The organism is Roseovarius sp. A46 (genome assembly GCF_004126395.1).
Lineage (GTDB): Bacteria > Pseudomonadota > Alphaproteobacteria > Rhodobacterales > Rhodobacteraceae > Roseovarius > Roseovarius nitratireducens.
The window spans coordinates 1-50,075 of the sequence record NZ_PVWS01000025.1; the positions used below are offsets into that span (position 1 = coordinate 1).

Genomic DNA, 50,075 nt, shown 5'->3' on the forward strand with positions numbered 1-50,075 from the left:
CCTTCTTCTTCATCGCATCACGCAGGCTGGGAAAGGCGGGCTGTTTCGGCATCGGCAGGACTCCTCTGGCGGACGCCCCAAACCTATCAGATTAGGCAGAAAGTCGCAGGTTTTTCAGACGTTCCTTAACTATCACCCAGGTTGCTAAGAATACTTTCAGCATTAATAATTGATTGTGCTATTTCGGTTGTTGTAGTCCGCTTAGTCATTGCCTGCTTGCGAATGATATCATAAGCCTCGCGCTCGGCAATCCCGCGATGTCTCATCAGAATGAACTTTGCGTCATTTACCTTTTGCACATTATCCAGTTTTTCCCGGAGCTTCGCCATGTCCTTGGAGAAACGTTCCTGTTCGGACTGATAACGCCGAGCCATGAGCATACTACTGAGAACACCCGCTGCGCGGACCGGTTTCATGAGGACGGCATGCGCGCCAATCTCGAGAATGACATTCAGAACCGAGGGGTTTTCGTACCCGATAATCGCAATGATCGTCACGGGTTTTTCGCGCTTTTCCAGAAAGCCCTTCAGCTTGGTCGCCGATTGATCGGTCACGTCAATGAGGACCATGTCGAATTTATCTGGCAGGTCTCTTGGCACAGGCCACATGTGATCAAACCCGCACCCGATCCGGTTCACCTGTTGCAGAAGCTCGTCCGCACTCCGGTCTCGTGGGTGGATCAGCAGGACATTCTGATCTCGCAGGTCGCGGATCAGGTCATGCATGACGTCCGCCACCTCGCCCGCCGCCGACGGACACCTTCTGGGTGTGGAAGCTCCAGTCATGTATTGCCGGGAAGACAAGGTAAGGGTCGGGCTTTATTGCGCGCCGAACCTTGAGATCAATCACGAATTCACCGTCCTCATTGACCGTTGCGATACGCGATTGGAGGTATGTGTGGTTGTTGTCCGGGTCAATCTTGATCTGGCCCTGTGGCGCGTCGAAGGAGGCACCGAGCAACGCCTCGCGCAGACAGTCTGTATCCATTTCTCCTGTCTCCTCCAAGGCCGCCGCAAAAAGATGGACCTGACTGTAAGCCGCTTCGCAGCAACTCGTAACATCAATAGTCGAACCAAACTTCTGTTCATAGGCTTTCAGGAAACGGCGGTTCGCCACAGAACTAATCGAACGAAAGTAAGGAGCAGCGGTGATATGACCCACCGATGCGCGTGCGCCGATCGCGTTGATCTCACCTTCGTTCGTCGTGAGGCTGGCGATGGGGCAGACACGACCATCACCGCCAGCTGCGTGGTAGGAGCGGTAGAACTCGATGCACGATTGTCCGACGATGGTGGAAAAGATCGCATCTGGGCGGACATCCATTATGTCCTTGATCACGTCATCGAAGCCATCGGAACAGGTATGCAGGTCAAAATAGCGTTCGCCAACCACCTCGCCGCCTCCTTGCCGCAGAACATTGCGCATGACGCGATTGGATTCATACGGGTAGATATAGTCAGAGCCTACGAAGAATATGCGCTTGCCGAAGGCGCTCATCAGGTAGTTTGCGAGCGGCACGCTGTTCTGGTTGGGACATGCACCGCCGTAGATCACGTTCGGGGAATATTCGAACCCCTCGTACAGGGTCGGATAAAAGAAGAGCGCATTGCGCCTCTCGACCACGGGTAGAACCTCTTTGCGAGAGGAGGACATGTAACAGCCGAAGATGACGTTTACCTTGTCTTCGATGATCAGACGCTCGGCCAACTCACCATAACGCGGCACGATCGAACCCGGATCATAGCTCACCGGCTCGAGAGGCGACCCCTTAATACCACCCATTGCATTTATTTCATCAATCGCAAGCAATGCCCCATTGAGCTGCGACTGCTCTATTATCGAGGTCACACCCGATGTTGAAAATAGCAGTCCGATCTTCCAGCTTCCATTCCTTGTCACGAAGTGGCACCTCTGTTCAGGAGTATTCAAATTGCACCGTCCCATCTTTGCGGTCGGCGAGGATATGTGTTGTCATTTGTTTCGATCCACCGATAGACGGAACAGGCCTGTCCAGAAGAAAGCCAGCCAGTGGGAACTCCAGATGCCGACGCATCGCCCGCCGCAAGCCGCGCGCGCCAAACCGTTTATCATAACCTTCGGAAGAAAGAAAATCCCTCAGCGTTGTGCTGATGCCGAGAGAAAGATCATGTTTGCGAAGGCGGCGGTTGAGTCTTGTCAGCTCAACATCGACAAGCGCAGGGACCTTGTCGCGCGAAATCCAGTTGAAAGTATCGACATGATCGATCCGGTTGACCAGTTCCGGTGGAAATCGCTCAAGGAGACATTTCATGACGATGTCATGTGCCTGCGCACGTCGGCTTTTCCCGAATGAACGCAACCTTCTCAGTATCCCACCGCCGCGTTCGTCCAAAGCCATAAGTTCGCGTGCCCCGAGATTGGAGGACATGAAGACCAGGGCATTCCTGAAAGAATATGTCTTTTCACCCGACGCCACGGTCAGCAGACCGTTGTCAAAAACGTTCATCAGCGCCAGAACGACCTCGTTGCTGGCCTTTTCCAATTCATCGAACAGCACAAGCCCCGGAAGATTGCGGGTGCCTTCGATCTTTTCCTGATCGAGAATGGTGGTGCCTTCCTTGGACCCGACATAGCCTGGAGGCGCGCCCGTAAGGGCCGCCGCGTAATGCTCCTGGGCGAGCGTGTTCATATCGATGCGACAGAACGCATCGGCATCACCGTAGAGTGCGCGCGCAAGCGTTCGCACGGTTTCCGTCTTGCCCACGCCGGTCGGACCGCAGAACAAGACGGTTGCCAGAGGCTTGCGTGGATCGCCGATATCAGCCCGGACCACCTTGAGGATATCGAGCAGCTCTTTGATGCTCTCGTCCTGACCGATGATGGCGGCCCGCAATTCCGCCTCGACCAGGTCGAGGTCGAATGTGAAACGGGAAATCAAACCGGTCTCGGGCTTCCTGACGCTTTCGGCCACGGTCATGCGCGCATTCTCGTCCGCCAAGGCGGCACCGAGCTTCTGCTGGCGTGCGGTATCATGCAGTCGGTCGGTCAGAAACGGCATCGTCGCTCCATCGGCTCAAGGGGAGAGGAACGGCGCAACGTGGCGCCGTTCCCAAAGGTCGGACCGCGCAGGGTCAATCCGCTTCTTTCTCTTTCGCGCCGGTGGGCAGGCTGCCAACCGGGCAGCAGGCCACGCCAATGGTCGAGCGGGTCAGGGACTCGACATGCTCGCGGGTTTTTTCCGCATCGTTCACCCAGTTGCGGTAGAACTCGAACGGGCATTCTGCCACGCCCTTGTCGCCGTCGCCCGAAGCATGGACGCCGGTGTATCCGCGGTGAAGCAGCTTGAAGAGGTGGTTCTGCGACTGATCGTTGGCACGAGCGTCGCGGATCTCGGGAATCGACAGCTGCGCGTATTGAATTCCCATGTCTTCTTCACCGCATTCGCCCAGCGTGCGACCATCGAAGCCAATGATCGCCGAATGTCCGAAGTAGGAATAGACACCATCGAATCCGGCGGCATTCGAAACAGCCACGTAGCTGTTGTTTGCCCAGGCCATCGCCTTGGCCATGATCACCTGCTGCTCTTTCGCGGGATACATGTAGCCTTGGCACCGAACGATCAGCTCGGCCCCTTTCATGGCGCAGTCCCGCCAGATCTCGGGATAGTTTCCATCATCACAGATGATCAAGCTGACCTTGATGCCCTTGGGCCCTTCGCAGACAAAGGTTTCACTGCCCGGATACCAGCCCTCGATCGGGTTCCATGGCAGAACCTTGCGATATTTCTGCACAATCTCACCCTTGTTGTTCATGAGGATGAGAGTGTTGTAGGGCGTCTTCTTGGGGTGCTCTTCGTGGCGTTCGCCGGTGATTGAAAAGACGCCCCATGTGTTGGCCTTGCGGCAGGCGGCAGCAAAGATTTCGGTTTCCTCACCAGGAATCGTGGCCGCCGTCTCCATCATCTCGTCAGGATCATACATGATCCCTTGAGTGCTGTATTCGGGGAAGATCACCAGATCCATCCCGGGAAGCCCCTGCTTCATACCGACGACCATGTCAGCGATGTTCTGTGCGTTTTCCAGAACTTCGGCCTTGGTATGCATCCGGGGCATCTTGTAGTTGACGACCGCAACGCCAACCGTGTTGTCGCTGCTGGAGATGTCACCGTGTCTCATGTCTTGTCCTTTCCTTCAGGTGCTTCGTTGCTGCTTGCCCGACCCTCAGAAGGTCAGGTGCTTCTCCACGACGGAGTCGGTGAGATCCGTGCTGTGCCCGCTCAGGACCACGCGGCCCTTGTCGAGCACCAGAAAGCGGTCGGAGGCGCGGCGCGCAAACGGCACGTTTTGCTCCACGAGGATGATGCCGAGACCGCGTTCCTTGTTCAGTCGAATGATGGCTTCTTCGATCTGTTTGACGATGTTGGGCTGGATGCCTTCGGTCGGCTCGTCGAGGATGAGTATCTTGGGATCCATAGCGAGCGCCCGCGCGATTGCCAGTTGCTGCTGCTGTCCGCCGGAAAGGTCTCCGCCTTTGCGACTAATGAACTCATCAAGTATCGGGAACATTTCAAAGAGATGCTCGGGAATGTCGCGCCTGCCGTCAGGGCGAGCGAACGTGCCCATCAGGATATTCTCCCGCACCGTGAAGCTCGGGATGATCTCACGACCCTGCGGAATGTAGGCAATACCGAGTTGCGCCCGTTGCGACGTGCTGAGGCCGAGCAAGTCGTTCTCTCCGAACACAAGTCCGCCATCGCAGCGATGGGTGAGTCCCATGATTGATTTGAGCAACGTGGTCTTGCCGACACCGTTACGGCCCAAAATTGCGAGAAACTCGCCTGGGTTCAGATCGAAGGAGATACCCTGGATAACCGGGCTCTTGCCATAGAAGGAGTAAAGGTCCTTTGCTCGCATGGTTTCCATGATCAATGCCCCAGATACGCTGTTTTGACGTCTTCGTTGGTCTCGATCTCTTCAATCGAGCCCTCGGCCAACATCGATCCGCGGTTCATGACGACGATGCGATCCGCGACGGTGCGGACGAACGACATGTCATGCTCGACAACGATAAGCGTGTGCGACTCACTGAGAGATCGGAATATCTCGGCTGTGCGCCCGGTTTCCTCGATGGTCATTCCGGCGGTGGGTTCATCCATGAGGATCAGGCGGCTGTCCTGCGCGATGAGCATGGCGATTTCGAGCCATTGTGTTTCACCGTGCGACAGATTGCCGGCCAACTCATTGGCCTTGGCCTCGAGCCCGATGCGCTCGAGGATCGGTGCCGCGGCGTGCCCGTCCGACAGGGCGAAGCGCGTGAGGGCGTGCAATATTCCGGGTCGGCGCGAGCGGGCCACCGACAGGTTTTCGGCCACCGTCAATTCCTTGTAGACGGAAGGCACCTGAAACTTGCGTCCGATACCCAAACGCGCGCGCCGGAATTCGAGCAAGTGCGATATTTCGGTTCCCTCGAAGCGGATCGAGCCGCCGGTTGGTTGGGTCTTCCCGCAGATGAGGTCGAGTGTGGTCGACTTGCCCGCGCCATTCGGACCGAGAAGACAGAGGATTTCGCCTTCGGCCACGCTGAAGCTGAGACCATCAACTGCCCTTAGCCCGCCGAAATCGACATGCAAATCGTTTACCTGCAGTTGAGACATGATCAGTTCTCCTGTCCGGACTTGACCGGTTCGGGCTGCAAATGCGGCCTCGTCGAAATGGTTCGTTCTTTCTGGAGTCGACCGCCGATTAACCGCCATGCATCCCCAACCAACCCGTTCAGGCCGCGCGGCATGAACATCACCACGAAAACGAAGATAACGCCGAGCATCAGGTTCCATCCTTCGACAAAGATGTCGGACAGACGCCCTTCGAGGAGATTCACCAAGATTGCACCGATCGCAGCAGCGAGAACGGAGTCCCGTCCGCCGACGGCACACCAGATCACGATGGCCAAGCTGAACGAGACGCTCATGTAAGTCGGGGACGCGAATTCCAGCACCAGCGTGTAAAGCATGCCCGCCCAGCCCGCGAGCGCCGCCGAGATACAGAAGATGACTGTCTGGTAATTGGCCACGTTGTAGCCCAGGAACCGGGTTCGGTCAGCATCCTCGCGTATCGCACGCAGGATCAGCCCGAACTTGCTGTGCGTGAGGTAGAGCCCGATTGTGATCGCTGTGACCAGACAGCCTGCGACCAGATAGTAGAAGCCGACGCCATACGTATCGACGCTCCAGCCCAGCACATTGAGCGGGGCCAGTCCCGTCAGGCCATTCTGGCCGCCAGTGATGCCCTGTTCCTCGATCACAACCAATTGGAAGGCCACGAGAAAAGCCAAGGTGATGATCGCGACAAAGACGCCGGCAATTCGTGCGCGGAACATGAACATTGCGATCAGTCCGCCTACGAATGCCGGCACCAGGAGCCCGGCCAACAGGGTAAAGCCGAGTGAGTGAAAGGGGACCCAGATCAGCGGAAGCTCTGGGACATTGTTCCAACCCATGAAGTCGGGAAGCCCGTCGCCACTCGCCTTGAGTTTGAGATGCATGGCCATGGCATAAGAGCCCATGCCGAACGTCGCCGCCTGGCCAAGATTGAGCAGTCCGGCGCTACCCCACGATAGCGCCAGCGCAAGAGACGCGATTCCAAGCGCGAGATACCGGGCAAACGTGTTGAGCTCGAACCCGTCAAAACCCATCAGTGCAGGCACTCCCAGCACGATCACCAGTGCAAATATAACCAACGCCACAAGGTCGTAGAATAATCTCGTCGTCATGTTGTTCTCCTCAGCGGCGCGTGTTTGAAGGAAAGAGACCGCGCGGACGGAACCTGATCAGAACGATGATTCCAGCCAGCACTGCGATACGACCAAGGGTGTCATTGAACAGCATCGAGAAGAGCGCCGTCGCCTCACCGATCAGCACCGCCGCGCTGGCGGCACCCAGCAAGCTGCCAAGCCCACCAACGATCACGACGAGGAACGCATCGACGACAAGGCCCGTTCCCATGGTGGGAATGGTGCTGAAGAGAGGCGTGATTAATGCACCGGCTATTCCGGCAAGGCCCGCACCATAGGCAAACGTGACCGAATAGATATGCTTTGCTTCTATGCCATAGCATTCGGATATCTGCCGGTTCTGAATAACGGCACGAAGTTTCATGCCAAATTCGGTGCGCGTCATGAGTGCCCATGACGCGGCCAGAACGGCCAGAGAAAACAAGATCACGAATATGCGGTAGTTTGACATCACGAGCCCGCCGATCTCAATGTTGCCACTGAGAAGTTCCGGGCCTTTCACGAAGCGCGATTCCGCGCCAACGGACAATCGCACCACCTGTTGCAGGATGATTCCAATGCCCCAAGTCGCAAGGATCGTGTCCAACGGGCGGTGGTAGAGCCGCTGAACGATAACCCGCTCGATGATCCAGCCGACCGCGCCCACGGCCACGAAGACGAATGGCAAGGCCACGATGATGCTGAACCCTGCATAGGTCTGTAGTGCCCACGCGGCATAGGCGCCGAGCATGACAAACTCACCATGTGCAAGATTGATGACGCCCATCGCGCCATAAATGATAGCCAGCCCCAAGGCGATCATCAGCAGGATCGAGGCCATGCTGAGACCGGCGAACATCTGGTTCAATATGACGTCCATCGATACACCCTTCCAGTTGACCCGGCTCCTGTGTCGGAGCCGGGCAGTCCGGTTCTTGTCGGATTTTTGTGCTTGGCGTCAGGCCCGCACCAGGCCCTCACCGGTGCATGTCTGCCCCTCGTAGGCAGCATATGGCAGGGGGGCGACGCGCTCTTGCGATTGAAGCAGAACTTCGGCCTGGCCATTCGACTGCCACTGGCCGATCTTGGGCCAGAGATGCGTGTGGAGGTTCTCGTCGATCAGCACTTCGCCCTGCGGCGCGGTGAGTGTCAGGCCTACGGCGGCATCACGGATCGTCTCCGGGGTGATGTTCGCCGGGTCCAGCTTCTCCAGTGCCGCTTTGAACTGATACACTTGGAAGTAAGCCGCTTCGCTGACGAAGTGCGTGACCTGGTCCGCGCCATAGCGTGACTTGTAGGATTCGACGAACCGCTCGTTTTCCGGTGTTTGGGTGCCCATGAAGTAGGGAGCGGACGAAAAGTGGCCGGCCGCAGCCTCGCCGCCGATAGCCTTCACCTCGACCTCGGAACGCGTGAGGCTCACGACCGGCATTTTGGCCGGATCAAGCTCTGCCGCATGGTATTGCCGGGCAAAAGCAACGTCGGAGTCTCCGACGACGGTCGCAAAGATCACGTCCGGCTCTTCTGCGCGTATGCGGTTGATCACCGAGCTGAAGTCCGAGTGCCCCAGTGGCACGTATTCCTCGTGCACCACTTCACCACCGTGCTTGGCCAGCAGGGTCTTGCAATAGTTGTTTTCCTCTTTCGGATAGACGTAGTTGTTGCCGATCATGTAGAAGCGCGGCCCGAAGTTCTCGATCGCCCACGGGATCAATTCGTCCTGCTGCTGGTTCGGCACGGCACCACCATACATCACGTTGCGCGAGCATTCGCGACCTTCATAGAGCGTCGGATACCAGTAGAGATTGCCGCGCTGCTCTGTAACCGGGAGCACCGCCTGACGGCTTGCCGACGTGTAGGAGCCGAAGACGCTCACGCATTTGTCACGGATCATCAGACGACGCGCCCGGTCAGCGTAGGTGGCCGGATCAGACGCCGGATCCTCGATGATGGGCCGCAGTTGGCGACCATGCACACCACCTGCCGCATTGATCTCCTCGATCGCCATCAACGCGGCATCGTGAAGGGTGCTTTCGACCACGGCCACGGCACCAGTCAGTGAGAACAGCAAGCCCACTGGAATATCGTTGCCCTGTGCAGCTGCGCGGCCAATCGTCGTAAGCAAGGCCGGAGCCGACAGCGCGCCGGCTGTCCCCACAGCTCCGACACTGCTCAGAAAATCGCGACGTTTCATACTGACTTCTCCTCTGTTGGATCCGAGCGGCCGGTTCATTCGGCAACAAAAAAAGGCCCTCCAACGCGGTTCGTGACCGCAGTTGAAGAGCCTCTTTGCTCATTTGATTTTCAGACTCGCATTTGAGCCTGAAACGATCGTTATGCAGAAACGAGGTTTTTGCAACAATATTTTACTAAGGAGTTTTAGGCGCTTAGAAGGTTACTGAAGAAGTCGGACTTGAAAGACGCCACTTCTGCCGTCGAGGTTTGAAAGCGGGTCACCCACGGATGCGGACCTCAGATCCAGGCCGCGCCGTTCGTCAGCCCCGACGGAATTTCGGTCGACGGGTCTACAACACGCCAGCCACCAATGAAAGCGCACAAGACCTGATGGAGCACGAGGAGTTGCGCGCTATTGCGCCACACTGCAGCTGTTCACATCGCGGAAGTGGGCATCTTCATGGACGAGATAGCCCGGTATCTCGGGCACTCGGATTCGCGGATCACCGCCTCCACCTACGCGCGCGACAGCCCGGAACATCTTCGCAAGGCGGCCAACGTACTGGAATTCAGCCAGCATTCAGGTTCAATGAACCTGAGAACCCTGTCTTGAAGAAGAAAAAGGCCCCGCTAGGGGCCTTGTTTCATTGGTCGGAGTGAGAGGATTCGAACCTCCGGCCCCTGCCTCCCGAAGACAGTGCTCTACCAGGCTGAGCTACACTCCGACCGTGGCGGGCGGAATAGACGAGGGCCGGGGCTTTGGCAAGGCCGAAATGCGCCCCCGCGCCCACGTCAGAGGCTTTCGTCGAGCGCCGCGAGCACGGCGTCGCCCATGCCCGAGGTGCTGACCGGCGTGCCGCCCTCGGGGCCCATCAGGTCGGCGGTACGCAGACCGTCGGCAAGCACCTTTTCCACCGCCCGCTCGACGCGCGCGGCCTCGTCACCCATATCGAAGGAATAGCGCAGCGCCATAGCAAAGCTCAGGATGCAGGCGATCGGGTTGGCCTTGCCCTGCCCGGCGATATCCGGCGCGCTGCCATGCACCGGCTCGTAGAGCGCCTTGGGCCGGCCGTTTTCCATCGGCAGGCCAAGCGACGCCGAGGGCAGCATGCCCAAAGAGCCGGTGAGCATCGCGGCGAGATCCGACAGCAGGTCGCCGAAGAGGTTGTCGGTCACGATCACGTCGAACTGCTTGGGCCAGCGGGTGAGCTGCATCGCGCCCGCGTCGGCATACATGTGGCTGAGTTCCACATCCGGGTATTCGGCGTCGTGCACCTCCTGCACCACCTCGCGCCAGAGCACGCCCGATTCCATCACGTTCGCCTTTTCCATCGAGCAGACCCTGTTGTCGCGCTTGCGGGCAAGCTCGAACGCCGAGCGGGCGACGCGGGCGATCTCGGACTCGGTGTAGCGCTGCGTGTTGATGCCGACGCGCTCATTGCCCTCCTTGTGGATGCCGCGCGGTTCGCCGAAATAGACGCCAGAGGTCAGCTCGCGCACGATCATGATGTCGAGTCCGGCAACGACGTCCTTCTTCAGCGACGAGAAATCCGCCAGCGCGTCAAAGCATTGCGCGGGCCGCAGGTTGGCAAAGAGGTCCATCTCCTTGCGCAGCCGCAGAAGGCCACGCTCGGGCTTCACGCTGAAATCGAGGCTGTCGTATTTCGGCCCGCCCACGGCCCCCAGCAGCACCGCGTCGACCGCCTGCGCTTTTTCCATCGTCGCATCCGCCAGCGGCACCCCGTGCATGTCATAGGCGCAGCCGCCCACCAGGTCTTCGCTCACGTCGAAGGCGATGCCGCGCCTCGTCCCGAACCAGTCGATGATGCGGCGCACTTCGGCCATCACCTCGGGGCCGATGCCGTCGCCGGGCAGGATGAGAAGCGAAGGGGTGCTCATGGCGGTCTGTCCTTTGAAATGTCTCGTTGCGTGGATGGCCTATAGGCAGGGATGGACGGGGTCAAGAAAGCCCACTCAGTCGAGCGTGAGATCGACCCATATGAGCCGGTGCGGCCCCGCTGCCTCTGCCTCTGCCCGGTCCGGCGCATCCTCGGGCGGCCAGTGGATGCCCGCGCCCGCCACCACCAGATCGGCGGAAGGCAGGATATAGCTCACCCGTAGCGGGCCCGTCTCATCCCACGCCACGGTGGCGCGCCCCGGCAGCGGATCGCGCAGGCGCGGATCGGCGAGCAGCGCGCGGATCGCTCCGCGCCGCCCCTCGCCCGCGTTCGGATCGAGGTTGGCGTCGCCGATCACGACGAAGCGACGCGCCGGCGGATTGCCGAACGCGCCGTCGAGATAGCGCTGCCAGAAACGGATTTCGTCGTGGTTGCGTCGCCCGTTGCGATCCTCCTCACCGTCGAAGACCGGCGTGGTGGCGTGAAACGTCATGAGCGAGACAGACCCCGAGGGCAGCCGCAGCGGCACCACCCAGTGCCCCACCGACGACAGCCGCTGCACGGCCTGCGCCTCCTGCGACGGAAACGGCCGCCCGTCGGGCCAGCGTGGTAGCAGCGCGCCCGGCAGATCCCGCCACAGCATCGCCGAAAAGTCGCGCGCACCATCGCGGTCCAGCGGATAGCGCGACAGGATCGCCATGCCGCCCTGTCCCGAAAACGTGCCATACCCTTGCGCATCCCGCGGCCCCCCGCGCCGCCCATCGCCATCCATATCGAGCCCCGTGGGCCAGCCGGTATTGGGCCTTAGCGCGAAGAGATGGGAATAGTAGGGGCCATCCTCGGCGATCCGGTCGCGCAGCGCCGAAAGCGCGCGCAGGCCGTGGTCATAATCGACCCCCTGCACGACCAGAACGTCCGGCGCCACCGCCGCGATCAGCCCGGCGATGGCCTTGATGCGCGGATCGCCGCCGCGCCGCAGGTCGCGCAGCAACAGCCCCGGCCCATCGCGGTCAAGCTCGAGGTGCCAGGTCGCGAGCCGCAATGTCCCGGCCCCGGCCCCGGCAGAGAGGGCGGCCACGAAAAGCGCCACCAGCAGCACAAGGCGCGCGCTCACACGCCCTGAAGCACGCGGCCCTCGTCGACGGGCGATTGCGCGGCGGCGTAGGAGCGGCGGCGCTTGTCCTCGATCATTGCCGCGATCCGCTGCATGGCGATGCCCCGCATCAACAGGCTTGCCGGCAGAAAGGCCCATGCGCTCACCGTCCAAATCAGTGTTTGCGGATCGGCCAGCGAGACCGGGCCGAAAATCGCCGCAGCAATCCTGACGATGGCAGGAATGGCAAAGGGCAGCAAGAGCCCCAGCACGAGGTTGAGCACCGCGTCACGGCGCAGCCGGTAGAGGACATCGCCGCCGCCCGTCGGATCAAAAAGCGGCAGGTTGATCCACACGTTGAACGGCCCGCTGCGCGTGGGCCAGCCAAGAAACCGCACGAAGACGGCAAAGACCAGCACCATGCCGATCGACAGCGCATAGGCCAGCGCCGAGGCCCAGCGCAGCATTCCGGACAGCCCCGCTTCGGCCTCCCCCGGCAAGAGCACCACCACCAACCGGACGGGCGAGAACGAGAAATCGAGGATATCCGCCAGACGCTCCGCCACACCGTTCACCCCAGTCGAAACGGCGGAGGGCACCACCTGGCCGCGCAACATGATCGACAGCGCGACCAGGATCGCGGCAAGCGTGAAGAAGCGCAGCCGGTTATAGGGTGGGGCAAAGCGGAATTCGAGCATGCCGGGATAGCGCGAATTGTATTCCATCGCGGTAAAGACCGCCGCCAGGAGCGCCAGCACGAGCACGATCTGCGCGGTCCCCCGATGCGTGAACGGAATCAACAACGCCGGCGTCGCCACCAGCATGGCCATCAGGAGTGCCCGCGCCAATGCGCCAGGTGTCTGGAAGACCACCGCTCTTTCCCCTTCATCCCGACCGGTCGCGATACGTTGCCGCGCCCTTGTGTCGTTTTGATCCCACCAAATGTGGCGGGCTGCCTCATTGCTGCCCTATTCTTGCCGCGTTTCCTCTAATGCCGCAAGGCACGGGATCAGCCAACAAAAAACATGGGGCAATTTCGTGGCAGGACTGGTGCAGGAATACATCAATGCATCGGAAAATTTTGGCGCGATTCCCGTCGATTACATCATGTTGTGGTCCGCAGCGGCGCGACCACCACACACCGCGATCCACCCCGCCGCGCGGCGGGGTGGAAACCGTTAGCCGCGTCAGACCCAGGGGCGCGCCTGCGTGGCGCGGGCCTCGAAGGCGTCAATCGCGGCGGATTTTTCCAGCGTCAGCCCGATATCGTCGAGCCCTTCGAGCAGGCAATGCTTCTTGAACGCGTCCACCTCGAAGGAAAACACCTCGCCATCGGAGGTCGAGACGGTCTGCGCCTCGAGGTCCACCTCGATGCGGGCATTGGCGCCCTTCTCAGCCTCTGTCATCAACACATCGACCTGTTCCTGCGGAAGGGCGATGGGCAGGATGCCGTTCTTGAAGCAGTTGTTGTAGAAGATATCCGCATAGGAGGGCGCGATGATGCAGCGGATGCCAAAATCCTTGATCGCCCAGGGCGCGTGCTCGCGGCTCGATCCGCAGCCAAAATTGTCGCCCGCGACGAGAATCTGCGCCTCCCGATATTGCGGTTTGTTCAGCACGAAATCAGGGATTTCATTGCCGTCATCGTCATAGCGCATCTCGTCGAAGAGATTGACGCCCAGCCCCGAGCGCTTGATCGTTTTCAGGAACTGCTTGGGGATGATCATGTCGGTATCGACATTGATCAGCGGCAGCGGCGCGGCGATGCCGCTGAGTTTTTCGAACTTTTCCATCACATCATCTCCCGAACATCAGTCAGCCGACCGGTCACCGCCGCCGCCGCCGCCATGGCGGGGCTCATCAGGTGGGTGCGCCCGCCGCGGCCCTGGCGGCCCTCGAAATTGCGGTTGGACGTGGCCGCGCAGCGCTCACCCGGCGAGAGCTGATCGGGGTTCATCGCCAGGCACATGGAACAGCCCGCAAGCCGCCATTCGAACCCTGCCTCCTTGAAGATATCGGCCAGGCCCTCTTCCTCGGCCTGTGCCCGCACGAGACCCGAGCCCGGCACGATCATGGCGCGCAGGCCCTCCTTGATCTTCTTGCCCTTGAGGATTTCGGCAGCGGCGCGCAGGTCCTCGATGCGGCCATTGGTGCACGAGCCGATGAAGACGGTGTCGATCTCGACCTCGCTCAGCTTCTGCCCTGGCTTCAGCCCCATGTAGTCGAGCGCGCGTTTCGCCGCGTCGACCTTGCCGCCGGTGAAGCTCGACGGATCGGGCACCTCGGCGGTGATCGGCAACACGTCCTCGGGGCTTGTGCCCCATGTGACGACCGGCGTGATCTCCTCGCCCTTCAGCGTCACCACCTTGTCCCAATGGGCATCATCGTCGGAATAGAGCGTCTTCCACCACTCCATCGCCATTTCCCACTGCGCGCCCTTGGGCGTATGGGGGCGGCCCTTGATATACTCAAAGGTCACCTCGTCCGGCGCGATCAGGCCCGCGCGCGCCCCGCCCTCGATGGCCATGTTGCACACGGTCATGCGGCCTTCCATCGACAGCGCGCGAATGGCCTCGCCGCAATACTCGATCACGTGGCCGGTACCGCCCGCGGTGCCGGTGGCGCCGATCACCGACAGGGTGATGTCCTTGGCGGTCACGCCGGGCGAGAGCTTGCCGGTGATCTCCACCTTCATGTTCTTGCCCTTGCGCTGGATCAGCGTCTGCGTGGCCAGTACATGCTCCACCTCGCTGGTGCCGATGCCATGCGCCAGCGCGCCGAAGGCGCCGTGCGTGGCGGTGTGGCTGTCGCCGCAGACCACGGTCATGCCCGGCAGGGTCCAGCCCTGCTCAGGTCCGACGATATGCACGATGCCCTGGCGGATATCGTTCACCGGGTAATAGTTGATGCCGAAATCCTGTGCGTTCTTGTCCAGCGCCTCCACCTGGATGCGGCTCTCGGGGTTCTCGATCCCCTTCACCCGGTCAGGCGTGGTGGGCACGTTGTGATCGGGCACGGCAATGGTCTTTTCCGGCGCACGCACGGCGCGCCCCGCCATGCGCAGCCCTTCGAATGCCTGCGGGCTGGTGACCTCGTGGACGAGGTGGCGGTCGATATACAGAAGACAGGTGCCGTCGTCGGCCTCGTGGGCCAGATGGGCATCCCAGATCTTGTCGTAGAGTGTCTTGGGGGACATGGGTCCTCTCCCGTTGCTGATGGCTGCGGTCGGATGGAAAGCAGGGCGCGCGCCGTCAGAGACGCGCCAGCACAGAGTGCTGCGCACCAAAGAAGCGCCAAGGCAGGCGCGCGCGATCATCCATGTCGAACACCCGGGTCATGCCTCGCAGATACAGCGCCGCCGCCCCGCTATCAAGAGGCCGCCCGCACCAGGCTTCTCCTGGCCGCAAATATCCTGCAAATACCCCGGTGGCAGCGGCCCCCGCTTCCGGACACCGCCAGCCCCTTCAGGCCGCCTCGTGCCGCAGGATCGCCGCCTCCGACGGACTGAGGCAACGCCGCGCGTACCCGCCATAAAGATGCGGCTCCTGTCCCAGATTTGGGTCGAGCGCCAGCAGCCGCGCACGATCCGCCTCGGTGAGCGTCGAGAGCGCCGCGCTCGCCGGGTGAAAGCTCTCGGTCTCCACGCCGTTGGCCCAGATGATCTCGTGCCCGGGCAGGAGCAGGTGGATATAGGTCACCTCGCGCGATGCCAGGTCGACGGCAACGCTGTCGTTGTTGATGAGATCGCGCGCCATCACCAGCACCTCGGGAGTGTTGAACAGCGACCGCGCCACCTCGCCACGCACCAGCATACGATGCTCAGGACTCACCAGCAGCGTGGCGTCGGGCACGTCGCTGCCCAGCGCGCCCGCGCGCAGCCGCACCGGGCGCAATCGCGGCATCGCGAAGAGCCGCGCCCCCGTCATGCGGCGGCTGCCGACCCAGCGGATATCCTGCACGCCGCTGTCACGGGTCTGCACCCGGTCGCCCTCACGCAATTCTTCCACAAGTCGCGGGCCCTCGGGCGTCTCGATCCGTGTGCCGGGGGTGAAACAGATCACGCCACCCGATGCCGGGCTTGTCGCCGCGCCTTGCATCCCGTCGAGCGAATGATGGACCACCCACATCTCTGTGCGCTGCGGCGGAAATTCGTCGAGAAACATCAGCAGGGGCTGCGCGCTACCCTCGACCTCGATCACCGTGACCGTGTAACTGCGCAGCCCGTCAGTGACCACGAAGCCCAGGTCGCTCATCGGCTCGTCTACCTCGATGCGCTCCAGGTCACGCCGCCCGCTGATCGCCGCGCCGACCAGCCGCCGCACCATCCGAGCCGCGCGCCTGCGCTGCACGGTCTCGCCCCGCGCCATATCCAGCCGCAACAGATTGGGCGGGCCGTCCACGCGCACCGCCTCGCCCTGCCAGGACCATGTCATCCCGACAGACATGGCCTGCGGCGGCAATGCGCGCTGACCATCCAGTTCCGTTTGCGACCAGGAGATGACGAACGTGCCACGAAAGCCCGTTCCCATGCCTGATACCTGCCTCTCGTCTTTTTTTATTGGCTTGACAGTAGCAAATCTGATCCGCCCTGCAAACCCGGGTTTGCAAATTTTTAGAATCGCAGCCGGAATTGCAGCGATCCGACCACCTGTCCCTCGCGCTGCCCCTCGAATTCCTCGCCGAGCCAGGTCACGCCGTAGAAGAGCGCGCCGCCGCCCTGCCCTTCCCAGTGGACCCCGCCGCGCACCCGCGTGCGCGTTTCCTCGACCTGCACGCCGCTGCGCGACGGCAGCAATTCGCTGTCCTCGACATGGGCGATATCGGCCCCGAGGATGAAGGCATAGCCGGGCGCATCCTCGCGTACCACCCGGTAGCGCTGGCCAGTCACCGGCTCGCGCACAAGCAACTCACCCCGGGTGAGGTTGCCGATGGTAATGTCGGCCCCTGCGCGTACCAATGTCTCGATCCCGGCCCGCGCCTCGGCAAAGGGCCGCAGCCGCACGCCCCCCAGATCGAAGCTGCGCCCCGCCTCGACCACGGCGGTGGGGTGAAACCCGTCGCTCACCTGGTTGCGCCGCACGCCTGCTGACAGGTCGTCGCCGCCCACGATGTCGTGAAGAAAGCCCTGGAAATCGTCGAGCCCTGTTTGCGGTCCGGTCACCACGAGATCCGCGCCCACCGCGTATTCCATACCTGCGCGCGCGATGTGGCTGTGCAGCCCGAGGCTCAGCGCCCCGGCAAAGGGGCGATCCCCCGGCGCCGGGGTCGACACGTCGTCCGGCGCGATGATCTCGCCATTGAAGCGAAGCTCCAGCATCTCGCCCAGCCGTGCGGGCGCCGTTCCGTTCCAGCCCGGCGCGTAAACGCGGCTCGATGCGACCGACCCGCTGCGCCAGCGATCATGCCCGTCGCCGATAATGTCATTGGTGAAGACGAGGCCATAGCCGACGCGATAGCGGCCCTCCGCCTGCGCGGCCCCCGTCACGACAAGGCAAACCCCGAGGGCCCATGCAAAAAGACGCACCATCGCGCGTGCTCCTATCCGATGCCCCCCCGGGCAAGACAAGGTGTAGCACCGACACGGGGCAGTATTCCAGCGAAACCGTGGCATGGAGGGGGCAATTCGAAACGACACCTCACATCCTCGAACCTGGCCCTAGGACCTCCCGACGCCCCGCGCTCCGCCCGAAGAGTTCCCCGCTTTCGCGGAGATGACGGAAGCGATCACAGCGCCCGCATCCAGAACTGCAGATCGTGGTCGATCTCGGTCGTCCGGTCGATATCCTTCCAACGGAACTGCGCCACCGCCCCCGTGACCGGCGCATAGCCACGCTTGCGCCAAAAGGCGTCGAGCGGGCGATAGCCCTCGGGGCGCAGGGGATGATCCACCGGGCGAACCACCCCGCAGAACGCGCAATGCGTCCGCCCCAGGGCGCGGGCATGCGCCTCGCGCGCGTCAAAGAAACGGTGCCCGACCCCTTGCCCGCGATACTCGGGCAGCAGAACGCTCTCGGCGCAGTAGAATATCTGCGTGAGCGGCACGCCACAGCCGGCCAGCGCCGCGCCGAAATCATCGGCGTGGTCCTCCATCGGAGTGCCGGTCGCCGCGCCCACCAGCCGATCGCCATCCCAGGCCCCCACGAGGATCGCGTCGTCGCTGTCGCGATAGACCTGAAGATAGCCTTCCTCGTAGGCGAGATCACCGTCATAGAGATAGGGAAAGGTGCGAAATACCTCGATCCGCAGCCGCGCCACCCCGGGCAGCGCCTCGGCCAGCGCCGCGCCCGTAAGCCGCGCCACCCGGATCATGCCGCGACCTGCCGCATCCAGTCGGCGAGGTTGTAATAGGTCACCACCCGCGTGATGTGCCCGTCCTCGAGCGAAAAGAACGAACCGGCAGGCAGCCGGTAGGTCTGCCCCCGCGCCTCGGGCAGGCCCTCGTCCGTTGCCAGATAGGTGCCGTTGACGATGTATTCGGCCGCCGCCCGCGTGCCGCCTTCGGCCTCGAAGATGACCATGTCGGTCAATTCCTCGCGGTAGCAGTGGCTCATATGGTCGCAAAAGGCGCGAAAGGCGTCTTTGCCGGTGCGTACCTGTCCCTCGTTCACGAAATGGCGCACGTCGTTGCTCAGGCAGGCGAGCATTCCCTCGACGTCGCCGTGGTTGAAAGCCTCGAAATAGGCGCGCACGGTTTCGCTCATGCGGTCTCCTCCTCCTCGTCGGGCGGCCCCCATCGCTCGATCAGGTGGCCGACGATCTGGTCGCGTGTCTTGCGATACGCTTCGAGCCGCGCCTCGCGGGTTTGCGCAAGCCCGGTTGGGTCCATGATCGGCCAATAAACGACATCGAGGTGAAAAAACCGCGTGAGATCGAGCGCGCGGCGTTGGCTTGCCGGGCTCAGCGCGACGATGAGATCGAAGGACGACAGATCGTCGCCCCACTGCTCCATCTCGTCAAAGCTGCGCGAGCGGTGGCGTTCCAGCTCGACTCCAATCTCGCGGCACACGGCGATCGCGAAACCGTCGATATCCATGTCGCTCTTGACACCCGCCGATTGCACGTAGGTCTCGGTGCCATAGAATTTCTTCATGATGCCCTCGGCCATCGGCGAGCGCACGGCGTTGTGATCGCAGCAGAACAGCACCGATTGCGGCAAGGGCGCTGGCATCCGCTCAGCCTCCGTGATGCAACACACAGATGAGCGTAAAGAGGCGGCGCGCGGTGTCGGAGTCGACCTCCGCCTTGCCCTCCAGCCGTTCGGCCAGCACGCGCGCCCCCTCGTTGTGGATGCCGCGCCGCGCCATGTCGATGGTTTCGATCTGGGAGGGGGGCATGTTCTTGACCGCGTCGAAATAGCTCTCGCAGATGGCCCAGTAATCCTTGACCACCTGCCGGAATGGCGACAGTGACAAGTGGAACTCGACCGCCGGTTCACCATCCTTGGTGCGGATGTCGAAGACCAGCCGCTTTTCGCGGATCGCGAGCCCTACGCGATAGGGACCATCGGGCACGACCCGGTCATCGCGCACCGGCAGGGCAAAGCTGTTTTCCTCGATGAGGTCATACATCGCCACCTTGCGTTCCTGCTCGATCTCGGGCGTGGGCGGCGGCAGGTTGGCGTCATCCAACTCGATATGGCAAATCCGGCTCATGGTGTCCCCCGTTCGGGCCTTCTCTTGCCTGTCCCTAGCCCAGCGGCGCGCAGCGGGCAATCGGCTCCGGTGCCCTGCCACACGGAATGCCACTTTGCGTCACCCGACTGCCACGCCCGCCCCTCAATGGTCGCAATTTTGGTGCGCAGGAGCATATTATTGCCCTGATCGAATGGCATATTGTCCGCAGATCAGGAATAATGACACGACCCGCATGGCCAAACTGACCAAGGCCACAGGCAAGGTGCGGGCGATAAACGGGGCGCTCTGATGCTCGAGTTCGAAAACGTCTCCAAGTCCTTCTGGACGGGAACACAGCACAAGGTGATCCTGGAGAAGGTATCGTTTCGCGTCGAGATCGGGCGCAGCCTTGGCATCCTCGCGCCCAACGGCACCGGCAAGACGACGGTCATCAACATGATGGCAGGGCTGGAAAAACCCGACGAGGGCGTGATCCGGCGCGGCTGCCGCATCTCGTTCCCGCTGGGCTTCATGGGCGGGGTGGTCTCGCGCCTGTCGGCCAAGGAAAACGCCCGCTACATCGCCCAACTCTACGGCATCGACCCCGATTACGTCGAAGCCTATTGCCGCTGGCTGTGCGGGTTGGGCGAGTATTTCGACCAGCCGCTCGGCACCTATTCCTCGGGGATGCGCGCGCGGTTCAGCTTCGCGCTCATGCTGGCGCTTGATTTCGACATGTATCTCATCGACGAGGGTATGCCCGGCACCACCGATGTCGAATTCAATCGCAAGGCCGGCCAAATCCTGCAAGAAAGGCTGCGCACCACCACGATCATCATCGTCTCGCACGATCCGCGCGTGCTTGAGAAATTCGCCAGTTCCGCCGCCGTTCTAACGGGCGGCAAGCTTTACATGTTCGACACCTTGGAAGAGGCAAGAGAGCTTTATGACTACGAAACCCAAGGTTAGCAAGTTCCGCATCCGTCGGAGCGCATCCACCGCCCCCGCCGCCGGGAGCTACGGCAACGCCGCCGAGGCACAGCCGGCGCCCGAGGCTCAGGCAGGACATGCGCCGGGCCAACAGGCGGGTCAGAAACCCGAGCCGCCCCGCGACGGCCAGATCGACCAGACCCGCGCTGAGGCGCCCGGCACCAGCATCGACGACATCCGCCGCGAGGGGCTCACGGGGCGGGAATTGCGCATGGCCCGGCGCGTGGCGCAAAAGCACGGGCTCGCCCCCACGTCGGATTTCGACGCCGTCCGCCTCCTGCGCGCCCGCGGGATCGACCCGTTCCAGCGAACCACAATGCTCGAGCTCGTCAAGGGCGACGGCGCCAAGGCGCGGGACGAGGACCGCGTGCAACTGCCTCAGACGGTGCCCGCGCCGGGCCATAATCTGCCCTCGACCGAAACCAACCCCGCAGACCGCCGCGCCGCCGAGATCGTCGGCATCCAGCGTGACATCGTCAAGCGTCGGCGTCGCAAGATGCTGTTGCTGTTCTCGCGGCTCGCGGCCTTTGTTATCCTGCCCACCTTCCTCGCGGGCTATTATTTCGCCGTGATGGCGACGCCAATGTATTCGTCCAACTCGGCCTTCCTGATCCTGTCGGCCGATGGCAGCGGCGGCGGCAAGGGCGGGCTTGGCGGCCTCCTGCCCGGCCAGTTTGCCACCGGACAGGACGCTATCGCCACGCAGGAATACCTCGAATCCAAGGATGCGATGCTGCGCCTCGACCGCGAACAGGACTATCGCGCGCATTTCAGCCAGCCGTGGATCGACCCGATCCAGCGGCTTGACCCGGATGCCAGTACCGAGGACCTCTACAGCCTGTTCCGCAACCATGTGAAGATCGGCTACGATCCCACGGAAGGCGTGATGCGCATGGAGGTGATCGCCGCCGACCCCGAGACCAGCGTGCGCTTCAACCAGCAGCTCATAGCCTATGCCGAGGAGCGCGTGGACGAGCTTAGCCGCGACAAGCGCAACGACGCGGTGAAGACCGCCGCCGAGAGCCTCGAACAGGCCAAGGCCGACCGACGCGCGGCGCAGGAACGTCTCGTCGCGCTGCAGGAAGGCAGCATCCTCGATCCCGAGGGCGAGATCGCCAGCATCCGCAGCCTCATCAACACGGTCGAGCTGCAACTTCAGGAGAAAGAGCTCGCGCTCAGCGTGCAGAACAACAACCCGCGCCCCAACACGGCCAAGGTCGAGGCGCTCGAGAGCGAGATCAACGTATTGCGCGCCGAGCTTGAACGCCAGAAGCGCCGCCTGACCGATGCAGCCTCGGGCGAAAGATCGCTCGCCTCCAAGACCGCGGCGATCCAGATGGCGCAGGCCGATCTCGCCACCGCCGACCTCGTGCTGCAATCCGCGCTCGAAACCATGCGGATGTCCGAGATCGAGGCCAACAAGCAGGTGCGCTACCTCACCGTCAGCGCGCGCCCCGTCGCCCCGCAGGAAGCCGCTTATCCCAAGGTGTTCGAGAACACCGTTCTGGCCTTCCTGATCTTTTCTGGTATCTACCTGATGATCTCGCTTACGGCGTCCATTCTGCGCGAACAGGTGTCTTCCTGATATGCAACATGTCGACCTGAACGGCCAGACGCTCGGCAACGACCGGGCGCTCACGCTCATCGCCGGTCCGTGCCAGCTCGAATCCGCCGATCACGCCCAGATGATCGCGGGCAGTCTGCAAGAGGCGTGCCACGCCGCGGGCGCCGGGCTGATCTTCAAGGGCAGCTTTGACAAGGCCAACCGCACCTCGCTCACGGGGCGGCGCGGGCTCGGTCTCGACGAGGGGCTGAAGGTGCTGCAATCGGTGAAGGACACGCTCGGCGTTCCGGTGCTGACGGATGTACACCTGCCCGATCAATGCGCGACCGTGGCCGAGGTGGTCGACGTCCTTCAAATCCCTGCGTTCCTCTGCCGCCAGACCGACCTTCTGCTCGCGGCGGGCGAGACCGGGGCAGCGATCAACGTCAAGAAGGGTCAGTTCCTGGCGCCTTGGGATATGCCCAACGTGGTGGCCAAGATCGAATCCACCGGCAACCGCCGCATCCTGCTGACCGAGCGCGGCACCTCGTTCGGCTACAACACGCTGATCGCCGACATGCGCAGCCTGCCGCAGATGGCGCGCACCGGCTACCCGGTGGTGATGGACGCCACCCATTCGGTACAGCAGCCCGGCGGGCAGGGCGGCAGCAGCGGCGGGCAGCGCGAATTCGCCCCCGTCATGGCCCGCGCGGCCGTGGCGCTCGGCGTGGCGGGGGTGTTCATCGAAACCCACGAGGCGCCCGACACCGCCCCCTCGGATGGGCCCAACATGATCCCGCTCTCCGAAATGCCCGGCCTGATCGACATGCTGATGGCCTTCGACCGGCTGGCCAAGGCCCATCCGATCACCCTCTGACCGCAGACGAGTTCCTTTCATGACCAGACCCTTGCCCACCGTCACCCCCAACACGTGGGAGTTTCTCCGCGACCCGATGATCGCGCCCACGGGTTTCCGAGAATACGACGCGCGCTGGAAATATCCCGACGAGATCAACCTGCCCGGCATCACCGCCCTCGGCCTCGGCCTCGGTACGCAGATACGCGCGCACGGGATCGACCCGGTGATCGCGGTCGGCAACGATTACCGGGACTACTCGCTCGCCATCAAGAATGCGCTGATCCTCGGGCTGATGCAGGCGGGCATCCACGTAAAGGACATCGGCCCGTGCCTGTCGCCGATGGCCTATTTCGCACAGTTCCACCTCGATGCTCCGGCGGTGGCGATGGTCACCGCCTCGCACAATCCCAACGGCTGGACCGGCGTCAAGATGGGGTTTGAGCGGCCCCTGACGCATGGCCCAGACGAGATGGCGGAACTCCGCGATATCGTGCTGGAGGGACGCGGGCAGCCGCATGCGGGCGGCGGCTACGAATTCGTCGATGGCGTGCGCGAAGCCTATCTCGATGATCTTGCGGGCGATTTCCGCATGACCCGCAAGCTGCGCGTCGTCTGCGCCACCGGCAACGGCACGGCCTCGGCCTTTGCGCCGGAGTTGTTCGAGCGCATCGGGGTCGAGGTGATCCCCTCGCACAACCGGCTCGATTACACCTTCCCCCACTACAACCCCAACCCCGAGGCGATGGAGATGCTCCACGACATGGCCGCGACCGTGCGCGCCATCGGGGCGGATTTCGCGCTCGGCTTCGACGGCGACGGGGACCGTTGCGGCGTGGTGGATGACGAGGGCGAGGAGATCTTCGCCGACAAGGTGGGGGTCATCATGGCGCGGGATATCAGCGCGCTCTACCCCAACGCCACCTTTGTCGCGGACGTGAAATCCACCGGGCTCTTCGCCTCGGACCCGGTCCTGCGCCAGAACGGCGCCAAGGCCGATTACTGGAAAACCGGCCACAGCCACATGAAACGGCGCGTCAAGCAGCTCGGCGCGCTGGCAGGGTTCGAGAAATCAGGGCACTATTTCTTCGCCGAGCCGGTGGGGCGCGGCTACGATTGCGGGCTGCGCGTGGCTGTAGAAATCTGCAAGCTGATGGACCGCAATCCGTCCATGTCCATGTCGGACCAGCGCCGCGCGCTGCCGCAGACGTGGGCTACCCCCACCATGTCGCCATATTGCGCCGATACAGAAAAATATAGCGTTCTCAAGAGGATCGTCGCGCGGCTCGTGGCGATGCAGGAGGCGGGCGAGACCGTGGCCGGGCGCCCCATCGCGGAGGTGGTCACGGTCAACGGCGCACGGGTCATCCTCGACAACGGCTCATGGGGGTTGGTGCGGGCCTCAAGCAACACACCCAACCTCGTGGTGGTCTGCGAGAGCGGCGAGAGCGAGGCAGAGATGCGCGCGATCTTTGCCGATATCGACGCAGTGATCCGCACCGAGCCGGGCGTGGGCGCCTACGACCAGACGATCTGAAACAGCCCTGCGGACTGCCGGGCCCTGCACCAGATCCGCGGTGCCGGACCAGGTGCAGGCCGTCTAAGTCACGTAATGCACCTGGTCGAATTCCCGCCGCCAACCTGTCGTTTCGGCGCGCGAACCTGCAGGTTCGGGGCTGCGCAGCGCGCGGGCGATAAACCGGGCCATAAGCGGGGCATGATCGGGTGTCACCCCGCGACGGACAAGCTCGGGCGTGCCGATGCGCAGGCCGTTCATGTCGCCCGATACCGGGGCTACGGGCAGGCCGATGCCACAGGCGAGAAAGCCCGCCTGCCGCAGGTGCCGCGCCGCCGCCTGCCCGCCACCGAACGCGGCGGCCTCGAGCGCGAACTGGTGCGAGCGGGTGGCCACACCCCGGGTCTTGAACACCGGCAGCCCCTCGGCCTCCATCGCGTCGGCCAGGGCCTGGGCCACGGCGACCATCTGCGCGGCGTAGGCGTGGCCGTGGGTTTTCCAGTCGCACAGCGTGATGGCGAGCGCGGCGGATTTGGCAGCGTCGAAATTGGCGGTGAGGCCGGGAAAGGCGATGGCGTCGAGCCGCTCGGCAAGACCCGCGTCGTTGGTGACAATGAGGCCGCCCGCCGGGCCGCCGAGGCTCTTGTAGGTGCTCATCGTCATCAGGTGTGCACCCTCGGCCAAGGGGTTCTTCCATGCGCCCCCGGCAATGATGCCGCATTGATGTGCGGCGTCAAACAGGAGGTGCGCGCCGACCTCGTCGGCGATGCCGCGCACCTCGGCAACGGGGTGTTCCGTCAGGTTGAGCGATGCGCCAAGCGTGATGAGCCGGGGCCGCGTCTCGTGGGCAAGGGCGCGCAGGGCGTCCACGTCAACGGTATAGCCGTCGGTCGCCACCGGGGCCTCAATGATGCGCAAGCCATAGAGCCCGGCACAGCCCGGCCCGTGGTGGGTGACATGCCCGCCGATGGCGGCGGGGGGCGCGATGATCGTGTCGCCGGGCTGGCAGGTGGCCATGAAGCCCATGAGGTTGGCGATGGCGCCGGAGGGGGTGCGGATCTCGGCGTAGCGCGCGCCGAAAACCTCGGCCGCGAGCCCGGCCGCGATCACCTCGATCTCTTCGATCGCCTCCAGCCCGGTCTCGTACTTGTCGCCGGGATAACCCAGCGAGGGGCGAGAGCCGAGCCCCGAGGCCAGCAGCGCCTCGGCGCGGGGGTTCATGACGTTGGTGGCGGGATTGAGGTTGAAGCACTCGTCATCGTGGATGCGACGGTTCTCCACGGCCAGCGCCTCGATGCGGGCGGCGATGGTGTCCGCGTCCTGAGCGGCGGTGCGGGTGGCGATGGTCTGGACAAGGTCCTCGCAAGGACCGGGCACCCAGTCGCGGCGGGCAAGGGGCATGGGGCGTCTCCTTTGGTGGTCGGGCGATACTCTGCGCGCGATGCGCGGCGGGCGCAAACCGGAAATGGCAGGGATGGGCATGGGTGCCGGTTCTGGCCTTGGGCAGTCGTTGCCGTGAGCCGCGCCATCGACAGGCCGCGGGCTGGCGATCCGACGGAATTTCAGGGCGCTTTATGCCTGCCGAATCCGAAAAACCTGTAATCGGTGCGCGAGCTTAGACAAATCGCCAGTCCGGGGGGCGGCCTGGCGATGGCGCGGCGGGCTTCGCCCTCGATTCCGCGCCGGGGGCAAGAACCGAACCGTCCGGCTCAAGGCCAATCGCAACCTTCACGGCGCGTTCGGCCACAGGCGGCTTCGTCCCGCGGAGCTGTTCCCGGGCCCTGATCCGGCGATCAAGGAGACAGCAGAGGCAGGCGCGGCCCCGGTCCCGATGTCCCGGCGTTTCGTGCCGGGGAGACGCCAAACCGTACTGGCCATTCCCTTGTCGCTGCGTTATCTGGCACGGGTTGAGACAAGGGGGCGCGCGATGTCTGAGAGAGCCGCATTCGAGACGCCGGGGCCGGTGGAATCCGATCTGAGCCACGCGATCTCTCCGACCGAGGAGATCATTGCCGAAATCGCCGCGGGGCGGATGGTGATCCTCGTCGATCACGAGGACCGCGAGAACGAGGGCGACCTGGTGATCGCCGCCGAATTCGCCACGCCGGAGGCGGTGAATTTCATGGCCACCCACGGGCGCGGCCTCATTTGCCTGCCGATGACACCGGAGCGGATCGACCGGCTGGGTCTGCCGATGATGGCGGTGAACAACTCTTCGCGCCACGAGACCGCGTTCACCGTCTCGATCGAGGCGCGCGAGGGCGTGAGCACCGGCATTTCCGCCCAAGACCGGGCGCTGACCATCGCCACCGCGATCAACGAGCAGAACACGCACGCCCATATCGCCACGCCGGGGCATGTTTTCCCGCTGCGCGCGCGGCGCGGCGGGGTGCTGGTGCGCGCAGGCCACACCGAGGCGGCGGTGGATATCGCGCGGCTGGCGGGGCTGAATCCGGCAGGCGTGATCTGCGAGATCATGAAGGAGGATGGCAGCATGGCGCGGCTGCCCGACCTGATCGAGTTCGCCGCCGAGCATAACCTCAAGATCGGCACCATCTCGGACCTGATCGCCTATCGCCACCGCCACGACAACCTGGTGATCGAGACCGGGCGCGAGCGCGTCACCTCGTGCCACGGCGGCGAATGGGACATGCGCATCTTCGCCGACCAGATCACCGGGACCGAGCATGTCGTGCTGACCAAGGGCAACGTGACCGACGGCGAACCCGTGCTGACGCGGGCGCATGCGCTCAACGCGCTGGAGGACGTGCTGGGCATCGGCGCGCAGGCGGGCCACGGCCCGGCGGGCAAGCTGCCGCGCGCGATGGAGATCATCGCCCGCGAGGGGCGCGGCGCGGTGTTCCTGTTCCGGCAGCCCCGGCCCAAGCTGGCCGGCGAGATGGCCGACGAGGATGCTCCGCGCACGATCAAGCATACCGGGCTTGGCGCGCAGATCATGGCGGTGCTGGGGATTCACCGGCTGGTGCTGCTGACCGACAGCCCCGATACGCGCTACCTGGGCCTCGATGCCTATGGCATCACCATCGAGGGCACGCACCCGCTGAGCAAGGAGTGAGGACATGGCCGAGCACGAATACACCATGCCGCGCGCCGAATTCGACGCGCCGGTGAAGCTGCTCATCGTGGTGGCGCCGTTCTACCGCGACATCGCCGACAACCTGATCAAGGGCGCGGTTGCCGAGATCGAGGCCACGGGCGCGACCCACGAGATCGCCGAGGTGCCCGGCGCGCTGGAGCTGCCGACGGCCATCGGGATTGCCGAGCGGATGTCCAACTTTGACGGCTACGTGGCGCTGGGCTGCGTGATCCGGGGCGAAACCACGCATTACGAGACGGTGTGCAATGACAGCTCGCGCGGGCTGATGCTGTTGGGGTTGCAGGGGCTGTGCATCGGCAACGGTATCCTGACGGTGGAGAACCGCGCGCAGGCAGAGGTGCGCGCCGATCCGGGCGAGATGAACAAGGGCGCGGGCGCCGCGGCGGCGGCCTTGCATCTGGTGGCACTGGCCCGTAAATGGGGCGGCCCGCGCAAGGGGGTGGGATTCAAGCCCGCCACCGACGAGTACCGCATCGCGGGCGAGACGAAGGACGACCCCAAGGCATGAGCGACGACAGCGCCCCGGCACGGCCGGGCAGACACAGCATGAAATCCGCGGCCCGGCTCTATGCCGTGCAGGCGCTCTACCAGATGGAGCAATCGGGACAGGGCAGCGACGCGGTGCGGCGCGAGTTTCTCGAGCATCGTTTCGGTGCCGAGATCGACGAGGGCGTGGAGATGGCCGAGGGCGATGCCGGGCTATTCGGGCTGATCCTCGACGAGGCGGTGAACTGGCAGGGCAAGATCGACCAGATGACCGATCGCGCGCTGGTGGCGAAATGGCCAATCGCGCGGATCGACCCGGTTCTGCGCGCGCTGTTTCGCGCCGCTGGGGCCGAGATGGGCCAGAAGGGCACGCCGCCCAAGGTGGTCATCATGGAATATGTCGAGGTGGCCAAGGCGTTCTATCCCGAGGGGCGCGAGCCGAAATTCGTCAATGCCGTGCTCGACCACATGGCGCGCGAGGCGCGGCCCGAGGCGTTCTGAGGCGCTGACCGCTGCTCGCTGTCCGCCCGGTCAGCCGTTTTCGCGCAGGATGCCGCCCGCGAGGTAGAGCGAGCCGCAGATCAGGATGCGCGCGCGCGGCACCCGGGCGACGATCTCCTCCACCGCCGCCAGCGCGCTTTCAGCCATCCGCGCGTCCATCCCGACGCCGCGCGCGGCCTGCGCCGTGGCATCGGCGGGCAGGGTGTTGGCCTCGCCGGGAATGGACACGGCGGTGAGGCCCTGCGCCACCCGCGCCAGCGGCGCGAGGTAGCCCGAGACATCCTTGGTGTTGAGCATCCCGCAGACGAGGTAGGTGGGCCGGGGGGCAAGGCCCGCAAGGTGCCGCGCCAGTGCGTGCCCGGCGGCGGGGTTGTGCCCGCCGTCGAGCCAAAGCTCCGCGTCGCCCGCCGCGTCCACCAGCGGACCCCATGCCAGCCGCTGCATCCGCGCGGGCCATTCGGCCCGCGTGACCGCGCCTTCGAGCGCCGCCTCGCCCAGCCCCAGCGCCCGCAGCGCGGCCAGCGCGATACCCGCGTTCTCCACCTGGTGCGCGCCGGGCAGGTTCGGCAGCGGCAGGTCGCACAGGCCGTGCTCGTCCTGGTAGACGAGCCGCCCGCGCTCCTGCTGCACATTCCAGTGCTGGCCATGGGCCAGCAGCGGCGCGCCCAGCCGTGCGGCGCGCGCCTCGATCACGTCCATCGCCGCGTCGTCCTGCGGGCCGACGACGCACGGCACGAGGCGCTTGATAATCCCAGCCTTCTCGCCCGCGATCGCGGCCAGCGTGTCGCCGAGGAAGCCTTCGTGATCCATCGACACCGGGGTGATGACCGTGAGCGCGGGCCGTGCGATCACGTTGGTCGCATCGAGCCGTCCGCCAAGCCCCACCTCCAGCAGCGTGTAATCCGCCTCGACCCGCGACATGGCGAGGAGGGCTGCGCAGGTGGTGATTTCGAAATAGGTGATCGGCACGCCACCATTGGCGGCCTCGCACTCGTCAAGCACCGCCGTCAGGTGATCCTCGGCGATCAGGTCCCCGGCCAGCCGGATGCGTTCATGAAACCGTGCCAGGTGCGGCGAGGTATAGGCGTGGCAGGTCTTTCCCGCCACCTCGATCCCCGCCCGGATCATGGCGAGCGTCGAGCCCTTGCCGTTGGTGCCCGCGATGTGGATCACCGGCGGCAGCCGATCCTGCGGATTGCCCAGCGCATCAAGAAGCCGCCACATGCGGTCGAGCGTCAGGTCGATGATCTTGGGGTGCAGCGCCATCATCCGCGACAGGATGAGGTCCGATGTGGCCGCGCTCATTTTTCCGCGTCGTCCGTGGCCTGTGCCTCGATCGCGAGCGGCGCGGGTGCGGGCAGGTCGGCCTTCACCGCGGGCGGCAGGCCCATCAGCATGCGGGTGATGGTGATCAGGTCATCGCGCAACTCGGTGCGTGGCGTCACCCGGTCGAGCATCCCGTGCTCGAGCAGGTATTCGGCACGCTGGAAACCCTCGGGCAGCTTCTCCCGGATGGTCTGTTCGATCACGCGCGGCCCGGCGAAACAGATCAGCGCGTTCGGCTCGGCGATGTGCACATCGCCCAGCATGGCGTAGGAGGCGGTGACGCCGCCGGTGGTGGGATGGGTCAGCACCACGATGTAGGGCAGCCCGGCCTCGCGCAACATCTGCACCGCCACGGTGGTGCGCGGCATCTGCATGAGGGACAGGATGCCCTCCTGCATCCGCGCGCCGCCCGCCGCGGAAAACAGGATCAGCGGGCGCTTGAGCTGCACCGCCTGCTCGGCGGCGGCGATGATCGCGTTGCCCACATACATGCCCATCGACCCGGCCATGAAGCTGAAATCCTGCGCCGCCGCGACGATCGGCGTGCGACCGATCTCGCCGGTGGCAACGAGCATCGCCTCCTTCTCGCCGGTGGTTTTCTGTGCTGTGCGCAGCCGGTCGGGGTATTTTTTCTGGTCGCGGAATTGCAGCGGGTCGGGCGTGGGCGCGGGCACCGCCACCTCGGTAAACACGCCCCCGTCGAACAGCGCGGCAAAGCGCGCGCGCGGCGTGATCCCCATGTGGTAGCCGCAACTGGTGCAGACGTTGAGATTGCCGGACAACTCGCGGTGAAACAGCATCGTCCCGCACTCGTCGCATTTCGTCCACAGGTTCTCGGGCATCTCGCGGCGCGAGAAGATCGAGTTGATGCGCGGGCGCACGTAATTGGTGATCCAGTTCATCGCGGGCCGGGTCCTGTCGCTGATCCTGCCCTCACTTAAGCGGGCGGCGCACGAAATGCAATCAGCCGCGCAGGGCCAGCCGGATCGCCAGCCAGCTACAGAGCAGCATCAGGATATCCGTGGGCAGGACCGCCAGCACCGCGCCCTCTTCGCCCAGCGAGAAGGGAAAGACATAGAGCGCCAGCCCGTCGAACTGCCCCTTCGGCGCGGCCACGAGGATGGCGCTGAAATTGTTGACGAAATGCAGCGCCGTAGCCGGCCCCAGCGTGCCGAACCGTGCGGTCAGATCGGCGGCGGCCAGCCCGAACCCCGTGGCCCAGACCATCACCAGCCAGCCATTCGCGCCGTAGGTAACACTGTCGAAATGCAGCAGCCCGAAGCCGAGCGCGGGCAGCGACATCCAGATCACCGGCGAGGTGAAGCGCGCGGCAAGCTGGGTTTGCAGGTAGCCGCGAAACGCCACCTCCTCGGCGAAGACCTGGCAAAACAGCCCGGCAATCCCCAACGGCAGCAGCATCGCCCATGTCGCGGCGGCAAGGTTGCGCTCGAGCGCCATCGCCTCGGGCAGGGGCACGAGGGCAATGATGGCGTGGAGCGCCGCAACCGCGAGTAACGCCCGCCCGAACTGCCGCGTCGCGCGCGGCAGCGGCCCCACGAGGCTCATGAGGCCCCGCCGGTGCACCGCGCGCAGACTGAGTGCGAGCGCCACGATCAGCAGGCCGAAGGTGGCGAGATTGATCAGCACGCCCGTGGGCGTCGTCGCCGTCTCGACCCCGGGCACGATCCGGGCCCAGCGCTCGACACCGAATATCACCGGCAACAGCCCCGACCACATGATGCTCAACAGGAAGAACAGGGCCACGGTCAGGCAGATACCCGCCGCCAGCCGCCCCAGTCCTGCGGAGGGGCGTGCGGGGGCGACCAGGATCTCGTGGGCGGCGTAACGCATGGCGGGCACGCTAGCGGGGTGCGGGTGGGGGTGCAATCGGCTTGCCCCGCGCCGCGCGCTGGCCTAGACCGGATGCCAGCCGAAAATCGCCAGCCAATCCCGAGAGGCCCCAGATGACCCGCTTCGACAAGTCCAAACTGCCCAGCCGCTACGTGACCGAGGGCTCCGCGCGCGCCCCGCACCGGTCCTACTACTACGCGATGGGCATGACCGAGACCGAGATCCATCAGCCCCTCGTCGGCGTCGCAACCTGCTGGAACGAGGCCGCACCGTGCAACATCGCGCTCAGCCGCCAGGCGCAGGCCGTCAAGGGCGGCGTCAAGGAGGCGCATGGCACCCCGCGCGAGTTTACCACCATCACCGTCACCGACGGAATCGCGATGGGCCACGAGGGGATGCGCTCGAGCCTCGCCAGCCGCGAGGCCATCGCCGACACGGTGGAGCTGACCATGCGCGGTCATTGCTACGACGCGCTGGTGGGGCTGGCGGGCTGTGACAAGTCGCTGCCCGGGATGATGATGGCCATGGTGCGGCTCAACGTGCCGTCGGTGTTCATCTATGGCGGCTCGATCCTGCCGGGCCGCGCGCCGCAGGTGGACGAGATTCCCGAGGATTTCCGCTCGCGCGATCTGACGGTGCAGGACATGTTCGAGGCGGTCGGCCGCAACCAGAACGGCACGCTGTCGGATGCCGCGCTCGAGATGCTCGAACGTGTGGCCTGCCCCTCGGCGGGGGCCTGTGGCGGGCAGTTCACCGCCAACACGATGGCCTGCGTTTCCGAGGCGATCGGGCTGGCGCTGATGAATTCCTCCGGTATGCCCGCCCCCTACGAGAGCCGCGACCAGTATGGCGAGGCATCTGGCCGCGCGGTGATGGAGCTGTTGGCAAACAACATCCGCGCGCGCGACGTGGTCACCCGCAAGAGCCTGGAGAACGCGGCGCGCGTGGTGGCCTGCACCGGCGGCAGCACCAATGCCGGGCTGCACCTGCCCGCGATCGCCCACGAGGCGGGGATCGACTTCTTCCTCGAAGATGTCTGCGAAATCTTCCGCGACACGCCCTATTTCGTCGATCTGAAGCCGGGCGGACAATTCGTCGCCAAGGATCTCTTTGACGCGGGCGGCATCCCCGTGGTGATGAAGGAGCTGCGCAAGGCGGGGCTCATCCACGAGGATTGCATCACCGCCTCCGGCCGCTCCATCGGCGAGGAACTCGAGCTTATCACGCGCGAGGCCGATGGCCGCGTCATCCACACCATCGACGCCCCCCTCACGAAAACCGGCGGCGTCGTCGGGCTCAAGGGCAACCTCGCGCCCGAGGGGGCCATCGTCAAGGTCGCGGGTATTGCGCCCGAGCATCAGGTCTTTACCGGACCGGCGCGCGTGTTCGAATGCGAGGAGGACGCCTTTGCCGCCGTCAAGGCGCGCAGCTACGATGAGGGCGAGGTGATCGTCATCCGCAACGAGGGGCCCGCGGGCGGGCCGGGGATGCGGGAAATGCTGTCGACCACCGCCGCCCTTTCGGGGCAGGGCATGGGCAAGAAGGTGGCGCTTATCACCGATGGCCGCTTTTCGGGCGCGACGCGCGGCTTCTGCGTGGGCCATGTCGGCCCCGAGGCCGCGCAGGGCGGGCCCATCGCGCTGATCGAGACGGGCGACACGATCACCATCGACGCGATCAAGGGGCAACTGTCGGTCGATCTGTCGGACGAGGAGCTTGCCCGCCGCCGCGAGGCATGGACCGGCCCGCGCAAGACGATGTATACCGCCGGTGCGCTGTGGAAATACGCGCAGCTCGTGGGGCCGACCTACAAGGGCGCTGTCACCCATCCCGGCGCGCAGGCCGAATCCCATGTCTACGTGGATATCTGAACCCGGCGCGCGGCGCGCTCTCGCCTGCGCCGCGCTTCTGCTCGCGCTGCCCGGATGTCTCGGCCCCGTCGCCGATAACCCGCAACGCCCGGTAAAGGAGATCGTGCTTGGCGCGGGCGCGGTGCGGGTGAGCGCGCCGCGCGGCTATTGCATCGATGACGGCAGCCTGCGCAGCCTCGCCGGTGGCGGCGGCTTTGCACTGCTGGCCCCGTGCGCGCAACTGGCCGGCACGCCGGGCCAGACCGCGGCGCCAGCGCTGATGACCGTCTCGGTCATGCGGCAAGCCCGTGACGCCGCCCCGCCCGACGCCGAGGGCCTCGTCGCCGCCATAGCCCCGGCGCCGGTGGGCGCGCAGGGGCAGGAGGCGGGTCTTGCCTATGTGCAGGTGATGCAGGGCGGCGAGGCGGTGTTGCCCGGCGGCGACCCGCGCCACTGGCGCGGCGCGCGCTCGGTTGGCGGGCACCTCGCGAGCCTCTCGCTCTACGCCCCCGAGGGCAGCGCGCTTGCCGGGCGCGAGGGCCGCCTGCTGCTCGCCGATCTCGCAGCCGGGCTGTCCGGGCGGGCGCCGGAGGCACCGGCAGAAGCGGATACTGACACAGAGGTCGAGGCCGAGACGACAACCGGGGCGGAGACCGGGGCGGAAGCGACTGCGGCGAAGACACAACGCCGCGGCTTCTTCGCGCGATTGTTTCCCGTTTCGGATTAATGCTATGCACATTCCTGTCATGGTAACGTCGCGGCCTCTGCCGTGCGCGACAGGGTATTCAAAGGTGCGCCCCGCATGAAACTGCTCGACACCGTCCTGCATCGCCGCGCGATGCGTGCCTGGCGCAGGGCCGCCCGCGGCGCCCCGGACATGAGCCTCGACGAGCTGCGCCGCATCCGCTCGGGGGGCGCACGGCTCTTGCATTTCCTGCAAGAGGCGCTCGCCGTGGCCGACCACCGCCTTGCCCTGCCGGTCGTGGGCTCGAACGCCTTTCCCCGGCCCCACGGCACCGACTGGTCGTGGCGGCCCGAGATCTGGCGCCTGCCGCTGCCCGTGCCGGGCCTGGCCTCGGTGCCATCGCGCACGACGCTGGGACGCGGAGTGACATTGTTTCACGATTGCGCCCATTCCGAGTTGTCGCTGCGGCAGGTGCGCAACACCCGCGAATCCGATCTCGCGCCCTATGGGTTACGCATGGACACGTTCGCCTTCGACGGCTCGTTCCTGTCGCTGGCGATCGACCTGCCGCCAGAGGCGATCGAGGGCATGACCAAGCGTCACCTCGTGCGGCTCGACACCATCATCGACATGGAAAAGCCGCTGGAAATCTTTGCCCGGCTCAATGTCCGCCACGGCCCCAATACCGAGCAGATCATCCGCAAACTGCCGCTTGACGCGCAGGAGAACACGGTCGAATTCGACCTCGCCTATTCCAGCCTCAACGAGAAACGGCTCGAACGCGCGTGGATCGACCTGATCTTCGAGAACCCGGCGATGAGCCAGGTCACGCTGCGCGACGTCACCTTCAGCCGCCGCCTGCGCGCGGCTCTCTGACAAAGGACACCGCAATGAGCGACTGGACCCTGACCAAGACCCGGCTGTTCGAAGGCGTCTGGGAGGGCGTGCTCGCCGGTCCCGAGCCCGGTGCCGCGCCGCCCGAGATCGAGGTGACGCACCAGCAGGAGCCGCTCGCCGGGGTCGAAGTGATCGCCCGCCCCGACAGCGCCGACTGGGTGCTGCGCGTGCCGGTGCCCGCCGACCGGATCGCCGACGGGGTGCAGACCTTCGTTATCCGCGACCGGGACAGCGGCACGGTGCTCGACAGCTTCGCGCTGGTGGCGGGCGACGCGCTCGCCTACGACCTGCGGGCCGAGATCGCACTCCTGCGCGAGGAACTGGACCTGCTCAAACGCGCGTTCCGGCGGCACTGCCTCGAAACGATGTAAGCCGGTGGCAAAGGCCGTGGCGCCCGGAAAGCTGCGTGCGTGGCCGTAACCCGCCCGGGCAGCCGCCGGGATGTACCGCGCCAGGCGAAAACCCGCGCACATACCCTCAGCAATTGGGGATGTTCACCGCCAGCCCGCCCAGCGAGGTTTCCTTGTACTTTTCGCTCATGTCCGCGCCGGTCTGGCGCATGGTCTCGATGCAGGCGTCGAGCGGCACGAAATGCGTACCGTCCCCCCGCAGCGCCAGCGACGCCGCCGAAACGGCCTTGATCGCGCCCAGCCCGTTGCGCTCGATGCAGGGCACCTGCACGAGCCCCTTCACCGGGTCACAGGTCATGCCGAGGTGATGCTCCAGCGCGATCTCGGCGGCGTTCTCGATCTGCTGCGGCGTACCGCCCAGCACCGCGCAGAGCCCGGCCGCCGCCATCGCCGAGGCGCTGCCCACCTCGGCCTGGCATCCTGCCTCCGCGCCCGAGATCGACGCATTGAACTTTACCAGCCCGCCGATGGCGGCCGCGGTCAGCAGGAAATCCTCGATCCGGCCCTCATGCGCGCCCGGCACATGCTCCAACCAGTACTTGATGACCGCCGGCACAACGCCTGCCGCGCCGTTTGTGGGGGCCGTCACCACCTGCCCGCCGGCGGCGTTCTCCTCGTTGACGGCCATCGCGTAGGCGCTCATCCAGTCGTTGATCTTGTGCGGGGCGCTCAGGTTGGTGCCGCGCTCGGCGATCAGCGCGTCGCGGATACCCATGGCCCGGCGCTTGACGCCCAGCCCGCCGGGCAACACGCCATCGCAATTCAGCCCCCGTTCGATGCAATCGTCCATCACCTGCCAGATGCGCGCCACGCCAGAGCGCAGGTTCTCCGGCCCGCCCCGGGCAACCTCGTTGGCGCGCTTCATCTCGGCGATGCTCTTGCCCGAGCGTTCGGCCATCTCCAGCATCTCGACCGCCGACTTGAACGGATAGGGCACCGGGTCGCCCTCGTCGGTGTTGCGGCCAGCGGCCAGCTCGGCTTCGGTCATCACGAAGCCGCCGCCAATGGAATAATAGGTGTCTTGCAGGATCACGTCGCCCTGCGAATCCGTCGCCATCAGGATCATGCCGTTGGCATGACCGGGCAGGTTCGGCCCGAAATCGAATTGCAGATCGTCCTTGGGGTGGAATTTCAACTCCGGCAGTCCCGGCGGCGTGACCTTGTGGGTCTCGCGAATCTGTTCGAGCACCTCCTCGGCGGCCTCGGCATCATAGGTATCGGGGCGAAAGCCCGCGAGCCCGAGGATCGTCGCCCGGTCGCTCGCGTGGCCGATCCCGGTAAAGGCGAGCGAGCCATGCAGCGACCCCTTTAGGCCCGCATAATGGAATGGCTCGGCGCGCATCCGGTCGAGAAAGCGCGCGGCGGCCACCATCGGCCCCATCGTGTGTGACGAGGACGGGCCGATGCCGACCTTGAACATCTCGAAGACGGACAGAAACATGATGCGCGCTCCCTGATCGCGTGCGTTATCCGGTCTTTCCCGCCGCACCACTTGTCCGAAAGCGACCGTTCGGTGCCGTGTGGATGACATGCACGCGGCTCAAAGCGCCGCGCCCTCCGGCGGATCGGGATGTTCCGGGGCGGTGAAGGGCTGATCCCCCAACCCCTCGGCGGCGATGGCGGCGCGGGTGCTGTCGCGGGCCTCCAGATCGCGGGCCAGCGCCCCGAGCCGTGGCCAGCGCGACAGGTCGAACCAGTCGGTGTCGCCCGCCGGGTAGAGCGCGGCCCAGCGCAAGGCAGGGCCGAGATAGAGCCCGAGCACACCCGGCGCCGCGCCGCTGAACAGCGCCGGGTGGGCGTCCGCCGCGCGGTCGACCATGTCGAGATGGCGCACCGCCTCGCCCTGCATATGCGCGCGCAGCGCCGCCTGCATGACCCGGTCCGCACCTGCGTATTGATCGGGATAGAAAATCATGCGCAGAGCCGGATGCAGCGTGTTAGACAGGAAAAACAGCCATTTAAGAACCACGGCGCGCTCCGGATCGCCCGGGGCGGGGACCAGCGCGCCATGCCGGTCCGCCAGCCACAAAAGGATTGCGCCGGTCTCGAACACCGGACCGTCCGGCGTCTCCAGCACAGGGATCAGCCCCGCGGGGTTGAGCGCCAGATAGGCCGAAGACTTCTGCGCCCGCGCCCGGCGATCCACCAGAACGGTCTGGTAGGGCGCGCCCAACTCCTCGAGCGCGAGCCGCACGATGAGCGAGGCGTTGTCGGGCGCGTAATGCAGCCGGTAGCCGCCGTTCATGGCGTCCGGCCCGGTCGCATGGGCGGGATCATGAGTCTTTCTGCCAAGAAGACCCCCTACCCGCTTTCGCCGACGTTTTCCGCGAAGGCGGCATCGAACGCTGCCTTCTTCTCGGCGTCGGCATCGGTCTGGTAACGCGCCTTCCACTCGGCATAGGGCATCCCGTAATAGATCTCGCGCGCCTCTTCCTTGGACATCTCGATGCCGCGCTCGTGCGCGGCCTCCTGATACCAGCGGCTCAGGCAATTGCGGCAGAACCCCGCGAGGTTCATCAGGTCGATATTCTGCACGTCGGTGCGCTTGTCCATCAGGTGGGCACGCAGCCTGCGAAACGCGGCGGCCTCCAGCTCGGTCCGGGTCTGGTCGTCCATGGTCTCTCTCCCTTTGGTGCAAAGATGGGCCGGGCGGGCACGCCGCGCAAGGCCCCTCAGACACCCACCCGCGCGGCCACCTCGGCGAGGACCAGCGCCAGCCGCGCGCCCCAGGCCGCCTGCGCCTCGCGCGTCTCGATCAGGTCGTTGCGCAGCTCGATCAGCACGTTGGGCCGCTCAAAGGCAATGGCGTGGCGGGCGATGCTGTCTCCGGGCAGGTGGCCGCCATAGGGCTCGTTGTCACCGACGCAGAGATCGGGCTCTTCGCGCAGCCGCGCGACCAGCGGCCGGGCCAGCCGCGTATCGGCGGCGTAGAGCAGCCCGATATGCCACGGGCGCGGCGGACGGCCCCGGAATTGCGGCGTGAAACTGTGGACCGAGACGATCACCGTGTCCGCGCGCCGCGCCGCCAACTCGGCCAGCGCCGTGTGATAGGGCCGGTAAAGCCGGTTCAGCCGGCGCGAGAAATCCTCGTCGCTAACGTGCCGGTTGGCCGGGATCACCGTACCGTCATAGAGCTTCATGATCAGCGTGGGATCGTCCTCGCCGCGATTCGGGTCGATCACCAGCCGCGAGAAATTCGACAGGATCGCCGGGGCGTCGAGCGCGGCGGCCAGCGCCCGGGCCACGCCTGCCGCGCCCACGTCATAGGCGATGTGGCGCGCCATGTCCGAAGGGGAAATGCCAAGGCTGCCACCGCCGACGAAGTCGGGCACTGCGTTGGTGGCGTGATCGCAGGTCACGAGCCAGCGGGCGGGGCGCGATCCGCCCTCGATGTGATATGGTTGATGCATGATCCGGGTTGGTATTTGGTGTCCGCCTGCTCTAGGACAGTTGCCGGGAAAAGGGAATTGGGTCATAACGCCCCCGACGCGCCGTTAGCGATAACAATTCCGAATTTCAGCAGGAGGACAGCAGATGAGACGGCATCGCAATGTCAAGATCGTGGCCACGCTCGGCCCGGCCTCGTCCGATTACGCCACCATCCGCGCGCTGCACGAGGCTGGCGCGGACGTGTTCCGCCTCAACATGAGCCACGGCGAGCACCACGAGATCGCCGAGCGCCATCGCATCATCCGCGAGATCGAGGCGGAAATGAACAGCCCCATTGCCATCCTCGCCGACCTGCAGGGCCCGAAACTGCGAGTCGGCACCTTTGCCCGCGGCGAGGAGGAACTGATCGAGGGCGCGGCGTTCCGGCTCGACCTCGACGAGGCGGAGGGGGACGCCACCCGCGTCTGCCTGCCGCATCCAGAGATTTTCGCGGCATTGGAGCCGGGGGCGAACCTGCTGGTCAACGATGGCAAGATCCGGCTGCGGGTGAAGGAATGCGCCGCCGATTTCGCCGAATGCGAGGTGATCGTGGGGGGAATCATTTCCAACCGCAAGGGCGTCAACGTGCCCGACGTGGTGCTGCCCGTGGCTGCGCTGTCGGACAAGGACCGCGCCGACCTGGAATTCGCCTGCGAGCTTGGCGTGGACTGGCTCGCGCTCAGCTTCGTGCAGCGCCCCGAGGACGTGAACGAGGCGCGCACGCTGGTGCGGGGGCGTGCCGCGATCATGTCGAAGATCGAGAAACCGGCCGCGGTGACGTGCTTTGACGACATCCTCGCCGTCTCGGACGGGATCATGGTGGCGCGCGGCGATCTCGGCGTGGAACTGCCGGTGCAGAACGTGCCACCGATCCAGAAACGGCTGGTGCGCAAGTGCCGCGCGGCGGCCAAGCCGGTGATCGTCGCAACGCAGATGCTCGAATCGATGATCGAGAGCCCGATGCCCACCCGCGCCGAGGTCTCGGACGTGGCCACCGCCATCTACGAGGGGGCGGACGCGATCATGCTCTCGGCCGAATCGGCGGCGGGCGATTACCCGGTGGAGGCGGTAACCACGATGGACAACGTGGCGCGCGAGGTGGAAAGCGACCCGACCTATCACGAGGTGATCGAGGCCAGCCGCCGCGTCAACCGCCAGAGCATCGCCGACGCCATCGTCGTGGCAGCGCGCGAGATCGCCGAGACCACCGATATCAAGGCGATCTGCTGTTACACCGAATCGGGAACAACCGCGCTGCTGACGGCGCGCGAGCGTCCGCATGTGCCGATCATCGCGCTCACCAGCCTGCGCACCACCGCCCGACGCCTGGCACTGACCTGGGGGGTGAACTGCGTGATGACCGAACAGCTCACCCGGTTCAAGCTGGCGGTGCTCAACGCCGCGCGCGCGGCGCGTGCGCAGGGCTATGCCGACGAGAGCGACCAGATCGTCGTTACCGCGGGCGTGCCCTTCAACGTGCCCGGCACCACCAACATCCTGCGCATCGCACCCTGCAAGGAAAGTTTGATCTACGCCACCGATCCGGGATAATCACGCTGTTGCAGGTGTCCTGCGGGGGGTGTTTCGATGGATGCGGATCTGGCGATGGCGATCGGGCTGGTGCTCGGCGTCTTTTCCGTGCCCTCGCTGCTCTCGGCGCTGTCGGAGGCGCGCACACCGCGCGTCGGCGCTCTGGTGCTTGTGATCGCGGGCGGGATGATCATCTGGGCGATCTCGCAAAAGCCCGGCGGCTACACGTTCGCAGAGCTGCCCGCCGTCATCCTCAACGTGATGGCCCGCTACCTGCCGTGATCGCCGCGCTGGCCGCTCTTGCACAATGCCCGATGCTGGCGTATACGGCGCGCTCAATCCGCTGGTCCGGCCCGAAGAGGCATGCCGAGACGAGCGGGACGACCGACCTACAAAGGAGCCGGAAATGCCCAAGATGAAGACCAAGTCGAGCTGCAAGAAGCGGTTCAAGGTGTCCGCCACTGGCAAGATCATCACCGCCCAGGCGGGCAAGCGCCACGGGATGATCAAGCGCAGCAACAAATTCATCCGCAACGCGCGTGGCACGACCACGCTGAGCAAGGCCGATGAGCAGATCATCAAGCCTATGATGCCGTATTCGCGTTAAGGAGGATTTGAGAGATGTCACGCACCAAAGGTGGGACCGTTACCCACGCTCGCCACAAGAAAGTCACCACCGCGGCCAAAGGCTATTACGGCCGCCGCAAGAATACCTTCAAGGTGGCCGCCCAGGCTGTCGACAAGGCCAACCAGTACGCCACGCGCGACCGCAAGAACCGCAAGCGCAATTTCCGCGCGCTGTGGATCCAGCGGATCAACGCCGCCGTGCGCGCCCAGGACGAATCGCTGACCTATTCGCGCTTCATCAACGGGCTGAGCCTCGCCGGAGTCGAGGTGGATCGCAAGGTGCTCGCCGATCTCGCCGTGCACGAACCGTCGGCCTTCGCCGCCATCGTCGATCAGGCGAAGAAGGCGCTCGCGGCCTGACGCCGGTCGCACGCGAGGGACAGAACAAGCGCCGCCCGGGGATCATCCCCGGGCGGCGTTTTCCGTTTTAAAGCATGTTGCTCAAAAGTGGGAACCGGTTTTGAGCTCCTTGAACATGCGAAATCAAGAAGTTAGAGCGTGTCGCGTGAATGCGAATGAACGCGACACGCTCTAGCCGTCTTCGCCACTGCCGAGCGGCATGTAGAGATCGCCGCCTTCACGGTACCTCTCGGCCATCGCCGCCATGCCCTCTTTCTGCGCCTCGGCACGGATGTCGTGGCTGATCCGCATCGAACAGAATTTCGGCCCGCACATCGAGCAGAAATGCGCCACCTTGTGCGCCTCCTTGGGCAGGGTCTGGTCGTGGAAATCACGCGCCGTTTCGGGATCGAGCGAGAGGTTGAACTGATCCTCCCAGCGGAATTCGAACCGCGCGCGCGAAAGCGCATCATCGCGCCGTTGCGCACCGGGCAGCCCCTTGGCCAGATCGGCGGCATGGGCCGCGATCTTGTAGGTGATAACCCCGGTTTTCACGTCGTCGCGGTCGGGTAGGCCAAGGTGCTCCTTGGGCGTGACGTAGCACAGCATCGCGCAGCCGAACCAGCCGATCATCGCCGCGCCGATGCCGCTGGTGATATGGTCATAGCCTGGCGCAATGTCGGTGGTGAGCGGCCCGAGGGTGTAGAACGGCGCCTCGTCACAGCACTCCAACTGCTTGTCCATGTTCTCCTTGATCTTGTGCATCGCCACATGGCCCGGCCCCTCGATCATCACCTGGCAATCGCGGCCCCAGGCGATTTTCGTGAGTTCGCCAAGCGTCTCCAACTCGGCAAACTGCGCGGCATCGTTGGCATCGGCGATGGAGCCGGGGCGCAGCCCGTCGCCCAGCGAAAAGCTCACGTCGTACTGGCGGCAGATGTCGCAGATATCCTCGAAATGCTCGTAGAGGAAGCTCTCGCGGTGATGGTGCAGGCACCATTTGGCCATGATCGAGCCGCCGCGCGACACGATCCCCGTCACCCGCTCCACCGTCATCGGCACCATGTGCAGGCGCACGCCCGCGTGGATGGTGAAGTAATCCACGCCCTGTTCGGCCTGCTCGATCAGCGTGTCGCGAAACACCTCCCATGTCAGGTCCTCTGCAATACCGTTCACCTTTTCCAGCGCCTGGTAGATCGGCACCGTGCCGATAGGGACGGGGGAATTGCGGATGATCCATTCGCGGGTGTTGTGGATGTTGCGCCCGGTGGAGAGGTCCATCACCGTATCGGCCCCCCAGCGGATCGCCCAGACCAGTTTCTCCACCTCCTCTTCCATCGACGAGGTGACGGCGGAGGTGCCCATGTTGGCGTTGATCTTGACCAGAAAATTGCGGCCGATGATCATCGGCTCAAGCTCGGGGTGGTTGATATTGGCGGGGATGATGGCGCGGCCCGCCGCGATCTCGGACCGGACAAATTCCGGGGTCACATAGTCAGGAATGTTCGCGCCCCAGTCGTTGCCGTCGCGCGCCGCTACGCTCGCCTCGCGCAACTGGTTCTCGCGGATGGCGACGAACTCCATCTCCGGCGTGATGATCCCCGCCCGCGCATAGGCCAGTTGCGTCGGCGCGGCACCCCCCGTGCCGCGCAGGGGCTCCGCCCGCATCGGGAACTCCGGCACCAGCCGGTCACCGGTGACAAAGCCGTTATCCTCCGGCCTCACGCGGCGGCCCGGATACCCCGCCACGTCCCCGCGCGCCATGATCCACTCGCGGCGCAGGGGCGGCAGCCCCCGACCCACGTCGATCGCAGCCTCCGGGTCGGTATAGGCGCCCGAACTGTCATAGACCGGCAGCGGCCCCTCGCCCGCCGTCGGATGGGTGGAAATCTCGCGCATCGGCACGCGGATTTTCGGGTGTAGTGAGCCTGCAACGTAAATCTTGCGCGACGCGGGCAAGGGGCCGGTGGTCACGTTGGGGGACATATCTTGGTTAGGGATGGTCATGCTTGGTGCTCCTCGTTGCACGGTGCCAAAGAGACCAGATGAGCCGTGGCCGGGGAGCATCGGGGCGCAGGTCGCGATCCCGGTTCGGAACCGGCAGACCACCAGCGGTGCGCGCGGTTCCTCAGCTTCCTACGCCAGTATCAACTGGGTCAGGTTCAAAGGGTCGCATCACCGGTGTCACCACCTGTCAGCCTCTCAGTCCCCAAGGCGGGACTCCCCTGCAAGACCGGACGCTAGCCGATCCCCATACCCGGGGCAAGCATCGCCCGGCACGCGTCTCTTGTCGGTGCGCCACGTTGCTTGCTAGACGGGTGGGGGCGAATGCCCGGGCGGGCCCGGCATCAAAGCGAACGGACGGGCCGGGAATGACCGACAAGGCGGACACATCCATCCTTCTCACCGGGGCTTCGGGCCGCGTCGGGCGGATGCTGTGCGCCTGCTGGCCGGAGGTGGCCCCCGACCTCGCGCTTATCCCGCAATACCGCCGCCCCGGCCCGCCGGGCGCGCTGGCATGGGATCCGCTCGACGGGCCGGGCGCGCTCTTCACCCATATCGCAGAGACGGGCCGCCGCCCCGCCGCAATCGTGGCGCTCGCAGGCATAACGCCGGGGCCGGGGCGGGATCTCGGCCTCAACCGCCACATTGCCGAGGCCACGCTCGACGCGGGCCTGCGCGCGGGCGTGACCCGCGTGCTCCTGGCCTCGTCCTCGGCGGTCTACGGCGCGGGCGGCACTACTCCGTTCACCGAGGACACCCCCTGCGCCCCGGTCAACGCCTACGGTGCCGCCAAGCTGGAGATGGAGGCCGCCTGCGCGCCGTGGCGCGCGCGCGGCCTCGACATCTGCGCCCTGCGCATCGGCAACGTGGCGGGGGCGGATGCGCTCTTGCTCAACGTGGCGCGCACCGGGCCGGGCGGCGCGGTGGTGATCGACCGCTTCGCCGATGGCGGCGGGCCGGTGCGCTCCTATATCGGCCCCGCGACGCTCGCCACCGTCCTCGCCACGCTGTGCCGCCATCCCGGGCCACTGCCCGAGGCGCTCAACATCGCCGCGCCGGACCCGGTGGCGATGACGGCGCTGGCACAGGCCGCGGGGGCGCACATCGAGACCCGCCCCGCGCCCCAGGGCGCGCATCAGCGCATCACCCTCGATTGCCGCCGCCTCGCCGCGCTGCACCGGTTCACCCCCGGCGACAGCACACCGGCAGAGATGGTGCGCCAATGGCGCGCGGCGGGTGTCGCCTGAGCGCCCTTCGCCCGCGTGTCTCAGGTGCGCCGCAGCACCCGGAACGCGGCCGACGCAGCCCAGCCCGCGGCGATGGCGATCGCCAGAGACATCAGCCCATAGGCCAGCGGCTGCTGCCGCGACAGGGTAAAGAGCCAACGCTCCAGCCCCACTTTGCGCACGTCGATCACCGTCTCGAACTGCGACACCACGCGCCCCTCGCGGGTGAGGAAAATCCGGGTCTTGTAGGCTCCCTCGGTGAGGTTGGCGGGCAGGCTGATCGCGGTGCGAAACAGCGTCTGCTCGTCGAGGGCAACGGCGTTCTCCAATAGCTGGTAGGCATCCGTGCGCTCGCGGATGCGGATGAGTGCGTCGGTAAACCTCTCGGCATCCTCGGCCATGCTCGCCGCGCCAACCGAGCGGATCGCGCGCGGGATCGAGACCCGGTGGCGCAGGTCTTCGGTCTCGGTCAGTACCTGATCGAGCGACCCGCTCGTGGCAACCGCGTAAAAGGTGGGCGCGGCGTCGAGATCGACAGCGTCGGTATTGACCCAGATGCCGAAGCGGCGCTCCTTGCGCCGGACCTGCACCGGCTGCGACGGCCCGGCCACGGTGATCACCACGCCGAGCGGCACCTCCGAGATCGGTGCCTCGCGCTTGACCGCACCGAAGATGAGGATGTCCGAGCCCTCGAACGTGGCGGTGATCGCCACCCGGTCCCGCGACAGGCCCAGCACCACCTCCTCGGCGCGCAGGGGCAACGTCACCAGACACAGGAGGAGCGCGAGGCGCAGCATCAGTGCCCCCCCGCGCCCGAGGCGATGGAATAGAGCTCCGACGGCATCACCAGCAGGTCAAAGGCCAGCTTGCCGCAGACCACGAGCACCATCACTGCCAGCAGGATACGCAGTTGCTCGGCCTTCATCCGCGTGCCGATCATGGTGCCGAACTGCGCACCGATCACGCCTCCCACGAGCAAGAGCACCGCCAGCGCGATATCAACGGTGAAATTGGTGGTGGCGTGCAGGAGCGTGGTAAAGGCGGTGACGAAGATGATCTGAAACAGCGACGTGCCCACCACCACCTTGGTCGGCATCCCCAGCAGGTAGATCATCGCCGGCACCATGATGAAGCCGCCGCCCACACCCATGATCGCGGCGAGCACACCCACCGCCACCCCGACCAGCAGCGGCGGGATCACCGAGATATAGAGCCCCGAGGTGCGAAACCGCATCTTGAAGGGCAGCCCGTGTACCCATCCGTGCTTCTTGCGCTTCGGGGCAGCCCCCCGGCGGGTATTGCGGATCGCGCGCAGGCTCTCGATGAACATCATCCCGCCGATCACGCCGAGAAAGACGACGTAACACAGCTTCACCAGCAGATCGACCTGACCCAGCGATTTCAGGTAGTTGAACAGCACCACGCCCAGCGCCGCGCCGAAGAGCCCCCCCACGAGCAACACCGTGCCCATCCTCAGATCGACGGTCTTTCGTCGCAGATGCGCCAGCACGCCCGAAAACGACGAGGCGACAATCTGGTTGGCCTCGGTCGCCACGGCGACGGCGGGCGGGATACCGATGAAGAACAGAAGTGGCGTCATCAGGAAACCGCCGCCAACCCCGAACATGCCCGACAGCACGCCCACGATCCCGCCAAGCCCCAACAGCAGGAAGGCGTTGACCGAAACCTCGGCGATGGGGAGATAAATCTGCATGATGATTGTTAGCCCCATGCCGCCACGATATGCAAGGGAGCGGCACGGTTTGGACCCCGGACAGGTGGTAAATTCTTGTTGCCGGAAAGCGTCTTTCGCAAAGCGCGAAGACGCGCGGCTTAACCGAGATGCTTTTCCAGGATCAGCGCGTCCACCGCTATGCCGCCCGCGCGCGGATAATAGCCCGCGCGGCACGCACATTTGCGCCAACGGGCGGCGGCGTAGAGGGCGCAGGCCGCCGCGTTGTCGGCGGCCACCTCGAGAAAGCCGCGCACCGCCCCGCGCGCCTTCGCCTCGGCCTCGAATCGGGCAAGGCATGCGCGCCCCAACCCCGCACGCCGATGCCCCGGATCGGTGGCCAGCGTCAGCAATTCCGCCTCGTCCGCGATTGCCCGGCCAAGGGCAAAGGCGCGCGCATCGCCCACGACAAAGGTATACGGGCTGTCCAGCAGGGCCGCGAATTCCGCCGCCGACCATCCCCGCCCCTGCCCCGCGAAGGCGCGGGCGTGGGTGGCGGACAGGGTCTCAGGCGTCATCGAGGATCACAGGCGGTACGTCTCGGGCGGGCGCGGCATCGGCGGGCCGTACATAGAGCGGCGCAGGCGGCGGCGCATCGGCGGGGACATCGCGGGCCAGCAGCGCGATCATCCGCGCCATCTCCGAGGGTGGCGGCGGCCCGACGGGATCGGATACGTCGGACGCAGGGATCAGCGCCGGGACCGCGCCAGCGCCAAGGACGTGCACCATGCCACGCGGCGCGGGAACAGCAGGCGTGCCGTCCTCTCCCAGCGCGCGGATCACGTCGAAAGTGCTGATTCCAAAAGCAGAAATATCCAGAGACAGCGCCATCCCCCTTGCCGCGGCCACCGAGATGCGGATGCCGGTGAAATTGCCGGGGCCGATGCCGACGCCGATCCGGTCGAGATCGCGCCACGCCGCGCCCCCCTCGGCCAGCACCTCCTCAAGAAGCGGCATCAGCCGCTCGGCCTGGCCGCGGCCCATCTCTTCGGCGCGGGCGGCCAGAACCCGCCCACCCGACAGCAAAGCGGCCGCGCAATGCGCGGCCGACGTGTCGAAGCCCAATGTCAGGGGTTCAGAGCCCAACGGGGCGCACCTCTGTCACCTCGGGGATGTAGTGGCGCAGCAGGTTCTCGATGCCCATCTTCAGCGTGATGGTCGAGGACGGGCAGCCCGCGCAGGCGCCTTGCATATGGAGATAGACCACGCCGCGCTCGAACCCGTGAAAGGTGATGTCGCCACCGTCCTGCGCCACGGCGGGGCGCACGCGGGTATCGAGCAACTCCTTGATCTGGCCTACGATTTCCGAGTCTTCGCCGCTGTGGTCCGCGTGGCCGGAGGCGCCGCCACCCTCTTGGGACATGACCGGCTGGCCGGATTGGTAATGCTCCATGATCGCGCCGAGGATGGCCGGCTTTACATGGTCCCACTCGGTATCGTCTGCCTTGGTCACGGTGACGAAGTCATTGCCCAGGAACACCCCTGCAATCCCCGGGACGCGAAAGATTCGCGCCGCCAGAGGCGAGGCCTCGGCCCCTTCCGCGCTCGGGAAATCGGCGGTGCCGCCTTCGAGCACGGCCTGGCCCGGGAGAAACTTGAGCGTCGCGGGGTTGGGTGTGGATTCGGTCTGGATGAACATGGGAGGCCCCTTTTTCAGCTTAGGCAGATATGCGCGCGGGCGGGCCGCGAGTCAAGGTTTGGAACGATTCTAAACATGCGCGGACCGGTGCGAAACGACAGGTTCGGGCACCGAACCGCGAGGTTCGCGGCGCTCAGGTGATCGCCTCGAGCCGGTCCTTGCTGAGGTCGCCCGGCACGATGGTGATCGGGATCGGCAGCCCGCCGGCATTTCGGGTCAGTTGCGTGACCAGCGGCCCCGGCCCCTTCTTGTCCGAGGCGGCGCCGAGCACGAGCACCCCGATATCGGGGTCGTCACGGACCTGCGCCATGATCTCGGCAACCGGCTCGCCCTCGCGGATGGCCAACTCGGGGTCGACCCCCTGCTTGTCGCGCATCCACTTGGCAAACACCTCGAAATGCGCCTCGATGCGTTCGCGGGCCTCTTCGCGCATGATGTCGCCCACGCCGATCCAGTGGTTGAATTCCTCGGGCGGAATCACCGCGAGCACCTCGACGCCGCCGCCGGTATGCGCCGCGCGCATTGCCGCAAAGCGAATGGCGTTGAGACATTCGCGGCTATCGTCGAGCACCACGAGAAACTTGCGCATGGACCGGCCTCCTCAAGCGGGCATCATGACGCGGAACCCGCGCCGGGGCAAGAGAGGTGATGGGGGGGCAGTTGGCGCCCGGCTTGTAGTATTTTTGCCAATAAGAGTGATTACGTAGATGAGAAGCAGGTTCGAAATGGCAGATAAAATCGGCCAAGCGGGCACGGAAATTGAGATTTCAGAGGAGGTGGCCGAAGCTGCTACTTGGTGTTCAGCAAGTCCTTGCCATTTGATCTTGACCGGGGGACATTCAGTGCATGAGCACAGACAAACGATTTTCGATATTCATCAGTTCCACCTTCGAAGACCTGAAAGAGGAGCGACAAGCGGTCCAAGATGCCGTCTTGAGCGCAGGGGACTTCCCAGTCCAAATGGAGTCGTTCCCGGCCGCCGATCAGGATCAGTTTGAATTCATCAAAACCTTGATCGACAAGTGCGACTACTATGTCCTGATTGTCGCAGGACGGTATGGCACCCCTGCCGCTGATGGGATTAGCTACACCGAAAAAGAGTATCACTATGCAAGATCGCGGGACATCCCAGTATTGGTTATGCTCCATGGTGATCCCGGTAGCATCCCAGCGGCGAAGACCGAGTCTACGGACGAGGGGAAGGCGCGTCTGAGCAAGTTTATTCAAGAGATTCAGAATGGGCGGCTGCGCAAAACTTGGACCACTGCCGGGGACCTGAAACACGCGGTTCGCGAAGCACTCGACAATGTAAAGGCCACGCGGCCTGCAGTGGGATGGGTTAGAGGCGACACCACAGCAAGCGCAGCAATCTTGAATGAGATCAATGAGGTACGAAAGGAAAATGCGAAGTTCCGTGACGCAATAGGTCACCTAGAGATCGAACTGGCACTGCCGCCCGTTCCAGAACCGGACACCCCGTTGGAAATTGACCTTATGCCAAGGTCTAAACAGGAGTATGGATCGCCCGTATCGTCCACCTACGCACGTATCAGATGCACGTGGATCAGCGCTTTTCCGTCTTTTTATAGCAATCTAGATTGGCGGACTTACGATTATAGCGACGAATACTATTACAGCATTGATGTTGACGCGTCTTGCATGGCCATTGGGTCGTCGCTGGCTGCAGAACTGGCTACTTTTGATACCAGCGGTCTGTACAAGATCACACCGAATACGTTTGAGCGTCTGAAGAGCTACTTCATTGAAACCGGTCTCATGGTGACAAGCGGGGAAAGCCCATTCACAGAGTCTGGCAATCGGGCCGCGCGCCGCCATCGTATTGCAGATGCAGGAAAGCATGCCTTTGAGGAACGTCTGAAAAACCTGCGACTTTCTGCCTAATCTGATAGGTTTGGGGCGTCCGCCAGAGGAGTCCTGCCGATGCCGAAACAGCCCGCCTTTCCCAGCCTGCGTGATGCGATGAAGAAGAAGGT

Annotated in this window: 53 protein-coding genes, 1 tRNA gene and 1 riboswitch; of the genes, 18 read left to right on the forward strand and 36 right to left on the reverse strand. The window is 64.8% G+C overall.

The genetic code is table 11. The annotated features are described in order from the left end of the window. Positions 1-125 precede the first annotated feature (125 nt). From C6W92_RS12915 to C6W92_RS12955, 9 genes are all read right to left on the reverse strand, one after another. Positions 126-725: an ANTAR domain-containing protein gene (locus C6W92_RS12915; protein ID WP_241691159.1), complete on the reverse strand. Its 600-nt coding sequence runs from the start codon at positions 723-725 to the stop codon at positions 126-128. Continuing rightward, positions 718-1,899 (reverse strand): transporter substrate-binding domain-containing protein, encoded by a 1,182-nt coding sequence (locus C6W92_RS12920; protein WP_129433885.1) that lies wholly within the window; start codon positions 1,897-1,899, stop codon positions 718-720. Before C6W92_RS12920 ends, C6W92_RS12915 begins: the two co-directional genes overlap by 8 nt. 16 nt (positions 1,900-1,915) lie before the next feature. Beyond that, complete coding sequence (locus C6W92_RS12925) at positions 1,916-3,037, reverse strand: AAA family ATPase (protein WP_129433887.1); 1,122 nt, start codon at positions 3,035-3,037, stop codon at positions 1,916-1,918. 73 nt (positions 3,038-3,110) lie between these two features. Continuing rightward, the gene (locus C6W92_RS12930; RefSeq protein ID WP_104017221.1) at positions 3,111-4,154 is read right to left on the reverse strand and encodes an aliphatic amidase; all 1,044 of its coding nucleotides are present in this window, start codon (positions 4,152-4,154) and stop codon (positions 3,111-3,113) included. Positions 4,155-4,199: 45 nt separating this feature from the next. Next, positions 4,200-4,901, reverse strand: coding sequence for an urea ABC transporter ATP-binding subunit UrtE (gene urtE / locus C6W92_RS12935; RefSeq protein WP_129433889.1), 702 nt, complete (start codon positions 4,899-4,901; stop codon positions 4,200-4,202). A gap of 2 nt (positions 4,902-4,903) precedes the next feature. Further along, positions 4,904-5,731: an ATP-binding cassette domain-containing protein gene (locus C6W92_RS12940; protein WP_241691160.1), complete on the reverse strand. Its 828-nt coding sequence runs from the start codon at positions 5,729-5,731 to the stop codon at positions 4,904-4,906. Continuing rightward, positions 5,635-6,747 carry an urea ABC transporter permease subunit UrtC gene (urtC, locus tag C6W92_RS12945; RefSeq protein WP_129433891.1) on the reverse strand — a complete coding sequence of 371 codons (1,113 nt, stop codon included), beginning with the start codon at positions 6,745-6,747 and terminating at the stop codon, positions 5,635-5,637. The genes C6W92_RS12940 and urtC overlap by 97 nt, the downstream gene beginning before the upstream one ends. A gap of 10 nt (positions 6,748-6,757) precedes the next feature. After that, positions 6,758-7,627 (reverse strand): urea ABC transporter permease subunit UrtB, encoded by an 870-nt coding sequence (urtB, locus tag C6W92_RS12950; RefSeq protein ID WP_129433893.1) that lies wholly within the window; start codon positions 7,625-7,627, stop codon positions 6,758-6,760. A 78-nt stretch (positions 7,628-7,705) separates the two neighbouring features. Beyond that, positions 7,706-8,941, reverse strand: a complete 1,236-nt coding sequence (locus C6W92_RS12955; protein WP_129433895.1) for a transporter substrate-binding domain-containing protein — start codon at positions 8,939-8,941, stop codon at positions 7,706-7,708. 396 nt (positions 8,942-9,337) lie between these two features. Between C6W92_RS12955 and C6W92_RS12960 the strand changes: the two genes are divergently transcribed. Beyond that, the gene (locus C6W92_RS12960; RefSeq protein WP_347232800.1) at positions 9,338-9,535 is read left to right on the forward strand and encodes a hypothetical protein; all 198 of its coding nucleotides are present in this window, start codon (positions 9,338-9,340) and stop codon (positions 9,533-9,535) included. Between the two features lie 35 nt (positions 9,536-9,570). Here the strand turns inward: C6W92_RS12960 and C6W92_RS12965 are convergent. The 12 genes from C6W92_RS12965 to C6W92_RS13025 form a co-directional block, all read right to left on the reverse strand. Continuing rightward, positions 9,571-9,647: transfer RNA gene (locus C6W92_RS12965), tRNA-Pro, on the reverse strand. Between the two features lie 67 nt (positions 9,648-9,714). Further along, entirely contained in the window at positions 9,715-10,821 is a 1,107-nt protein-coding gene (gene leuB / locus C6W92_RS12970) for a 3-isopropylmalate dehydrogenase (RefSeq protein ID WP_129433898.1), read from the reverse strand. A 75-nt stretch (positions 10,822-10,896) separates the two neighbouring features. Next, positions 10,897-11,934 carry an endonuclease/exonuclease/phosphatase family protein gene (locus tag C6W92_RS12975; protein ID WP_241691161.1) on the reverse strand — a complete coding sequence of 346 codons (1,038 nt, stop codon included), beginning with the start codon at positions 11,932-11,934 and terminating at the stop codon, positions 10,897-10,899. Then, positions 11,931-12,743, reverse strand: coding sequence for a hypothetical protein (locus C6W92_RS12980; protein ID WP_241691162.1), 813 nt, complete (start codon positions 12,741-12,743; stop codon positions 11,931-11,933). The genes C6W92_RS12975 and C6W92_RS12980 overlap by 4 nt, the downstream gene beginning before the upstream one ends. Positions 12,744-13,100: 357 nt before the next feature. Next, positions 13,101-13,706, reverse strand: coding sequence for a 3-isopropylmalate dehydratase small subunit (leuD, locus tag C6W92_RS12985; RefSeq protein WP_129433900.1), 606 nt, complete (start codon positions 13,704-13,706; stop codon positions 13,101-13,103). Further along, on the reverse strand, positions 13,706-15,109 hold the full coding sequence (gene leuC, locus C6W92_RS12990; RefSeq protein WP_129433902.1) for a 3-isopropylmalate dehydratase large subunit: 1,404 nt from the start codon (positions 15,107-15,109) through the stop codon (positions 13,706-13,708). Before leuC ends, leuD begins: the two co-directional genes overlap by 1 nt. Before the next feature lie 268 nt (positions 15,110-15,377). After that, a complete protein-coding gene (locus C6W92_RS13000) occupies positions 15,378-16,442 on the reverse strand; it encodes a Hint domain-containing protein (protein ID WP_129433904.1) in 1,065 nt (354 codons plus the stop codon). 83 nt (positions 16,443-16,525) lie between these two features. Beyond that, on the reverse strand, positions 16,526-17,440 hold the full coding sequence (locus C6W92_RS13005; RefSeq protein ID WP_129433906.1) for a lipid A-modifier LpxR family protein: 915 nt from the start codon (positions 17,438-17,440) through the stop codon (positions 16,526-16,528). Positions 17,441-17,637: 197 nt separating this feature from the next. Then, on the reverse strand, positions 17,638-18,222 hold the full coding sequence (locus C6W92_RS13010; protein ID WP_129433908.1) for a GNAT family N-acetyltransferase: 585 nt from the start codon (positions 18,220-18,222) through the stop codon (positions 17,638-17,640). Continuing rightward, a complete protein-coding gene (locus C6W92_RS13015; protein ID WP_129433909.1) occupies positions 18,219-18,614 on the reverse strand; it encodes a ketosteroid isomerase-related protein in 396 nt (131 codons plus the stop codon). The genes C6W92_RS13010 and C6W92_RS13015 overlap by 4 nt, the downstream gene beginning before the upstream one ends. Further along, positions 18,611-19,081: a low molecular weight phosphatase family protein gene (locus C6W92_RS13020; RefSeq protein WP_129433911.1), complete on the reverse strand. Its 471-nt coding sequence runs from the start codon at positions 19,079-19,081 to the stop codon at positions 18,611-18,613. The genes C6W92_RS13015 and C6W92_RS13020 overlap by 4 nt, the downstream gene beginning before the upstream one ends. A gap of 4 nt (positions 19,082-19,085) precedes the next feature. After that, entirely contained in the window at positions 19,086-19,565 is a 480-nt protein-coding gene (locus C6W92_RS13025) for a UPF0262 family protein (RefSeq protein WP_129433913.1), read from the reverse strand. Between the two features lie 270 nt (positions 19,566-19,835). Here C6W92_RS13025 and C6W92_RS13030 point away from each other — a divergent pair, with 270 nt between their 5' ends. Genes C6W92_RS13030 through C6W92_RS13045 form a run of 4 tightly spaced genes read left to right on the forward strand, consistent with a single transcriptional unit; the run spans position 19,836 to position 24,452 of the window. Continuing rightward, on the forward strand, positions 19,836-20,495 hold the full coding sequence (locus C6W92_RS13030) for an ATP-binding cassette domain-containing protein (protein WP_129433915.1): 660 nt from the start codon (positions 19,836-19,838) through the stop codon (positions 20,493-20,495). Further along, positions 20,473-22,101, forward strand: coding sequence for a capsule biosynthesis protein (locus C6W92_RS13035; protein ID WP_129433917.1), 1,629 nt, complete (start codon positions 20,473-20,475; stop codon positions 22,099-22,101). The genes C6W92_RS13030 and C6W92_RS13035 overlap by 23 nt, the downstream gene beginning before the upstream one ends. A 1-nt stretch (position 22,102) precedes the next feature. Further along, positions 22,103-22,936, forward strand: a complete 834-nt coding sequence (gene kdsA, locus C6W92_RS13040) for a 3-deoxy-8-phosphooctulonate synthase (protein WP_129433919.1) — start codon at positions 22,103-22,105, stop codon at positions 22,934-22,936. A 19-nt stretch (positions 22,937-22,955) separates the two neighbouring features. Beyond that, positions 22,956-24,452: a phosphomannomutase/phosphoglucomutase gene (locus C6W92_RS13045; protein WP_129433921.1), complete on the forward strand. Its 1,497-nt coding sequence runs from the start codon at positions 22,956-22,958 to the stop codon at positions 24,450-24,452. Between the two features lie 63 nt (positions 24,453-24,515). Here C6W92_RS13045 and C6W92_RS13050 read toward each other — a convergent pair whose 3' ends face one another. Continuing rightward, positions 24,516-25,832, reverse strand: a complete 1,317-nt coding sequence (locus C6W92_RS13050; RefSeq protein ID WP_129433923.1) for an aminotransferase class I/II-fold pyridoxal phosphate-dependent enzyme — start codon at positions 25,830-25,832, stop codon at positions 24,516-24,518. Between the two features lie 526 nt (positions 25,833-26,358). Between C6W92_RS13050 and ribB the strand changes: the two genes are divergently transcribed. The 3 genes from ribB to nusB are packed head-to-tail and all read left to right on the forward strand — an operon-like array spanning position 26,359 to position 28,536. Further along, complete coding sequence (ribB, locus tag C6W92_RS13055; protein WP_129433925.1) at positions 26,359-27,507, forward strand: 3,4-dihydroxy-2-butanone-4-phosphate synthase; 1,149 nt, start codon at positions 26,359-26,361, stop codon at positions 27,505-27,507. Between the two features lie 4 nt (positions 27,508-27,511). After that, positions 27,512-28,057, forward strand: a complete 546-nt coding sequence (locus C6W92_RS13060) for a 6,7-dimethyl-8-ribityllumazine synthase (protein ID WP_129433927.1) — start codon at positions 27,512-27,514, stop codon at positions 28,055-28,057. After that, positions 28,054-28,536 (forward strand): transcription antitermination factor NusB, encoded by a 483-nt coding sequence (gene nusB / locus C6W92_RS13065; protein ID WP_104017169.1) that lies wholly within the window; start codon positions 28,054-28,056, stop codon positions 28,534-28,536. The genes C6W92_RS13060 and nusB overlap by 4 nt, the downstream gene beginning before the upstream one ends. A gap of 30 nt (positions 28,537-28,566) precedes the next feature. Here nusB and C6W92_RS13070 read toward each other — a convergent pair whose 3' ends face one another. From C6W92_RS13070 to C6W92_RS13080, 3 genes are all read right to left on the reverse strand, one after another. Beyond that, positions 28,567-29,841, reverse strand: coding sequence for a folylpolyglutamate synthase/dihydrofolate synthase family protein (locus C6W92_RS13070; protein WP_129433928.1), 1,275 nt, complete (start codon positions 29,839-29,841; stop codon positions 28,567-28,569). Then, a complete protein-coding gene (gene accD, locus C6W92_RS13075) occupies positions 29,838-30,764 on the reverse strand; it encodes an acetyl-CoA carboxylase, carboxyltransferase subunit beta (RefSeq protein WP_129433930.1) in 927 nt (308 codons plus the stop codon). The genes C6W92_RS13070 and accD overlap by 4 nt, the downstream gene beginning before the upstream one ends. Positions 30,765-30,825: 61 nt before the next feature. Continuing rightward, positions 30,826-31,713 (reverse strand): CPBP family intramembrane glutamic endopeptidase, encoded by an 888-nt coding sequence (locus C6W92_RS13080; RefSeq protein WP_129433931.1) that lies wholly within the window; start codon positions 31,711-31,713, stop codon positions 30,826-30,828. A 113-nt stretch (positions 31,714-31,826) separates the two neighbouring features. Between C6W92_RS13080 and ilvD the strand changes: the two genes are divergently transcribed. The 4 genes from ilvD (at position 31,827) to C6W92_RS13100 (ending at position 35,516) form a co-directional block, all read left to right on the forward strand. Then, the gene (gene ilvD, locus C6W92_RS13085; RefSeq protein WP_129433933.1) at positions 31,827-33,584 is read left to right on the forward strand and encodes a dihydroxy-acid dehydratase; all 1,758 of its coding nucleotides are present in this window, start codon (positions 31,827-31,829) and stop codon (positions 33,582-33,584) included. Next, positions 33,565-34,290 carry a hypothetical protein gene (locus C6W92_RS13090; RefSeq protein WP_129433935.1) on the forward strand — a complete coding sequence of 242 codons (726 nt, stop codon included), beginning with the start codon at positions 33,565-33,567 and terminating at the stop codon, positions 34,288-34,290. Before ilvD ends, C6W92_RS13090 begins: the two co-directional genes overlap by 20 nt. Positions 34,291-34,365: 75 nt before the next feature. Beyond that, positions 34,366-35,124: a DUF6478 family protein gene (locus C6W92_RS13095; protein ID WP_129433937.1), complete on the forward strand. Its 759-nt coding sequence runs from the start codon at positions 34,366-34,368 to the stop codon at positions 35,122-35,124. A 14-nt stretch (positions 35,125-35,138) separates the two neighbouring features. Continuing rightward, on the forward strand, positions 35,139-35,516 hold the full coding sequence (locus tag C6W92_RS13100) for a hypothetical protein (RefSeq protein WP_129433939.1): 378 nt from the start codon (positions 35,139-35,141) through the stop codon (positions 35,514-35,516). 106 nt (positions 35,517-35,622) lie between these two features. On the opposite strand, the gene C6W92_RS13105 is transcribed toward C6W92_RS13100, so the two are convergent. From C6W92_RS13105 to C6W92_RS13120, 4 genes are all read right to left on the reverse strand, one after another. After that, the gene (locus C6W92_RS13105) at positions 35,623-36,996 is read right to left on the reverse strand and encodes an L-serine ammonia-lyase (RefSeq protein ID WP_104017161.1); all 1,374 of its coding nucleotides are present in this window, start codon (positions 36,994-36,996) and stop codon (positions 35,623-35,625) included. Positions 36,997-37,095: 99 nt separating this feature from the next. Further along, the gene (locus C6W92_RS13110) at positions 37,096-37,800 is read right to left on the reverse strand and encodes a glutathione S-transferase family protein (protein WP_129433941.1); all 705 of its coding nucleotides are present in this window, start codon (positions 37,798-37,800) and stop codon (positions 37,096-37,098) included. Positions 37,801-37,856: 56 nt separating this feature from the next. After that, entirely contained in the window at positions 37,857-38,171 is a 315-nt protein-coding gene (locus C6W92_RS13115; protein WP_129433943.1) for a DUF1244 domain-containing protein, read from the reverse strand. A 56-nt stretch (positions 38,172-38,227) separates the two neighbouring features. Further along, positions 38,228-38,965 carry an N-formylglutamate amidohydrolase gene (locus C6W92_RS13120; protein ID WP_129433945.1) on the reverse strand — a complete coding sequence of 246 codons (738 nt, stop codon included), beginning with the start codon at positions 38,963-38,965 and terminating at the stop codon, positions 38,228-38,230. Between the two features lie 124 nt (positions 38,966-39,089). Here C6W92_RS13120 and pyk point away from each other — a divergent pair, with 124 nt between their 5' ends. The 4 genes from pyk (at position 39,090) to rplT (ending at position 41,501) form a co-directional block, all read left to right on the forward strand. Beyond that, on the forward strand, positions 39,090-40,535 hold the full coding sequence (gene pyk, locus C6W92_RS13125) for a pyruvate kinase (protein WP_104017157.1): 1,446 nt from the start codon (positions 39,090-39,092) through the stop codon (positions 40,533-40,535). 36 nt (positions 40,536-40,571) lie between these two features. Continuing rightward, a complete protein-coding gene (locus C6W92_RS13130; RefSeq protein WP_129433947.1) occupies positions 40,572-40,796 on the forward strand; it encodes a hypothetical protein in 225 nt (74 codons plus the stop codon). A gap of 124 nt (positions 40,797-40,920) precedes the next feature. Continuing rightward, a complete protein-coding gene (gene rpmI / locus C6W92_RS13135) occupies positions 40,921-41,121 on the forward strand; it encodes a 50S ribosomal protein L35 (protein ID WP_129433948.1) in 201 nt (66 codons plus the stop codon). A gap of 14 nt (positions 41,122-41,135) precedes the next feature. After that, the gene (gene rplT / locus C6W92_RS13140; RefSeq protein ID WP_104017154.1) at positions 41,136-41,501 is read left to right on the forward strand and encodes a 50S ribosomal protein L20; all 366 of its coding nucleotides are present in this window, start codon (positions 41,136-41,138) and stop codon (positions 41,499-41,501) included. A gap of 171 nt (positions 41,502-41,672) precedes the next feature. On the opposite strand, the gene thiC is transcribed toward rplT, so the two are convergent. Continuing rightward, on the reverse strand, positions 41,673-43,487 hold the full coding sequence (gene thiC / locus C6W92_RS13145) for a phosphomethylpyrimidine synthase ThiC (protein WP_129433950.1): 1,815 nt from the start codon (positions 43,485-43,487) through the stop codon (positions 41,673-41,675). Positions 43,488-43,596: 109 nt separating this feature from the next. Continuing rightward, positions 43,597-43,717, reverse strand: a riboswitch (TPP riboswitch). Between the two features lie 135 nt (positions 43,718-43,852). On the opposite strand from thiC, the gene C6W92_RS13150 reads away from it, so the two are divergent. Then, positions 43,853-44,731, forward strand: coding sequence for an NAD-dependent epimerase/dehydratase family protein (locus C6W92_RS13150; protein WP_129433952.1), 879 nt, complete (start codon positions 43,853-43,855; stop codon positions 44,729-44,731). A 20-nt stretch (positions 44,732-44,751) separates the two neighbouring features. On the opposite strand, the gene C6W92_RS13155 is transcribed toward C6W92_RS13150, so the two are convergent. The 6 genes from C6W92_RS13155 to C6W92_RS13180 all read right to left on the reverse strand — a co-directional run bounded on the left by C6W92_RS13155 (position 44,752) and on the right by C6W92_RS13180 (position 48,670). Beyond that, positions 44,752-45,507 (reverse strand): TIGR02186 family protein, encoded by a 756-nt coding sequence (locus C6W92_RS13155; RefSeq protein WP_164989237.1) that lies wholly within the window; start codon positions 45,505-45,507, stop codon positions 44,752-44,754. Next, positions 45,507-46,424: a sulfite exporter TauE/SafE family protein gene (locus C6W92_RS13160; RefSeq protein ID WP_129433956.1), complete on the reverse strand. Its 918-nt coding sequence runs from the start codon at positions 46,422-46,424 to the stop codon at positions 45,507-45,509. The genes C6W92_RS13155 and C6W92_RS13160 overlap by 1 nt, the downstream gene beginning before the upstream one ends. 119 nt (positions 46,425-46,543) lie before the next feature. Beyond that, positions 46,544-46,960, reverse strand: a complete 417-nt coding sequence (locus tag C6W92_RS13165; protein ID WP_129433958.1) for a GNAT family N-acetyltransferase — start codon at positions 46,958-46,960, stop codon at positions 46,544-46,546. Further along, positions 46,950-47,528, reverse strand: coding sequence for a tRNA (adenosine(37)-N6)-threonylcarbamoyltransferase complex dimerization subunit type 1 TsaB (gene tsaB, locus C6W92_RS13170; protein WP_129433960.1), 579 nt, complete (start codon positions 47,526-47,528; stop codon positions 46,950-46,952). Before tsaB ends, C6W92_RS13165 begins: the two co-directional genes overlap by 11 nt. Beyond that, positions 47,518-48,081: a NifU family protein gene (locus C6W92_RS13175; protein WP_104017147.1), complete on the reverse strand. Its 564-nt coding sequence runs from the start codon at positions 48,079-48,081 to the stop codon at positions 47,518-47,520. Before C6W92_RS13175 ends, tsaB begins: the two co-directional genes overlap by 11 nt. A 133-nt stretch (positions 48,082-48,214) precedes the next feature. Continuing rightward, positions 48,215-48,670, reverse strand: coding sequence for a universal stress protein (locus tag C6W92_RS13180; RefSeq protein ID WP_104017146.1), 456 nt, complete (start codon positions 48,668-48,670; stop codon positions 48,215-48,217). 257 nt (positions 48,671-48,927) lie between these two features. Here C6W92_RS13180 and C6W92_RS13185 point away from each other — a divergent pair, with 257 nt between their 5' ends. Further along, positions 48,928-49,983: a DUF4062 domain-containing protein gene (locus C6W92_RS13185; protein WP_129433962.1), complete on the forward strand. Its 1,056-nt coding sequence runs from the start codon at positions 48,928-48,930 to the stop codon at positions 49,981-49,983. The last annotated feature ends 92 nt before the right edge of the window (positions 49,984-50,075 follow it).

Bases quoted from the DNA above. Each gene is read 5' to 3' on its own strand.
- rpmI (WP_129433948.1), top strand. From the start codon at position 40,921: ATGCCCAAGATGAAGACCAAGTCGAGCTGCAAGAAGCGGTTCAAGGTG.
- C6W92_RS12980 (WP_241691162.1), bottom strand. From the start codon at position 12,743: ATGGCCATGCTGGTGGCGACGCCGGCGTTGTTGATTCCGTTCACGCAT.
- C6W92_RS13045 (WP_129433921.1), top strand. From the start codon at position 22,956: ATGACCAGACCCTTGCCCACCGTCACCCCCAACACGTGGGAGTTTCTC.
- C6W92_RS13155 (WP_164989237.1), bottom strand. From the start codon at position 45,507: ATGCTGCGCCTCGCGCTCCTCCTGTGTCTGGTGACGTTGCCCCTGCGC.
- kdsA (WP_129433919.1), top strand. From the start codon at position 22,103: ATGCAACATGTCGACCTGAACGGCCAGACGCTCGGCAACGACCGGGCG.
- C6W92_RS13115 (WP_129433943.1), bottom strand. From the start codon at position 38,171: ATGGACGACCAGACCCGGACCGAGCTGGAGGCCGCCGCGTTTCGCAGG.
- C6W92_RS13070 (WP_129433928.1), bottom strand. From the start codon at position 29,841: ATGAGCGCGGCCACATCGGACCTCATCCTGTCGCGGATGATGGCGCTG.
- C6W92_RS13120 (WP_129433945.1), bottom strand. From the start codon at position 38,965: ATGCATCAACCATATCACATCGAGGGCGGATCGCGCCCCGCCCGCTGG.
- C6W92_RS13035 (WP_129433917.1), top strand. From the start codon at position 20,473: ATGACTACGAAACCCAAGGTTAGCAAGTTCCGCATCCGTCGGAGCGCA.
- C6W92_RS13010 (WP_129433908.1), bottom strand. From the start codon at position 18,222: ATGATCCGGGTGGCGCGGCTTACGGGCGCGGCGCTGGCCGAGGCGCTG.
- urtC (WP_129433891.1), bottom strand. From the start codon at position 6,747: ATGACGACGAGATTATTCTACGACCTTGTGGCGTTGGTTATATTTGCA.
- C6W92_RS13180 (WP_104017146.1), bottom strand. From the start codon at position 48,670: ATGCGCAAGTTTCTCGTGGTGCTCGACGATAGCCGCGAATGTCTCAAC.
- C6W92_RS13030 (WP_129433915.1), top strand. From the start codon at position 19,836: ATGCTCGAGTTCGAAAACGTCTCCAAGTCCTTCTGGACGGGAACACAG.
- C6W92_RS12940 (WP_241691160.1), bottom strand. From the start codon at position 5,731: ATGGCGGTTAATCGGCGGTCGACTCCAGAAAGAACGAACCATTTCGAC.
- C6W92_RS12915 (WP_241691159.1), bottom strand. From the start codon at position 725: ATGCATGACCTGATCCGCGACCTGCGAGATCAGAATGTCCTGCTGATC.
- C6W92_RS12925 (WP_129433887.1), bottom strand. From the start codon at position 3,037: ATGCCGTTTCTGACCGACCGACTGCATGATACCGCACGCCAGCAGAAG.
- C6W92_RS13090 (WP_129433935.1), top strand. From the start codon at position 33,565: ATGTCTACGTGGATATCTGAACCCGGCGCGCGGCGCGCTCTCGCCTGC.
- C6W92_RS12955 (WP_129433895.1), bottom strand. From the start codon at position 8,941: ATGAAACGTCGCGATTTTCTGAGCAGTGTCGGAGCTGTGGGGACAGCC.
- C6W92_RS13185 (WP_129433962.1), top strand. From the start codon at position 48,928: ATGAGCACAGACAAACGATTTTCGATATTCATCAGTTCCACCTTCGAA.
- C6W92_RS13080 (WP_129433931.1), bottom strand. From the start codon at position 31,713: ATGCGTTACGCCGCCCACGAGATCCTGGTCGCCCCCGCACGCCCCTCC.
- leuB (WP_129433898.1), bottom strand. From the start codon at position 10,821: ATGAGCACCCCTTCGCTTCTCATCCTGCCCGGCGACGGCATCGGCCCC.
- rplT (WP_104017154.1), top strand. From the start codon at position 41,136: ATGTCACGCACCAAAGGTGGGACCGTTACCCACGCTCGCCACAAGAAA.
- accD (WP_129433930.1), bottom strand. From the start codon at position 30,764: ATGAACTGGATCACCAATTACGTGCGCCCGCGCATCAACTCGATCTTC.
- C6W92_RS13020 (WP_129433911.1), bottom strand. From the start codon at position 19,081: ATGCCAGCGCCCTTGCCGCAATCGGTGCTGTTCTGCTGCGATCACAAC.
- C6W92_RS13050 (WP_129433923.1), bottom strand. From the start codon at position 25,832: ATGCCCCTTGCCCGCCGCGACTGGGTGCCCGGTCCTTGCGAGGACCTT.
- nusB (WP_104017169.1), top strand. From the start codon at position 28,054: ATGAGCGACGACAGCGCCCCGGCACGGCCGGGCAGACACAGCATGAAA.
- C6W92_RS13005 (WP_129433906.1), bottom strand. From the start codon at position 17,440: ATGGTGCGTCTTTTTGCATGGGCCCTCGGGGTTTGCCTTGTCGTGACG.
- leuD (WP_129433900.1), bottom strand. From the start codon at position 13,706: ATGGAAAAGTTCGAAAAACTCAGCGGCATCGCCGCGCCGCTGCCGCTG.
- C6W92_RS13165 (WP_129433958.1), bottom strand. From the start codon at position 46,960: ATGACGCCTGAGACCCTGTCCGCCACCCACGCCCGCGCCTTCGCGGGG.
- C6W92_RS13060 (WP_129433927.1), top strand. From the start codon at position 27,512: ATGGCCGAGCACGAATACACCATGCCGCGCGCCGAATTCGACGCGCCG.
- C6W92_RS13150 (WP_129433952.1), top strand. From the start codon at position 43,853: ATGACCGACAAGGCGGACACATCCATCCTTCTCACCGGGGCTTCGGGC.
- C6W92_RS13100 (WP_129433939.1), top strand. From the start codon at position 35,139: ATGAGCGACTGGACCCTGACCAAGACCCGGCTGTTCGAAGGCGTCTGG.
- C6W92_RS13000 (WP_129433904.1), bottom strand. From the start codon at position 16,442: ATGGGAACGGGCTTTCGTGGCACGTTCGTCATCTCCTGGTCGCAAACG.
- C6W92_RS12930 (WP_104017221.1), bottom strand. From the start codon at position 4,154: ATGAGACACGGTGACATCTCCAGCAGCGACAACACGGTTGGCGTTGCG.
- C6W92_RS13095 (WP_129433937.1), top strand. From the start codon at position 34,366: ATGAAACTGCTCGACACCGTCCTGCATCGCCGCGCGATGCGTGCCTGG.
- C6W92_RS13110 (WP_129433941.1), bottom strand. From the start codon at position 37,800: ATGAACGGCGGCTACCGGCTGCATTACGCGCCCGACAACGCCTCGCTC.
- urtB (WP_129433893.1), bottom strand. From the start codon at position 7,627: ATGGACGTCATATTGAACCAGATGTTCGCCGGTCTCAGCATGGCCTCG.
- C6W92_RS13130 (WP_129433947.1), top strand. From the start codon at position 40,572: ATGGATGCGGATCTGGCGATGGCGATCGGGCTGGTGCTCGGCGTCTTT.
- leuC (WP_129433902.1), bottom strand. From the start codon at position 15,109: ATGTCCCCCAAGACACTCTACGACAAGATCTGGGATGCCCATCTGGCC.
- C6W92_RS13105 (WP_104017161.1), bottom strand. From the start codon at position 36,996: ATGTTTCTGTCCGTCTTCGAGATGTTCAAGGTCGGCATCGGCCCGTCC.
- C6W92_RS13015 (WP_129433909.1), bottom strand. From the start codon at position 18,614: ATGAGCGAAACCGTGCGCGCCTATTTCGAGGCTTTCAACCACGGCGAC.
- ilvD (WP_129433933.1), top strand. From the start codon at position 31,827: ATGACCCGCTTCGACAAGTCCAAACTGCCCAGCCGCTACGTGACCGAG.
- thiC (WP_129433950.1), bottom strand. From the start codon at position 43,487: ATGACCATCCCTAACCAAGATATGTCCCCCAACGTGACCACCGGCCCC.
- C6W92_RS13175 (WP_104017147.1), bottom strand. From the start codon at position 48,081: ATGTTCATCCAGACCGAATCCACACCCAACCCCGCGACGCTCAAGTTT.
- C6W92_RS13160 (WP_129433956.1), bottom strand. From the start codon at position 46,424: ATGCAGATTTATCTCCCCATCGCCGAGGTTTCGGTCAACGCCTTCCTG.
- pyk (WP_104017157.1), top strand. From the start codon at position 39,090: ATGAGACGGCATCGCAATGTCAAGATCGTGGCCACGCTCGGCCCGGCC.
- ribB (WP_129433925.1), top strand. From the start codon at position 26,359: ATGTCTGAGAGAGCCGCATTCGAGACGCCGGGGCCGGTGGAATCCGAT.
- C6W92_RS13025 (WP_129433913.1), bottom strand. From the start codon at position 19,565: ATGAGCCGGATTTGCCATATCGAGTTGGATGACGCCAACCTGCCGCCG.
- urtE (WP_129433889.1), bottom strand. From the start codon at position 4,901: ATGGAAACCATGCGAGCAAAGGACCTTTACTCCTTCTATGGCAAGAGC.